The sequence below is a fragment of the Methylococcus sp. EFPC2 genome, assembly GCF_016925495.1.
Taxonomy (GTDB): domain Bacteria; phylum Pseudomonadota; class Gammaproteobacteria; order Methylococcales; family Methylococcaceae; genus EFPC2.
This window is the reverse complement of the sequence record NZ_CP070491.1, coordinates 2,593,669-2,648,387: the sequence shown is the minus strand read 5'-3', so window position 1 is coordinate 2,648,387 and position 54,719 is coordinate 2,593,669. Positions and strand designations below refer to the sequence as shown.

Below are 54,719 nucleotides of genomic sequence, written 5' to 3'. Positions count from 1 at the left end.
GCCGTGCAGGTATTCGGCAAACACGCGGGATAGTTCTACAAGCCAGGACTGACGATCGTAGTCGGTGAGAGGGACGCCCTTGCTCATCTTCTCGATATTGGCCGCAGGGTGTAAATCGTCGCCCTCGATATAAGGCCAGCTCAAGGCCTGCGCAAGCAAGCGCCCAACGGTGGTTTTCCCGGAGCCGGACACCCCCGACAGGACGGCGATCATGGGTCTTGAAGCCATCGGATGAAAGGGCCAGCCATCTGGCGCGGGCGATCGGCAAGTCCGTCGCTCGGAGGGAAACCCGACGCGGCCCGCCGGTTTCTTTTGAGTCGGGCATCCATCGGCCGACCGAGCGCGATGAGATAACGGCCGTCAGGGCGTTGCGGCATCGTTCATGGATCAGAACGCCGGCACCACCGCGCCCTGGTATTTGTCGGCGATGAATTGCTTCACTTCCGGCGAGGTCAGCGCCGCCGCCAGCTTCTTGATCGCCGGGCTGTCGACGTTATCGGTGCGCGCCACCAGCAGGTTGGCGTAAGGCGAGCGGGCGTCCTCGATGAACAGCGAGTCCTTGAGCGGATTCAGCTTGGCGGCTATCGCGTAATTGGTGTTGATCAGGGCAAGGTCGACCTGGTTCAGGATGCGCGGCAGCGTGGCGGCCTCCAGTTCGCGGAACTTCAGCTTCTTGGGGTTCGCCACGATGTCCTTGGTGGTCGCCGAGATGTTGTCGGCGCCCTTCAGCGTGATCAGGCCTTGTTTCGCCAGCAGCAGGAGCGCGCGGCCGGAGTTGGACGGGTCGTTCGGCAGCGCCACGGTGGCGCCGGCGGGAAGCTCGGCCAGACTCTTATGCTTGCTGGAATACGCGGCGAAAGGCTCGACATGGACCTTGGCCACCGCGACCTGGATGTCGTTTTTCTGTTTCTTCTTGAGTTCGTCCAGAAAGGGCTGGTGCAGGTAGTAGTTGCCGTCGACCCGCTTCTCGTTGGTCTGCACCGCCGGCTGCACATAGTCGGTGAACACCTTCACCTCCAGCGCCACGCCTTCTTTCGCCAGGATCGGCTTGACGAATTCGAGGATCTCGGCGTGCGGCACGGGCGTGGCGGCGATCACCAGCTTGTCGGCGGCCTGAGCGGCCGGAGCAAGCACGAGGGTGAACAGCGCGGCGATCAAAAACCTGCGTATCGGGGTGGACATGGAACGCTCCTGCGTTGGGTAATCAATGGCGGGTGAAATAAAGCACCAGGCGGTCGCCGGCGTACTGGATGAGTTGAACCAGCACCACCAGCAGGGCGACGGTGATCACCATCACCTCGGTCTGAAAGCGCTGATAGCCGAAACGGATGGCGAGATCGCCCAGGCCGCCGCCGCCGATCACGCCCGACATCGCTGCGTAAGACATCAGCGTGATCGCGGTCACGGTGGTGGCGGCGATCAGCCCCGGCAGCGCCTCGGGCAAGAGCGCGCCGAAAATGATGCGGTGGGTGCGTATGCCCATCGCCTGGCAGGCCTCGATGACGCCGCGGTCCACCTCGCGCAGCACGTTTTCCACCAAGCGGGCGAAAAACGGCGCCGTGCCGACGACCAGCGGCGGTATCGCGCCTTCGACGCCCAGCGAGGTGCCTATCAGGATCACCGTCACCGGTATCATCACGATCAGCAGGATCAGGAAAGGCACCGATCGCAGCACGTTGACGACGAATGACAGCGCCCGGTACACGCCGGGCCTGTCCAGCAACTGTTTGCTGGCGGTCAGGTAAAGCAGGATGCCCAGCGGCAGGCCGATCAGCACGGTGAATAGCAGGGAAACCCCGGTCATCACCAGCGTCTCCCAGGTCGCGGCACCGATGTCGGCCCAGTCGATGACGGACAGGTCGATCACAATAGAACCTCGCGGTGGATCTGCAAGCGGTCGAGTTCGGCGTATACCCGGCCGATTTCGTCCGTGCTGCCTTGCAGCTCCAGCAGTAGTTGGCCGAAAGGTACGTCCTTGATGGTCGACACCTCGCCCTGCAACAGGGTGATCCGTGCCGGCGTCGCCGCGGCGAGATGGCTCAGGATGGGCTGGTAAACGACGTCGCCGAGATAGGTCAGGCGCACCCGGGTACCGCGCGGTTTGTCACTCGGGTACGCTGGGAACGGGGCCGGCGTTGCCGCGATCAGTGGATCGCTCTGCGTCACCAGGCTGCGCGTCACGGGATGCCGCGGATGCAAAAACACCTCGGCGACCGTGCCGCACTCGACGATGCGCCCGGCCTCGATGACCGCGACCCGGTCGCACAGTGTGCGAATGACCTGCATCTCGTGGGTGATCAGCACGATGGTGAGGCCGAGCTGGCGGTTGATGTCGAGCAGCAGCTTGAGGATGGACTGTGTGGTTTCGGGATCGAGCGCGGAGGTCGCCTCGTCGCACAGCAGTAATTGCGGATGATTGGCCAGCGCACGCGCGATGCCCACGCGCTGCTTCTGTCCGCCCGACAATTGCGCCGGGTATTTCCCGCCCTGGTCGGCCAGCCCCACCAGGTCCAGCAGCTCGGCGACCCGCGCGGCGCGTTGCGCGGCGGTATGGCGCCCGGTGGCCTTCAGCGGCCAGGCTATGTTGTCGGCCACCGTCTTCGCGTTGAGCAGGTTGAAGTGCTGGAAGATCATGCCGGTACGCCGGCGCAGCGCATACAGCCGGTGGTGGTCGAACTGCGTGATGTCCTCGCCGGCTATCAACACGCGGCCGGCGCTCGGACGTTCGAGCAGGTTCAAGCTGCGGATCAGCGTGCTCTTGCCCGCACCGGAACGGCCGATGATGCCGAATATCTCGCCCTCGCCGATGTGCAGGTCGATTCCGTTCAGCGCGCAGATTTCACGCCCATCGACGCGATAGGTCTTGTGCAGGTTTTCGATGCGGATCACGACGGGAGCGCCCTACCCTGGGACTACAGACTATGGCTTCGAGTCTATCAATCCCGCGCACTCGACACCATCGTCGGCGTCTTGTTAGGCTCGCGGCGACGGGCGGCGGATCGCCCGACCTCTCACTCAACGCAGGAAACCGGATCATGCCGCACGACGAGCACTGTCACCCCGATACCCTGGCCGCCCGAGGCCTGGGCGACGCGGAGCCACCCTATTACGACATCGTGCCGCCGCTGCACCTCGCCTCCACGTTCGAGCGCGCCGCCGACGGCGGCTACCCCGGCGGGCGGGTTTATGCGCGCGACGCGAGCCCGGCCTACGACGCCGCCGAGGCCCTGCTGTGCCGGCTCGAGCAGGGCGCGGCGGCGGCGCTTTTCGCCTCGGGCATGGCCGCCGCAACGGCGGTGCTTCTGGCGCTCAGGCCCGGCGCGCGCGTAGTGGCTCCGCAGGCCATGTACTGGGCTTTGCGGCGCTGGCTGATCGAATTCAGTACGAACTGGCAGATCACGCTCGATTTCTACGCCGACGGCGACGAACTCGCCGAGCTACTGGGACGGCCGGCCGATCTGGTGTGGGTGGAGACGCCGGCCAATCCGACCTGGGAAATCACCGACATCGCCCGTGCCGCTGACCTCGCCCACGCGGCCGGGGCACGCCTGGTCGTCGACTCGACGGTGGCCACGCCGGTGTTCACCCGCCCGCTGAACCTGGGCGCCGACATCGTGATGCATTCCGCCACCAAGTATCTGAACGGCCACTCCGACGTCGTGGCCGGCGTGCTCGTGGCTCGGGTCGAAGATGAGTTATGGGCGAGGATCAAGTCCACGCGCGCCTCGGGCGGCGCGATCCTCGGCCCCTTCGAGGCCTGGCTGTTGAACCGCGGGCTGCGCACGCTGTTTCCGCGTGTGCGCGCCGCGGCCGATTCCGCCGCGTCCATCGCGGCCCATTTCGAGCATCATCCGGCGATCGCCGCCGTGCTCTACCCCGGCCTGCCTTCCCATCCCGGCCACGACATCGCCGCGCGCCAAATGGAGGGCGGCTACGGCGCCATGCTGTCGCTGCGCATACGCGGCGGCGAAGACGCCGCCAGAGCCGTGGCGGCGCGGGTCCGGCTCTTCAGGCGGGCGACCTCGCTCGGTTCGGTGGAAAGCCTGATCGAACACCGCGCCAGCGTCGAAGGTTCGGGAACCCGCTGCCCGGTCGACCTGCTGCGTGTCTCGGTCGGCATCGAGAATGTCCAGGATCTGATTAACGACCTGGAGCAGGCGCTGCGAGCTACAGCGGACTGAGTGGCTTTGCCCGTAATCCTGGTGTACGGCCGATAGCGGGTTCTAGAGTGTCGGCAGGCGCTGGAGGCAAGCGTCCGCTTCAGCGCGTGTCGCCCAGCTTCAGTGTAGTGTCCGGGGCGACGATTTTTCCTTTCATTTCCAGATCGACACGCAAGCGTTTGATGGCTTCGTTCGCGCTCTTGGCATCGTCGTAGGGGCCCGCCAGCACGTGTTGACGTGGGCCGTCGACCACGGCTTTCGCGGGTATGCGCGGACCCTGGTGGTTGAGCATGGCGGCCAAACGCTCGGCATCGCGCGCGTTTTCGGTTTCCTCGATTTTTACGTACCAGGCCGGGGTCTTGTCCGCCACGGGCTGCGGCTGTCCGACTAAACGAGCCGGGCGTTGCAGGGCTAGCGCTCCGGCCAGGGTCTGTTCCAGATTTTGCGAGCCGATGCGTATCGGTGTGGGCAAGCCGCGCGCCTGGGTGAGGGTGGCGTCGATCTTGGGCCAATCCAGTTTGATGCCCTGCTTTTTCTCGATCTGCTTGAGCTTGGCGTTCAGTTCTTTCACCAGGCGTTTGGCGTCGGCCTCCTCGAACGGTTCGTGGGCTTCCAGATAGGGTTCGCCGTCCAGCCAGCCGATCAGGTAAGGCTGGTTGACGATGCGGATCGGCGTTTTGACCGCGACGTCGCCATAGAGCTTTTCGATGTCTTCCGGATACAGCCGGAGGCAGCCGTTGCTGGCGCGAAAGCCGATGCTGTAGGGCTTGTTGGTGCCGTGGATGAGGTAGTTCGGCTTGTTGAGGTAGAAGGCATAGTCGCCCAGGGGATTGTCGGGGCCCGGAGACACGACGGCCGGCAGCGGATCGCCCTTGGCCTGATGATCCTTGCGGATCGACTCGGGCACATGCCAGGTCGGGTGTTCGGCCTTGCGGTCTATGGCCATCGCGCCGGTGGGTGTCGAGCGACCTTCCCGCCCTATGCCGACCGGGTAGGTCCGCAGTTCGCCGCTCTTGGTGTAGCGAAACAGCCGCATGGTGGCCAGGTTGATCACCACGCCTTTGCGCGGCGCGTCGGGCAGGATGAACTGCAGGGGCAAGACCGCGCGAGCATCGGGCTGCGGCAGCCAGACGTCGATGCCCGGATTGGCTTCGGCGATATGGCTGTGACCCAGGCCGTAATGTCGTGCGATGTCCAGCAAGGTATCGCCCTCCTGCACTGGCACCGTGGCCAAACGGCCCACGACGCTGTTTTCGGTATTCAGGCCGAAGTCATGGCTTTCGACCGTTTCCGGAGTTACCGGCACCGGCGCAGCTTGTTCGCGAACGACCGGTTGCCAGGAACAGGCGGCGAGCAAAGCTAGGGGAAGCAGGAGTGAGAGGCGAAAGGGAAATGAATACATCGTGGCCGAACCTGATATTTGGATAAGTTTGACTAAGCAAATGCCGGGCCACCCTCGGCCAGGTACCGAGTGGGCCTTATGGCATGCCCTATCAAGCTGCCTGCCGGCCGGCTTTCCGGTCCTCGTTAGACTCAGAGGCGCGGAGATTTGTCGGGAATAGCCAACAATCGCAGGGTACCGAAGCGAAAGCCGATGGCAACCGTCGTGGCACCGGAAACCATCCATCATGGCTGGAAAACAAAGGTCAGCCGCGCAGCGGGTAGACCGGGATACTTTCCATACCCCCCAGAAGGCGCAGGGCCGGGTGGGGCACCGAAGGGTGCAGGCTTTATTGCGTCCGCAGGTGACCTGCAAGGCCTCTGACAACCGAATAGTGTTTGTTCGTCGCAAAGCCATCGCAGATGCATATTTTTCGAGTGATGCTTACGACGACTATGGGCCAGAGGACTATGGTGGACAGCACCTTGATGTGCATCCCGACGAGAGATTCTGGAAGATCGTGGAGCATCTGGAGTGCCCAGAGTTTCTGGACGACGAGTTCAGCGAACAAGAAATCCAGACCGTACTCAAGAAGGTTTCCCTCGACGATGCAGTTCTAGACGAATTGATCGCGAATGGCCGCGTCAAGCCAGAAGATCGCACCAAATTACAGCAAGAAGCTAACGAAACAACGGAACTGTACGCTTCGAGAGCCCACGACATCACTTGGCAATTGCGGGGCAGCCGCAGTCGCCAAATTTCACTTATCGATAACAAGATTGTGTACGAGACTTTCTGCAACCTATCGATGGCTGACGAGCAAGAACTTCTTTACCTTGCCCCCGAGGGGTATCACCGCTCGATTTTTGTTTGCCTATCGGCATTGGACTTCATTGCTGTTCCAGCGCATAAGTACCGGGAAGGCGAACTTGAAAGCGCCGCTGACGAAGTGGGTGATACCGAGTAACGGGCAGGAGACGCGCCCGCCCTTTCTGCCTTGGTGGGCATAGTTGACTATGAACACAAGCTCATAAGTTGTTGATTGTAAAAGAGTGCCCACTGCGCCTACCCGCAGGCCAAACGGAGAAAAGAGACGGCTCTGGCCGAGAAAGTGGCCGATTCCGGGCATTTCGACAGGCGATCCCCGCAGCACTGAGGGCCAGAACCCCGCGCCACGCGGGGACTCCAGGCAAAAAGAAGGGCCCGGAGAATTTCCGAGCCCTTGTGTATGGTGGTCGGATCAGGGAACTGAACCCGAACCCATTCTCTCAACAGGATAGGAACGCTTCGGGCCGATGAGTAAGAATTCCGGCGTTTGGCCTTTTTGCGATTGTTGAAGTGTTCTGGCACGAATATTTTTTGCGCGCCAACTAAAGTGGCGCGATACTGCGGGTACGCGCCACAACAATACGCCTGATATGCCCAAGCTCGTTTCAGCACAGGATTTGGATCGACTCGTCGAACTGATCGGCCAGTACCCGGATGGCATTGGCATCGACAGGCTTTCACAGGCAATGGCTATGGTCATGTCCCGCCGCACTCTGCAGCGCCGCCTGGCCACACTGGTTGAGCAGATGCGGGTCAAGCTAGAAGGCGAGGGACGCGCGATAAAGTATCGGATTTCGCCAGTCAATGGCGTCTCGGTGATTGCCGAGGCAGCCGATATAGTCCAGGCCAACAGCGAGGTGTATGTTCCCACCTCACCAGAAGGCGCAGAGATCAGGGCGTACATCCGCCAGCCACGCCAGCAAAGACAGCCCGTCAGTTACAAAGTCGAGTTTCTGGAGCGGTATCACCCCAACCTGACCTACTATCTCCCGGAATCGTTGCGCGCCCAACTGCACCTGCTGGGGCGTTCCTCGGCAAGCCAACAGCGTGCCGGAACCTTCGCACGTGACATTTTGAACCGCCTGATGATTGATCTTTCATGGGCGTCCTCGCGTCTGGAAGGCAACACCTACAGTCGGCTCGATACCGAGCGACTGATCGAATTCGGCCAGGCCGCAGAAGGCAAGGATGCGCTCGAAACCCAGATGATCCTCAACCACAAAGCCGCGATCGAATATTTGGTCCGTGATACCGAACATGCCGGAGTCAATGCGGAAACCATCGTCGCGCTGCACGCATTCCTTTCCGATGGCTTGCTGCCTGACCCGCTGGCTTGTGGCCGCATTCGCAACCATCCGGTGGATATCGGCGGCAGCGTCTATCTGCCGATCGCTATGCCGCAGCGGCTGGAAGAGTTATTTGGCATCGTGGTCATTATGGCGTCGGAAATTCGCGATCCCTTCGAACAGGCTTTTTTCCTGATGGTGCATCTCCCTTACCTGCAACCGTTCGAGGATGTGAACAAACGAGTCTCGCGCCTGGCCGCCAATATTCCTTTCATTCGCCACAATCTCTGTCCGCTTTCCTTCATTGATGTGCCGCAGCAAGCCTACGTCGATGGCGTTCTGGGCGTGTATGAACTTACTCGCATCGAGTTGCTGCGCGATGTGTTCGTGTGGGCTTATGAACGGTCTTGCCAGCAGTACGTTGCCGTGCAACAGCATCTGGTGCCGCCGGACACCTTCCGTTTGCGTTATCGCAATTCATTGACGGAGGCCGTCGTTGCCGTTGTGCGCGGGGGAATGCCGGTCAGCGAAGGGTCGATCCGGACCACTATTCCCGCCACTGTTGCGGAGAACGACCGAGAGCGTTTCGTCGAACTGGTCTTGACGGAGTTCAAAGGTCTGCACGCGGGCAACGCTATTCGTTTCGGTTTGCGGCCTCTGGAATATGCGCAGTGGCAGGAAGGGACTAGGCAAGAAGGAAGTACTGAAAGCTTAGGTGGGTGACGTCATCGTGAGCAAGGGGGGCGTGTTTAAAGGCACCCCGAGCGATCATGGACAAATCGGAATTTGAATCACCTGGATTTTACCTGTGCCATATGGGTGTCATTACTCAGTATTGCCATGCTCACAGCGAAGCGCCTTGAGTCTCGGCCTATAGGTTTTTAAAAACGGCTTCGATACCTGCCGATTATTTTTCGACCACCCTCTCTCGAAGCCACGGCTCCAGGTGGGCAATGCTGGAAAACAAAGGTCAGCCGCGCAGCGGGTAGACCGGGATGTTTTCCATGCCCCCCAGAAGGCCCAGGGCCGGGCGGGGCACCGCAGGGCGCAGGCTTTATTGCGTCCGTAGGTGACCTGCAAGGCATCCCGAACAGGCCGTAGAGTCATCTCGGAGCGATGCGGAGGCGACGGCTCTAAGGTCGCTGGAGCGAGTCGACGGGGGACGGCTGGGGCGCCGAAGGCAATAACCGTCCCGCAAGTGCGGCCGTGCGGCGTAGGGAACGCCGTTAGGCACAGCACGTCGTGGGACACGCTGCATCGAAAGTCCCGGTTTCAAACATCCTCATCATATCGGCGTAAATAGCCATCGGTGCGTGGTTAATGCGATAACCGTTGATGCGTAGGAATATATCGGTAGCGGCGAAGGCTATCCGCTTGTTGCCGTCGACGAAGGGATGATTGATGGCCAGGCTTTCCAGCAGTGTGGCCGCCTCGGCGACAATATCGTCGTAGTAACCCGTTTGTGGGCGAAACAATGCGGCCTCAAGTGTGCCGGGGTCACGGATGCCTGATGCTCCACCGTATCGCTGCACCAGGTGGGAATGCATCGCCAGCACATCAGCGACGGTCAAATAATCCCGCTCCGTCACTTCGCGAGTTCCCGGTACAGGCTATCGAACTCCTCCAAGCTTTGCGCGAAGGCGTCCACGACCTGGCGACGAGGCCGGCCGTTTTCCTTGCGTTCGATGTACTCCCGCAAGGCTTCATCAAGCACGGCCTGAAACTCCCTCCCCTCCACCTCGGCAATCCGTCTAAGTGCAGCAAGTACCTCAGGCGAGGCTTGGAAAGAAAACTTTTCGCTGACAGCGGCAGCCATAGAGCTTCTCCATCATGATAGTTCTGGATGTTTCATGTTATCAGAGCCACGGCAAAAGCTCGGTCGCCTTTCTAACGCCGAACCTGGTATTCAACTGGACGATGTGCGCCTCGCGTACTAACATCGCCGAAGCAGTGCTTATGCAAGGAGGGCCGCCATGACTGCCGCCACCACATCCACCACACGTTCCGCCCCCTGGGGTTGCGCGCCACACCCGAGCAGTAAGCCGTGTTACGTCGCGCCGCCGAAGTAGCTCACAAATCGCTTACCGACTTCGTTCTGGATGCTGCCTGCCAAGCCGCCGAACAGACTTTGCTCGACCAGCGTCTTTTCATAGTTTCCGGCAGCCAATACCAGAGCCGGATGGAGATGCTGGAGCGCCCCGAGTCCGACAACGCCAGCTTGGCCGACCTGTTCGCCCGGCGCCCGCCCTGGGCTGATAAGTGAATCTGACGGAACCCGCACCGCTCGATTCGACACACGTTCTGGAAGGCTTTGACTGCAGCAAGCCCACATTAAACGGCTGGCTGTTGCGGCAGGCGCAGGCAGGCGGCTCGGCCAAGACTTTCGTGGTTTGCGAGGATAACCGAGTCGTCGGCTACTTCAGCCTGACGGTGGGTCAGGTCGACACCTTCGAAGTTCCCGAGCGCATCCGCAAGGGTATGGGGCAATACCCCATTCCTGTGGTCATCCTTGCACGCTTGGCGGTAGATCGCGCTTACCAGGGGCGGAGTATCGGCGTAGGTATGTTGCAGGATGCCATTCGCCGCACACTCATGATTGCCGAGCAGGCCGGCATCTGCGCGCTGCTCACTCACCCCATCGACGCCGAGACGGAAGCGTTCTACCAACGTTTCGGTTTTGTCGCGTCGCCCTTGCGCGAGCGGCAAATGCTCTTGCTACTCTAGGATGCGCGGCGGTTCTTGTAGGCGGTAGCACGTCGGCATGAGCCTGTTGATGGGTAAAAAAGCTCTGTAGAATGGCTAACAGCCTGTATCCAAAGCCCCCAGTTACCGGGGGATGCTTAGTTCCGTGCTAGATACAATCTGGATAGCACGGTGGATATAGATTCTATTTAGTATGTTAAGTGCGGGAACAAGTAAATGTTACGGGAGGAGCAAGCGGCCGAGTTGCTTAGACGCTGTGAGTCTATTGTTGGATATCGGCTGGATCAGGTTCGAGGAAACCTCAGAAATTCCGAAACAAGAACTGCTGCTGTTTGGGAGCTAATTGTTCTCGAAGAGGTTTCCAGAATCGGCAAGGTCGAATACGAACCCGAAGAGGGCGCGAGTCCAGACATTCGCCTTACTCTTTCGAGTGGTAAGACAATTTAGATCGAGGTTGCCTTTCTGTACCCACGGTTTTGGAGGGAGGAGCGTCAATCACGCGCAGTTGCTGAATGGATTACACAGGAGGCAATTCGTCGCGAAATTTCTCCGTTCAAGGTGTCGTGCCAATTCGATGGAGACAGAACGAACATGGCCGGGCCAGTGCGTTCTCTTCCCGGATTACATCAAAAAAAACAATTCCTGGCAGGTTACGACGTTTCCGTGTTCTTCGAATATATCGCGCGGGAACCTGATTCACCTTTACACATCAAGCATTCTACGTATTCTATCGATTTTTCGTATTTACCGAACCGATCTGGACCGTATTTATCGACTGGAGGCGGTTTGGTTCAAGAGGCTCCGAAAGATGTTAAGCAACACGCTTTATATCGAGTACTTCGGGCAAAATCAAAGCAGCACGATGTCACCGGTGTGAGATTGATCTGCGTAGGAAGCGATCAAAGTCCGGCACTGTCAACACTGGTCGGTCCGGGAAATCCGACCATTGAAAATGCGGTATTTGCGGCCTTTCAAACCACGCGTAGTATTTCGGGTGCAATTGTTTTGCGCATCGAGGACACAAATAACATATTCGGAAGATTTGAACGTGTGGCAAGAGGTGGCATATACGTAAATTCCAAGGCTAGGGTGCCTCTGGTTGACGACGATCTGGCTACTATTGGCAAGCTTAACTTCAATCGATGGAGGTATTTCTTCCGAATGGACAAGGTCGAGCCAAATAAGAATGAAGTATTCAGGCGCGTTACGGGTGAGCTCATAATGTCAACCAAAGCTTCTGGTATAGTCCTAGAGGTTCCAGCCAACCTGTTGATAGATTCTTTGGCTGGCAAGACAAGCCTTCAAAACGAGTACGGAGATGGAAAGGATGATTGGATGCTCAGATGCCTTTACGAAGGGTGGGTGGTTAGATCATGTTCGTTCAAAAATGGAGACATAGAAAAGGGGGAGGCGCCAAAGGTTGTCCTCGAACTAGAACCGCCACCCGAGGCTGTGTATTGGCCAAGGCCGTAAGGTGTAATGGGAAACGGGATCACGACTCGGATATCCACATAGGCTTGTTCGACAAGACAAGTATTTATAGCCGGTCGAATTTTGGCGGATCTACCTGCCTTTTTCCAAGATCGCCGGGTGCGGGAATCGGGGAACATGATCCCATTGAGCTACCGGTACAGGCTGCTGGGGTTCAGGCGCCAAGCAGTCTGCGCGCCAATACCGCGCATGTCACGCCGGCCGTCGGCGATCAGGTAGATGATGACCTGATCGCCCACTACGCGGTAGATCACACGGTAAGGTTTGAACAAGGCCGTAAGGCGGAACCGGCTCTATCGGGTTCCGCCGAATGAGAAACGGGATCACGACTCGGATATCCGCATAGGCTTGTTCGATAAGCCAAGCACTTATACCCGGTCGAATTTTGGTGGCTCGCGCTGCTCGGCAAGGCGCGTCAGCACTTCGGCGGCGTTGGTCTTGACGTAGCTGATCGGTTTGACTTGAGACGAGTAACGCATGGTCGTGCTCCAGAGGTTCAAGCAAGATTACGTTTGGTCTTTTTTTAGTCTCGTCGCAAGACACACCGAAGCCGATCTAACAGCCGACGAAAGCCCACTCGAGACAAACCGATATTTGGCCGGAACTCAGCCAAGAAAAAAGCCCAACCATGGCGGGTTGGGCTTTGTTTTGATGGTGGAGGCGGCGGGGATTGAACCCGCGTCCGCAAATCCTCTGCCGTTGGCTCTACATGCGTATCCGACTCTATTGATTTAACCGTACACTGCCCGAGCGGCAGGGAAGACATACGGCGGTTCCGGTGTTGTTTAGCGCTTTGGCCCCGGACGAGCCTCTGCGCGAGCTTACAATTGGGTTACCCCCGGTACCGGTCGCCTATAAGCGGGCTACCGGCCGAAGGCTAGCTGACTTAAGCAGCTAGAGCGTAGTTGTCGTCGTTGGCAACTATGTTGTTTGCAGATGGTTTTACGAGGTCCTCTGCACCTCGGCATGCACCTCGGGTTTCGCGATCCACGTCGAAGCCATGTCGCCCCCTCAGTTGACATAATTCTACCAGAATTTCATACGGGGGATGCTAAGAATTTTCGCAGCACCTCCGCTTCCGAGGTGGCGGAGTCCTTCTGGGTGGACCGTGAAACCAGCCGCGACGCCCTTGGTACGCGGGCGATATCGATGTTACAGTGTTTCATCATCTGTAAAGCGCTCGATCGGGCATGTCCAAATTCGAAGCCCAGCCAACGGCGGATGGCACTCCCTTTTCAGGGAGTGAGGCCGCCACCGCTAACCCGCACAACCATGCCGGCTGCATAGAGAGGGCGTTAGATATCGCCGAGCGCCTTTGCGGCCTAAGAGGCGTGCGCCTGACGCCGATACGGCGGAAGGTGCTCGAGCTGATCTGGGAAAGTCACCGCGCGGTCAAGGCCTACGACCTTCTGGACAAAATCCGCCCTTTCGAGTGCGCCGCCAAGCCGGTGACCGTGTATCGTGCCCTGGAATTCCTGATCGAACAGGGATTGGTCCACCGCGTCGAAAGTCTCAACGCATTCGTCGGTTGCGTTTCCTCGGAAAGCGAGCATGAGTTGTTGCTGCTGATTTGCGAGCGTTGTCATGAGGTCGAGGAGCGGCCCGCCAAGGTCGTAATGGCTGCCCTGGCGGTCGAAATTCGGGAGGCCGGTTTCCAGGCGCATCGCAAGGCCGTGGAAATTCACGGCTTGTGCGCACATTGCGCGGCGTCAGATTGATTTCCCCCGAATTCTCCACGCGCCACCTCGCGTGAGGGGGCATGGACCTAGGGAAGGGCTCGCGCCGGCGATCTCCGTGCACGAGCTCCGCCTGCCAAGCTTTCCGCTTAGGTGATTACGGTCGGTTTATCCAGGCCGGAACGCTCGTGCACCTGGCTCAAGTTTCTCGCCAAGGCGATGAGGTCGGCCAATGCCTCCTGGGTGTCCTGGCCGTGCCGTTCGGGATCGCGTTCGTAGCGTTCCACGTAAATGCGCAGGGTGGCGCCTTCCGTGCCCGTGCCGGACAGGCGGAAAACGATGCGCGAGCCGTTCTCGAATCCAATGCGTATGCCTTGTTTTTCGCTGACGCTGCCGTCGACCGGATCCACATAGCGAAAGTCGTCGGCGTAACTTACGGTGTAATCCCCGAAGGTTTTACCCGGCAGTTCGGCCAGTTGCGAGCGCAAATTTTCGATGAGGCCGTCCGCGCGGGCGGTTTCGATGCCTTCGTAATCGTGGCGCGAATAATAGTCGCGACCGAACCGGCGCCAATGGTCGCGTACGATCTCGCTGACCGACTGTTTCTTGATGGCGATCAGATTGAGCCAGAACAGTACGGCCCACAGGCCGTCTTTTTCGCGCACATGGTCGGAGCCGGTGCCGAAGCTTTCCTCGCCGCACAGGGTGATGCGCTTGTCGTCGAGCAGGTTGCCGAAAAATTTCCAGCCGGTGGGCGTCTCGTAGACGTCGATGCCCATGGCCCGGGCAACGCGATCTACCGCCTGACTGGTCGGCATCGAGCGCGCCACGCCGCGCAATCCTGCCTTATAGCCGGGCAGCAAATGGGCGTTGGCGGCCAGCACCGCCAGGCTGTCGCTGGGCGTCACGAAGAACCGGCTGCCCATGACCATGTTGCGGTCGCCGTCGCCGTCCGAAGCGGCGCCCAGAGTCGGGGCGCTCGATCCGTACATGCGTTCGGCCAACACATGGGCGTGAACGAGGTTGGGATCGGGATGCCCGCCACCGAAGTCCTCCTTGGGGATGGCATTGATGACCGAACCCGCCGAGGCCCCCAGCTTTTCCTCCAGGATCCGCCGGGCATAAGGGCCGGTGATGGCATGCATGGCGTCGAAGCAAAGGGTGATGGAACCGGCCTTGAGCGCCTGGGATATCAGGGGAAAGTCGAACAGATGCCCCATCAGTTCGGCGTAATCGGCGACGGGGTCGATGATCTCGATCGCTACGGCGTCGATCTGGGTGACGCCGATCTTGTCCAGGTCGATGTCGGGCAGTTCAGCGATGCGGTATTCGGCGATGTCCAGGCTGCGCGCGTAAACCGCGTTGGTGAAGTTTTCCGGTGCCGGACCGCCGTTGCTGACGTTGTATTTGATGCCGAAATCTTCTTCCGGGCCGCCGGGATTGTGACTGGCCGAGAGGATGAAGCCGCCATGCGCCTTGTATTTACGGATCACGCAGGAAGCGGCAGGTGTCGAGAGCAGTCCGCCTTGTCCGATCAGCAGTTTGCCGACGCCGTTGGCAACGGCGATCTTCACGATGGTCTGTAAGGCCTCGCGATTGAAATAGCGCCCGTCGCCTCCCAACACCAAGGTCTTGCCCGCTGCGTCGCCCAACACGTCGAACACCGATTGCACGAAGTTTTCCAGATAATTGGGTTGCCGGAACACTTTGACTTTCTTTCTCAAGCCCGAGGTGCCGGGCTTCTGATCCGGGTAGGGGCTGGTCGTGCGCGTTGCTGTCTTCATGGCCGGTGTTCTCAAGACTGACGAAATGGTTTATCTATATACGCTTTTGCGAAACCTAGTGCCCAGTTTAATTTTTTGGCCGGGAGTGTGAAAGTGAATCGGCACTTTTTCTTATCGATCTTGTTATTCATCTCCAGCGCAGCGGCCTGCGCCAGCGAGCGTGATGTCTGGTTGCTCGTGGACACCGGATCACGCGAATTGCGGGTCATGGAAGGCGATGACGCCAAGGAAGTGTTCGACCACATCGCCATCGGAAGCAAAGGTGCCGGTTTCGAGAAGATGCGTGACGACAACAAGACCCCACTGGGCGAATACCGCATCGGCTGGGTCAACGACAAGAGCAAATATCATCGCTTCTTCGGCATGACCTATCCGAATTCCGAGAACGCCAAGCGCGCCTATCAGGACGGTCTGATCGGCGAAGAGCAGTTCAATGCGATCGTGCGGGCCAGCCTCGCAGATAGCGTACCGCCGCAGAACACGCCGCTGGGCGGGCAGATCGGTATACATGGCCTGGGCGCCGCAAGCTTGGCGGTGCACGAAAATTTCGATTGGACGCACGGCTGCATCGCCATGACCAACCAACAGATCGATCGCCTCAGCCAGTGGGTCAAAAAAGGCACGCTGGTAGTCATTCGCTGATTGCGAAAAAAAGAGTGGAAAACTCGCGGGAATCCCGGCACACTAAGTCTCGGGAGCCGTTCATTCCCCGGAATGGATGATATAATTCAGTTTTCGTTCACCCTTCAGTTAAGGAGAATACTAATGATGAAAGCCGCTAAGTTCGCAGTTGTACTCGTGGCCGCTGGCCTGACCGTTGGTTGCGCCACCAAGGGCGACATCAGCAATCTGCAGACCCAGATCGACGGTCTGAAGGCTGAAACTTCTTCCATCAAGAGCACTGCTGACGAAGCACTGTCCGCCGCTCAGGCCGCCGAATCCAAGGCTGCCAGCGCCGACGCTTCCGCTCGTCGCGCTGCTGCCGCTGCTGAGGAAGTCAACAGCAAGCTGGATCGCCTGTTCAAGAAGTCCCAGCTGAAATAATTCTTCGGCCCGTTCGGGCCGCGAGAGTTATTCAACGAACCCCGGTTGGCCACGCCCGCCGGGGTTTTTTATTTGCCCGCGGGTCAGCGGTGCCCGGTCGCGGGACGTCGATCGCGACGGACATAGATGTTAATATTTCCATTAATTCGAATTGTTTCAGGACTTTACGAGGCTAATCGGCAATCATGGCAGGTCATAGTAAGTGGGCCAACATCCAGCACCGCAAGGGAGCCCAGGACGCCCGTCGCGGCAAGTTGTTCACCAAGTTGATACGTGAAATCACCGTGGCGTCCCGCATGGGCGGCGGCGACCCTTCCAACAATCCCCGTCTTCGGGCCGCGATCGACAAGGGTTTGTCCAACAACATGTCCAAGGATGTGATAGAGCGCGCCATCAAGAAAGGCATAGGCGCGGGCGACACCGACAACTACGAGGAAGTGCGCTACGAAGGTTACGGCCCCGGCGGCGTGGCCGTGATGGTCGATTGCCTCACCGACAATCGCAACCGCACCGTCTCCGAGGTGCGCCATGCCTTCAGCAAGGCGGGCGGCAACCTGGGCACCGATGGCTCCGTGGCCTATCTGTTCAGCAAGATCGGCATTCTCAGCTATCCGGCCGGTGCCAATGAAGACGCCTTGATGGAGGCGGCCCTGGAAGCCGGCGCGGAAGACGTGGTCGGCAACGACGACGGTTCGTTCGACGTGCTGACCTCGCCGGAATCGTTTCTCGCCGTCAAGGAGGCCCTGGCCGGTGCCGGCCTGAATCCCGAAAACGCCGAGATCACCCAGCGCGCCAGCACCAGTTCCTCGCTGGAGCAGGACGATGCGGAAAAGATGATACGTCTGCTGGAACGGCTGGAAGATCTGGACGACGTGCAGAACGTCTATTCCAATGCCGACATCAGCGAAGACATACTCGCCAAGATCGCCTGAGTGACACGCGTACTCGGCATCGATCCCGGCTCCCGCTGCACCGGTTATGGCTTGGTGGACACCGGCACGGGCAGTCCGCGCCTGGTGGCCCAGGGCTGCATACGCACCGAAACCGAGACTTTTCCAGAGCGGCTGCGGCAAATCTACGACGGCATCCACGCGATCGCCCGCCAATACCGCCCCGACGAGCTCGCCATCGAGCAGGTCTTCGTGCACAAGAACGCCGATTCCGCATTGAAACTGGGCCAGGCCCGCGGCGCGGCCATCTGCGGCGTGTTGGCGGCCGGCCTGCCGGTTTATGAATATGCCGCGCGCGAGGTCAAGCTGGCCTTGGTCGGCAAGGGCAGCGCGGACAAGATCCAGGTGCAGCACATGGTGAAGATACTGCTGGGCTTGTCCGAAAATCTGCAGGCCGATGCCGGCGATGCCTTGGGGATCGCGCTGTGCCACATCCATACCCGCGAGACTCAGCGCCGCATGGAATCCATGCAAGGGCGCAGGCTGGGTGTCCGATGATAGGTTTTCTGCGCGGCGTGTTGGTCAGCAAGAAAGCCCCGTCGCTACTGTTGGACGTGCGCGGTGTCGGCTACGAACTGGATGCGCCCATGTCGACGTTTTTCAGGCTGCCGGCCGTGGGCGAGGAAGTTTTGCTGCACACCCATCTCGTGGTACGCGAAGACGCTCACAGCCTGTTCGGTTTTCACTCCGAGTCCGAGCGTGCCCTGTTCCGCAGTCTCATCAAGGTCAGCGGGGTCGGCGCCAAGCTGGCCTTGGGGGTCCTGTCCGGCATCAGCGCGGAAGATTTCCAGCGCAGCGTGCAGAACGGCGACTCCGCGACCCTGACCCGCCTGCCCGGTATAGGCAAGAAGACCGCCGAGCGGCTGGTGATCGAACTGCGCGACCGCCTGCCTGCATTCGAGTCCGGCGCGCTGCCGGCATCCTCCGGGGCGAAGTTGTCGTCCGTCGAAACGCCCGCGCAGGAAGCGGTCAGCGCGCTGATCGCCCTGGGCTTCAAGCCCCAAGAGGCCGCCGGCATGGTTAAGGCCATACCGGCCGAAGGCAAGAGCAGCGAAGACTTGATCCGTCTGGCTCTGCAAGGCGCGGCCAAAAAATGAGCGCGACCGGCGAGCGCCTGATCGACGCACAGGAATTGGGGCGCGAGGACGAAGCCGTCGACCGCGCCATCCGCCCGCGCCGGCTGCAGGACTACATCGGCCAGCAAGCCATGCGCGAGCAGATGGACATCTTCATCCGGGCGGCTCGGGCGCGCAGCGAGGCCCTGGATCACGTGCTGATCTTCGGTCCGCCGGGCCTGGGCAAGACCACGCTGGCCAACATCGTCGCCAACGAGATGGGCGTGAACATCCGCCAGACCTCCGGGCCGGTGCTGGAAAAGGCCGGCGACCTTGCGGCCCTGCTGACCAACCTGGACCCGCGCGACGTCTTGTTCATCGACGAAATCCATAGGCTCAGTCCGGTGGTGGAGGAAGTTCTCTATCCCGCGATGGAGGATTACCAGATCGACATCATGATAGGCGAGGGCCCCGCCGCCCGGTCGATCAAGCTGGACCTGCCGCCCTTCACCCTGGTCGGCGCCACCACCCGAGCGGGATTGCTGACCTCGCCGCTGCGCGATCGTTTCGGCATCGTGCATCGGCTGGAGTTCTACACCGTCGAGGAACTCACCCTGATCGTCACGCGTTCGGCGCGCCTGCTGAACTTAGGGCTAAGTCCCGAAGGTGCTCTGGAGATTGCCCGCCGCTCGCGCGGCACGCCGCGCATCGCCAACCGTCTGTTGCGGCGGGTGCGCGACTTCGCCCAGGTGATGGGCGACGGCACGGTCACCGGCGAGTTGGCCGGCAAGGCGCTGGAGATGCTCAACATCGACCGGCTGGGTTTCGACCACCTGGACCGCAAGCTCCTGCTGGCCATGATCCACAAGTTCGACGGCGGCCCGGTGGGGCTGGACAACCTGGCCGCCGCCATCGGCGAAGACAAGGGTGCCATCGAAGACGTGCTGGAACCTTATCTGATCCAGCAAGGCTTCATCATGCGCACACCGCGCGGCCGCATGGCGACCCGCGGAGCCTACCTGCATTTCGGTTTGCCCGCTCCGGCCGTTCCGGGAGGCAATGAGGAGTTGTTTTAACGCCATGGCCGATACGGCACCATCGGAAACACGTTTTTTCTGGCCGGTACGGGTGTATTACGAAGACACCGATGCCGGCGGCGTGGTTTACTACGCCAACTATCTCCGCTTCTTCGAACGCGCCCGCACCGAACGCCTGCGCGAGATCGGCTTCGAGCAGGACGAGTTGCGCGAACGGTCCGGCGTGCTGTTCGCCGTGCGCTCGGTGCAGGCGGAATATCTCAAGCCGGCCCGCTTCAACGATGCCTTGCGCGTCAGCGCCGAAATCAGCGAACTGCGGCGGGCCAGTATCAGCTTCAGTCAGCAAATTCTGCGCGGTGACGAGCTGATCTGCGAGGCCGCGATTCGCATCGCCTGTCTGACCGACGGCGAACTGAAACCCACCGCCATTCCCGACGACTTAATGCAACGGATCAAAGATGTCCTCTGAACTTTCCATCATCACCCTCATCCAGGAAGCGAGCCTGGTTGTCCAGATCGTGATGTTCATCCTCATGATGGCTTCCGTGGTTTCCTGGACCTACATTTTTTCCAAGTACCGCGAAATCCGACGCGCCGAGCAGACTTCGGACGAATTCGAAGAGCGCTTCTGGTCCGGCATAGACCTGGCCGACCTTTACCGTCAACTCGCCGCCGAGGACTACGCGAGCGAAGGCATGGAAAACATCTTCCTGTCCGGTTTCAAGGAGTTTGCCCGCTTGCGCCAGCAGGCCGGCATCACCCCCGACGCGGTGATCGAGGGCGCGCAGCGGGGCATGCGGGTGGCCCTCTCGCGCGAGCTGGACAAGCTCGACGAGCGTCTGCCTTTCCTCGCCACGGTCGGCTCGACCAGCCCTTACATCGGCCTGTTCGGCACCGTATGGGGCATCATGAACTCTTTCCGTTCGCTGGGCAGCGTCAAGCAGGCGACCCTGGCCATGGTCGCGCCGGGCATCTCCGAAGCCCTGGTCGCCACCGCCATGGGCCTGTTCGCGGCCATCCCGGCGGTCATGGCCTATAACCGCTATTCGACCAACATCGGCCGTCTGGCCAATCGCTACGAAGCCTTCACCGAGGAGTTCCTGAGCCTCTTGCACCGGCAGGCGCACGCGCAATGAACGTATCCGGAGGAGGGCGCGGCGGCCGGCGCAAACCCATGGCCGAGATCAATGTCGTTCCGTACATCGACGTTTCCCTGGTGCTGTTGATCATCTTCATGATCACCACGCCCCTGCTGCAGACCGGCGTGGACGTCGATTTGCCCCAGGCCGAAGCCAAGGCGGTGGATCCCAAGGAGGAACCGCCCATCGTGGTCTCGATCAACGCCGAGGGTAAGCTGTTCGTCGATGTCGGCGATCACGAGGACGTCGAAGTGGATGCCGCCGCTCTCAGCGGCAAGGTCCTAGGGGCGGTGCAGGGCAAGCCGGGCAGGTCCGTGCTGATACGCGGCGACAAGTCGGTCGATTACGGCAAGGTCATCACGGTCATGGCCGCACTCAAGCAGGCCGGCGTGCCTGCCGTCGGATTGATGACCCAACCCGCGGAAGAATAAATGTTGCCGAGAGGTCAACGGGGTCCGCTGGGCTTATCGCTGCTGCTGCACCTCGTCCTGTTCCTGCTGTTCGCCTTTCACTTCGATTCGGCCACTCCCCCGGAAATGCCGGCCCAGCCGGAAACGATGGAAGCCGTGCTGATGGAAAGCGCCGAGGTCGACGCCCAAGCGCAAAAGCGGCAGGTCGCCGAGCAGAAGCAAGCCGAACAGCAAGCGCAAAAGGCGCAGGAGGAAAAGCGCGCGCAGGAAGCGGCGGAGGCCCGCAAGCAAGCCCAGTTGGTCGAGGAAAGGCGGGAAGAAGAACGGCAGCGCCTCGAGCAGCAACAGGAAGCCGCCGAGCGCAAGCGCCTGGAAGAAGAAAAACGCCAGGCCGAGGCCGCGAGGGAAAAAGCCGAGGAAGAAGCCAAACGGCAATCGGAGCAGGATGCCCGCAAGAAGGCCGAAGCGGAGTCCAAGAAGCAGGCCGAGCAGGAAGCCCGGCTGAAAGCCGAACGGGAAGCCAAGGCGCAGGCCGACGCCGAGGCCAAAAAGCGGGCCGAAGAAGAAGCGAGGCAGCAGGCGGAGCGCAAGCAGCAGGAGGAAGCCCGCAAGCTGGAAGCGCAGAAGAAAGCCGAGCAACAAAAGCTGCTCGCCGAAAAGCAGCGTCTGGAGGACGAAAAGCGCCAGGCCGAACTCGCCGCCAAACAGCAGGCGGAAACCGCGGCCAAGAAGAAGGCCGAGGAAGAAGCCAAGAAACGGGCCGAGTTGGAAGCACGCAAAAAAGCCGAAGAGGAAGAGAAGCGGCAGGCGGAACTGGAAGCTCGCAAAAAGGCCGAAGCCGAAGCCAGGAAGCAAGCCGAGCTGGAAGCGAAACGGCAGGCCGAGGCCGAAAAGAAAAAAGCCGAGGCGGAAGCCAAGCGCAAGGCCGAAGAAGAAGTGCGGCTAGCGGCCGAGCAGGAAAAGAAAAAGGCGGAAGCCGAGGCGCGCAGGCAAGCCGAACTGGAAGCCCGCAAAAAGGCCGAGGAAGAAGCCAAACGGCAGGCGGCGGTTGAGGCCAAGAAGCAGGCGGAACTCGAAGCGAAGAAGAAAGCCGACGCGGAGGCGAAGAAACAAGCCGAGCTGGAAGCGCGCAAGAAGGCCGAGGCCGAAGCCAAGAAGCAGGCCGAGCAGGAACTGAAGCGCCAGGCCGAAGCCGAAGCGCGCAAACAGGCGGAGCAGGATCTCAAGCGGCAAGCCAAGGCGGAAGCCGATGCCGCGGCGGCGGCCGCCCGGCGCAAGGCGGAGGCCGAATCCGAGCTCAAGGAACAACTCGAAGCGGAACGCCAGGCCGATCTGTCTCAAAAGGCCAAGAGGGACGCCCAGGCCTGGGCCAATACCTACATCCGACCGCGGGTGGAGAGCCGTTGGGTTGGCGCGAAAAGCGGGCTGTCCTGTAAAATCCGCGTAACCACGTTACCGGGCGGAGGGGTGCAAAGCGCGCAGGTGGTCCGCAGCAGCGGCGATCCAATTTTCGACCGATCCGCCGTGGATGCCGTGCATAAGGCGGCCCCTCTACCCATGCCACCCGATGCCCGGGTAGCGCAGGAGTTAAGGTCATTCGATTTCGAATTTAAGCCGGATTAGAACCGGTCTAGGTGCCGACTGTGAGAACAAACAAATTCATCGCCGCAATTTTCGGAACGTTATTGGCCCTCGCCGCCCTGGCCGTACGGGCGGAGTTGACGGTGCAGATCACCCAAGGGGCCGACGGCGGCATCCCCATCGCCATCGCGCCTTTCGGCGGCCAGGAAATACTGGGCGGGGAAAACCTCGGCTCCATCATTTCGGCCGACTTGGCCCGCAGCGGGCGCTTCCGCACCCTGCCGCTGGAATCCATGCCGCAGCGCCCGACCGCGCCGGAACAGGTGCAATTCCCCGCCTGGCAAGCCCTGTCCCAGGACGATCTGGTCATCGGTCAGATACGGCCCACGGGGGGCGGCCAGTTCGTCGCCCAGTTTCATTTGTTCGATGCGGTGCGGGGCAATCTCATCACGACGCTGAGCATCCCTTTCGCCGCCCCGGAAGCGCGCAAGGCGGCGCACCGTATCGCCGACATCATTTACCAGCAGCTCACCGGCGAAGCCGGCGCGTTCGCCACCCGGGTCGCCTATGTCACGGTAAACGGTCAGGGCCCGAACCGCCGTTACCAGCTACAGGTCGCCGACACCGACGGAGCGAATCCGCAAAGCATCATCACCTCGCGCGAGCCCATCATGTCGCCGTCCTGGTCGCCCGACGGCCGTCAGGTGGCCTATGTGTCTTTCGAGAACAAGACCGCGGCGGTCTTTACCCAGACGCTGTCCAGCGGCGAGCGGCAGAAGGTGTCCGAGGCACCCGGCATCAACGGCGCGCCGGCCTGGTCGCCGGACGGCAGCCGGCTGGCCATGACCCTGTCCAAGGACGGCAATCCCGACATCTACGTGATGGACCTGGGCAGCCGTTCGCTGCAACGGATCACCGACCATTTCGCCATCGACACCGAACCCAGTTGGTCGCGCGACGGCCGCAGCATCCTGTTCACCTCCGACCGGGGCGGCAAGCCGCAGCTCTATCTGGTTTCCAGCGCGGGCGGCCAGCCGCAGCGCGTCACCTACGAAGGCGAATACAACGCCCGCGGCGTTTATTCGCCGGACGGCAAGAGCATCGCTATGGTGCACGGCGTCGGCGGCAGCTACCGCATCGCGGTGTTGGACCTGGCCAACCGTCAGCTGCGCATCCTGACCAAGGGGCCGCAGGATGAATCGCCCGGTTTCGCGCCGAACGGCAGCATGATTCTTTATGCCGCCAACGGCGGACAATTGGCGGCGGTTTCCATCGACGGCAAGGTCAGACAAAGCCTGCGCGTCGATGCCGGCTCGGTGCGGCAACCGGCCTGGTCGCCCTAGGGCGGACCGCAGACCGCCTAAGCGCGCTGATCCGGGCGATTAAGCGCATGAAAAGTTTCTAGTCACTGATTTATGAGGAAAACGAATGAATAAGATGAAATTCGGCATGGTATTGCTGGTGGCCGCTCTGGCGGCCGCGGGTTGCAGCTCCAAGGGCGGCGTCAACGGGGAAGGCGAAAACGCAGATTCCGCCGTGATCGGTGCCGGCGGCCCCGAAATCAACAAATACGGTGCGGGCCAGAACGGCGGCGCTTACGGCGCTGGCTCGGGCGGTGCTTACGGCGCAGGCGGCGGCGATGCGGCCCTGGACGACCCCAACAGCCCCTTGTCCAAGCGCGTGATCTATTTCAATTACGACAGCAGCGAGGTCGCGCCGGAATACGTTTCCGTCGTCAACAACCACGCCGCTTTCCTGGCCTCCAATTCCGGCAAGACCGTCGTGCTGGAAGGTCATGCCGACGAGCGCGGCTCGTCCGAATACAACGTGGCCCTGGGCGAGCAACGCGCTAAGGCCGTGGCCAAGCTGCTGAAGCTGCAGGGCGTGTCCGACAGCCAACTGCAGATCGTCAGCTTCGGCGAGGAAAAGCCGGCCGTATCCGGCCACGACGAATCGGCCTACCAGCAGAATCGCCGGGTCGAACTCGCCTATCCGGGACACTAAGCCATGAGCCCGCGCATTTCCATCGCCGTCTTGGCGGCTGGTTTGCTGGCGGGACCGGCGGTCCAGGCCGCCGGTCCCGGAGGCTTCGATCCCGTGCTCGATCAGGCCTACGGCGCCGGCACCCTGGATGAGCGGGTGGCCAAGCTCGAAAAAAGGCTGTCCGGCGAATCCATGGCGGAAATGCTCAATCGCATCGAGCAGTTGCAGGGCGACGTGCTCAGAATGCGCGGCGAGATCGAGGAGCTGAGCCACGCGTTGGATCTGGCCAAGCAGCAGCAGGCGGCCATGTACACCGACCTGGACCAGCGCCTGAGGGGTAGCCTGCCGCCCGGTCAGCAGCCGCCTGCGACGGAGAATCCGAATCCGGCTCCGGCGGAGGAACCGGCTGGGGCTGCGCCGCCTCCGCCACCCGTCGTTCAGGCGCCACCACGCGCTCCAGCGCCGGCGGCTCCCGCGGCGCCCGCCGTGGATCCCAACGCGGCCAAGCAGGCGGCTTATCAAAAAGGCCTCAATCTGCTCAAGGACGGCAAATACCCGGAATCCATACGCGAGTTCAAGGGCTTCCTGGCGGCCAATCCCGGCGGCGAAAACGCGGACAACGCGCTTTACTGGATGGGCGAGGCTTACTACGTGCTACGCGATTTCACGGCATCTCGCGATGCCTACCGCAAGCTGATACGGGACTACCCGCAAAGCAGCCGAGTCGCGGACGCCCTGCTCAAAATCGGCTACATCGAGTACGACGGCGGACAATGGGTCAGGGCGCGCGATCTGCTGAACGACGTCGTCAAGCGTTTCCCCGGCACCAATGCCGCCACCCAGGCGCAGAAGAAACTGGCCAAGATCAAGCAGGAAGGGCATTAAGCCCTTCCCGCGCTTTCCTTCCTTGCAACTCCTCCGCATCACCGAAATTTTCCACTCCCTGCAGGGCGAAAGCCGCAGCGCCGGCTGGCCCACGGTGTTCGTGCGCCTGACGGGCTGTCCGCTGCGCTGCGTCTACTGCGACACCGAGTATGCCTTCAGCGGCGGGGCTAAGATGTCGATCGCCGAAATACTGGACCGCGTGCGTAGCCATGGTGCGCACTACGTCTGCGTGACCGGCGGCGAACCGCTGGCGCAGAAAGCTTGCCCGGAATTGCTGAGGGCCCTGGCCGACGAGGGCTACGAAGTTTCGCTGGAAACCAGCGGGGCCTTCGACGTCTCCGAAGTGGACCCGCGTGTCGTCAAGGTCGTCGATTTGAAAACGCCCTCGTCGGGCGAGGTCGAGCGCAATCGCTACGAAAACCTGGCGCTGCTGGGGCCGAAGGATCAGATCAAGTTCGTCATTCTGAACGACGAGGATTACCGCTGGGCGATCGACAAGCTGCAGCAGTACGATCTCCCCGCCCGGTGCGAGGTCTTGTTTTCACCGGCCGTGGGCTACCAGGATCCCACCGAATTGGCGGAAAAGGTCTTGCGCGACCGCTTGCCGGTAAGATTCCAAATTCAGCTGCACAAAATCCTGTGGGGGAATCAGGTCGGCAGATGACACTGGATTAGCCCGCGCTAGGTGATTTTAAGGCCACCCTCGGAAGAGCGTTCCCCGCTCCCGTATCCCTCAGCCAGCGACGCTCGAAATCCATCGCCGGGATGATGCCGCTCGGCGACGGAGCCCCCGCGGAACCGGCTGCGGCAACCGGAATCCACGAGAGTTGCGCCGAACCCGGAAACCGGGCTAGTGGGTAACGACAGGGGCTTCCGGCGGGGCGACGGGGCCTGCCTCGTCGCTGACCTGGGTGTGTTCGTCCAGCCGCGCCACCAGGCGGGGCAGGCTGCCCAGCGAGATCAAATGGGCTTCGATCCAGCTCAGATACCCCGAGCGGAACAGTTCTGTCACGCGCGCGTCGTCGATGCCGCGCAGCCGCTGTGCGTCCACGGTCCATAAGCCCTGTATGGTCTGTTTCTTGCCATTACGTTCGACATGGATGACCTTGGGTTCCAGCAGTCCCAGTTCCTTGAGCCGGTTGGCGAACACCGAAGTCCGTTGCGCCTCGGCATGGAAGAGTTGCAGGAATTGCAGCAACTGCTTCAGGTAATCCGATTCGGCGCCGTGCTCGTCGAACAAGGCTTGCCCTTCTTCGTGCGACAAGCCGGGATAGACCTCGTCGACGCACACGGTCAGTTGCTCGTCATGGTCGGTCGTCGCCAGCACGAAGGGATAGCGGCGTGCGAAGGCCGGGATGTAGGTGCCGGACTCCCAATGGCCGTTTTCGTCGACCAGCAGGTTTTCATTGTCGCGCAGACCGACGAGTGCGGCGACATTGAACGAGCCGTCCGCGCCTCCGACGAACACGATGGGATAGTCGCGCGAGGCCTCGGCGAACTCCGTGCTGGTGATGGGAAGGGCGTTGGTATTCCGGGCGAAGGCGTAATGGTTCTCCACGACCTTTAGGCGCAGATCCTTGTGCCGCTCGCGGTTCAGTGCGATGGGGCGCTCGTAAAACATCAATTGGGCCACGGTAGCTCCAGTAGGGGAAGGGTAAGGGACCGGATGAACTAGGTTCCGGAAGGACGGAAATGCGGCCCGGTGATGGGCAAGAAGACACCCGCTGAAACAAACGCGCGGGCTAGCGGACAGGCGCGCGCCGTGGAAACCGACTCTGTCCCGGGCTCCGCTGCGTGCTCATCCCACCTTGCCGATCCGGATGATGATTTCCTAAATCCTTGGCGGAGCCGTGATCGTAGCCCGCCACCGGCTTCAGCGTCAATTTCACCGCAGCTCTTCGCGTGGACAGCCGCCCGCTCGCTACCCGATGGCCACGCTCACCGTGCGCCGGAAGCGCAGCAGCGCGGCGAGGAAGAACACCGAGCCTATGCCGGCCACCCAAGCCATTTCCTGCCAGACCAGATCGACGCCCGCGCCCCGGTAAAGCACGGCCTGGGCGATTTTCACGAAATGCGTGGAGGGCGAGCAGGCCATGATGCGCTGGATCGCTTCGGGCATGCTGTCCAGCGGCGTGGTGTTGCCGGACAGCGTGGTGATGGGAAAAACCACGAGTATGCTCAGCAGGCCGAGTTGCGGCATGGAGCGGGCCACGGTCGCGAGGAATATGCCGATGGAGGTGGCGGCGAACAGATAGAGCGCGGTGGCCGCCATGAACAGTGGGGTCGAGCCCAGAAGCGGGGCGCCGAGGGCGCCGCGCACAATGACTTGCAGCGCGACGCCGACGGCCAGCAGGACGACCAGGCCGTTCGCCCAAATCTTGGCCAGCATGATTTCCAGCGGGGAAACCGGCATGACCAGCAAATGCTCCAGCGTGCCGTGCTCGCGCTCGCGTATCAGTGCCGCCCCGGTGATGACGATGGCCAGGAGGTTGATGACGTTGATCATCATCATGACGCCCAGAAACCAGCTGTCATAGCGGTTTTCGTTGAACTCCAGCCGTATCGCCGCGGTGGCGGCGGACGGCTCGTGTTCGCCCGGATGCAGATAGGCCGCGACCTCCTGTTTGAGGATGGAGGCGATGTAATACGAGCCTATCCCGGCATGGCTCATGGCTGTGGCGTCGACATTTAGCTGCAAGGCGGGCTGCCGTCCGGCCAGCACATCCGCTTCGAAACGGGGTGGTATGTCCAGCACGAAGGAAAACCGCCCCCGGTCCAGCGCTTCGGACATCCGCCTGTCGTCCAAGTGCACCGGGGGCCGGAAAAAAGGCGGACGCAGGGCGTCGGTCAGTCGCGCGGCGAGCTGTGAGCGGTCTTCGTCCACCACCGCGACGGTCGCGTTGCGCAGTTCCAGCATGCCGTTGCGCGCCGGGACGTAAATCATCACGGTGAAGCCGTAAACGATCAGCACCAGCATGGCCAAGTCGTGCCTCAAAGCCCGCAATTCCTTGAGTCCCAAGTGGAATATCGTGCGCAGACGCGGCCGGCTCATGCCTGCCGGCTCTGCAGCAAGGCCCAGCTCAAGCCCAGGAATACGAGGTAGAAACCGCCGAGGGCCAGGAAATCAGACCCCAAATCGGCCAAGCCCAAGCCTTTGGTGTAAACCCCGTTGGCGATCCTGAGGAAATAACTGGCCGGCATGAGGGTTCCGAACACCCTGGCTCCGCCCACGAGCGACGAGGCCGGGGACAGGAAGCCGGAGAAGTTGATGGCGGGCAAGAGCGTCAGCAGCAGGGCGGCGAACAAGGCGGCGATCTGGGTGCGCGTGAAGCAGGAAACGAGCAGACCGAAGCCGCTGGTGGCCGCCACATACAGGGACGTTCCCAGCGCCAGGGCCCAGGGATCGCCGCGGATCGATATGCCGAACAGGCTCACGGCCAGGGCCGTCATGCTCGACGCATTGATCAGGCCCAGCAGTAGATAAGGCCATTGCTTGCCGAGCAGGAATTCGATCTTGGTGGCCGGCGTCGCATAAAGATTGACGATGCTGCCCAACTCCTTTTCCCGCACGATGCCGACGGCCGTCAGGATGGCGGGGATGACCGCCAGCAGGATGCCGATGACGCCGGGCGTGAGCGCGATCCGGCTTTTGAAGTCCGGGTTGTACCAGAACCGCGTTTCCAGCCGGTAAGGTGCTTCCGCCGGTTCGGGCACGACGCCGTCCCGCGCCAGCTCGTCCAGGTAGCCGGCATGGATCTGCTCCGCGTAACCCTTCAGTGTCTCGGCCCGGAATGGTATCGCCCCGTCGATGAACAAACCCGCTTCCGGTTCGCGGCCGGCATGGATGTCTCGCCCGAAGCCGGCGGGTATTTCCACGGCCAGCGCGATTTGTCCCGCTTGGAGCCGGCTTTGCCGGTCCGGCTCGTCGCGCAGCTCCGGTTCCTGGCGGAAATAGCGCGAGGCGCCGAACTGATCGAGATAGCGGCGGCTTTCCGGGCTGCGGTCGTAATCCAGCGCCGCATAGGGGAGCTTCTCCACATCGAGGGAGATGCCGTAGCCCATGACCACCATCAGCAGCAAGGGGCCGAGCAGAGCGAAAGACAGGCGGATGGTGTCGCGCCGCACTTCCAGACCCTCCCGCCGGGCGAAAGCCCACCAGCGGCGGGGGCTGAACCGGGCGCTAGCCTCGACCCCGGCTTGTCCGGCCGGCCGAAAGGCCGTCGCGTCCTCGCCGGTCTGCCGGGGCCTGGTCGGCGTCTGCGCCCGCTCCAACGCGTCGATGAAAGCCGCTTCCAGGCCGTGCGCGCCGAATCCGCGGGTCAGCTCTTCGACGGTGCCCTGGGCCAGCACCCGCCCGGCGTGCATGAAGGATATGCGGTCGCAGCGCGCCGCCTCGTTCATGAAATGCGTGGATAGGAAGATGGTCACCCCTTGCCGTCTGGACAGCCCGATCAGCAATTCCCAGAAGCGATCCCGCGCGAGCGGGTCCACCCCGGAGGTGGGTTCGTCCAGGATCAGCAGCTCCGGGCGGTGTATCCAGGCCACGGCTAGCGACAATCTCTGGCGTATACCCAGCGGCAGGTCTTCCGCCCGCGTGTCCAGATGCCGGCTCAGATCCATTTCCCGGCACAGTTCCGCGACGCGTTCCCGGACCCCGGCCGGCGGCAAGCCGAACAAATGGGCATGCAGCGCCAGGTTGGCGGCGACGCTGAGCTCGCCGTAGAGCGAGAACGACTGCGACATGAATCCCACCCGCCGCCGCGTGGCCTGGTCCGCGGCGTCCAGGGTCTTGCCGAACAGCAGGGCGGTGCCGGCGCTCGGCGGCAGGAGGCCGGTGAGCATCTTCATGGTGGTGGTCTTGCCGCAGCCGTTGGACCCCAGGAAGCCGAAGATCTCGCCTTTCTGGATGGAAAAACTCACGTCCTGCACGGCCGTGAAGCCGTTGAAGCTTTTCGCCAGCCCGCGCGCTTCGATGGCGACTTCACCGTCGTAGTAGCAGCGTGGCGGGGGCGGCCGCCGGCTGCCGCCGCGCGGTTGTTCCGGCAGCAGGGCGATGAAAACTTCCTCCATCGTTGCCGCACCGGTTCGCGCCTTCAGCTCGGCCGGCGTGCCGCAAGCCAATACCCGGCCAGCGTTCATGGCGGCGATGCGGTCGAAGCGCTCGGCCTCTTCCATATAGGCCGTTGCCGCCAGCACGGTCATGTCCGGTCGCTGCCCGCGTATGCGATCGATCAGCTCCCAGAATTGCCGGCGCGACAACGGATCGACGCCGGTGGTGGGCTCGTCGAGGATCAGCAAGTCCGGATCGTGGATCAGGGCGCAGCACAGCCCCAGCTTCTGTTTCATGCCGCCGGACAACTGGCCGGCCGCGCGGTCGGCGAAGGCTTCCATGCCGGTGGCCGCCAGCAGGATGGCGATGCGCCGGGCGCGGATGGCGGACGGCAGCCCGAACAAACGGCCGAAGAACTCGACGTTTTCCCGCACCGACAAGGATGGATAGAGATTCTGCCCCAATCCCTGCGGCATGTAGGCGATGCGCTGGGCGAGGGTGCCGCCGGGCGTGCGCGCCAAGTCGGTGCCCAGTATTTCGATGCGTCCCCGCTGCAGTCGGCGCACCCCGGCGATCAGGCCCAGCAGGGTGGATTTGCCCACGCCGTCCGGGCCGACGAAGCAGGCCAGTTCGCCCCGTGTGAACTCGAGCGTAATGCCGTCTAATACCGGCCTGCGCCGATAGCGATGGCCGACGTCGGATACCGCGACGGCACAGGTATCCGTCATGGGGTCTTAGGCCACGGGCGCTCCGGATCCAGGCGTATCAGCGCGACGCCCGGCAGGCCGGGCTTGATCCAGGCCTGAAGTTGATTCATCGGATCGGTGTCCAGTTGAACTTTCACGCGGAAGCTCAGCTTTTCCCGCTCGGCCCGGGTTTCCACCTGTTTGGGGGTGAACTGCGCTTGCGGTGAGACGAAGCTCACATGCGCCCGCAGTGGTTGGTCGGGCCAGGCGTCGATCCGTATCTGGGCCTCCGCGCCGACGGCGATGCGGCCGGCTTCCTTTTCGGGGAGGTAGACGATCATGTAGACGTCCGCCAAGTCGATCAGGGTGAATACCTTGCCGCCTTCCTTCAGCACTTCGCCGGGCTCGGCCAATCGGTAGAGCACGCGGGCGTCGCGCGGGGCGGTGAGCTGGGTGTCTTGGAGGAGGGAGCGGACTTCGGCGATCCTGGCATCGGCCTCGGCGATCGCCGCCATGCTTTTCTGCAATGCCTCGCTGGCTTCCAGTTGTTCCTGCACCGCGCGTTGCCAGGCCGTCCGGTTCTGGTCCAGCAGTTGCCGGGGTGCCAGGTTCTTGTCCGCCAGTTCCTGCACCCGTTCCATGTCGCGCTGTGCGAAGCCCACTTCGACCTGACGCAGCCGCACCTGCTCCTGCGCGCCGTGCATGGCTTCGGTCGCCGCGTCTTTCGCGGCCTCGGCAGCGCGCAACTGGGCCTGCAGTTCGAAGCTTTCCACCCGCGCCAGTTCGTCTCCGGCCTTGACGTCGTCGCCCTCTTTGGGCACGACGGACATCAGTTTGCCGGCAAATTTGAGAGCCACGTCCACTTGGCGGGCTTCCAGCCGGCCGTTTCCGACGGCGAAGCCTTGCAACCCGGCATCCTGTTGATGCTGATTCCATAAAGACCACGATATCGCGCCGACGATAAGGATGACGGCCAGCGCGGCGAACAAGCGAACAAGCGTGGCGTTGCGCATGCGAGTGTCCCTGGATACGGATGAGTAGTTTGATGACCGCCAGCCGGTCCTTCCCAGGCTAATAGTCACTCAGCCCGGCGTCGTTCGTCCAGTGAGTCGATGGAGCCGTTAAGCCCGCAGTGATGTGGAGTTCAGCGGCCGTCCGGCAGCTCGGTCTACGAGCCGCCGAGTTGCGGAGCAGGTGAGGGCGGCGCAGATGGGCTGCCGCTTCAATCCCTGTTCGGAAGCATGCGCCGGAGCGTGTTATCCCGCAGTACGTAGTGGTGAAACAAGGCGGCCACCGTATGCAGGCCGACGAGGACGTATCCGATCGTGCCGCCGGCCTCGTGGATTTCCTCGGCCAATTCCGCGAGTTGTTTGTTCGCATCGGTGAGCGCCGGCAATTGCAGGCCGAAGAATGGAATCGGCTTGCCTTCCGCGCCGAGTATCAGCCACCCGCCCAGCGGCATGGCGATCATGAGCGCGTAGAGCGCGAAGTGCATCAGCTTGCCGGATGCTTTCTGCCAGGCCGGCGGCTCGGGCACGATGCGGGGGATGGGCCCCGTCATGCGCATCCCCAAACGCAGCAGGACCAAGGCCAGAACCGACAAGCCCAGCATGAAGTGCCAGGTTTTCAGCGCCTCGCGCGGATCGCTGCCTTTGGGGAACAGCTCGCGCAGTTCTATGCAGGCATAAACCGCTGCGAGCAACAGCACCATCAGCCAGTGGAGTCCTATGGACAGCGCGCCGTAGCGGTCTGCGTTATTTCGCCAGTTCATGGTATTGCTCCGAGAGGCTACGCCTTAGCGATCTTGCAATTGAAGCTGCATGACGGTGACCGGTTCTTCACGGTACGGTTCCTTGGAAATAGTGAACCATCCCCTCGCTTGATAAAAGCTTTCCTTGTTCGGCGTGAGCAAATACAGGTTCGGGTATCCCGCTGCTCTTGCCACATTGACCACATGTTGGACCAGGGCCGTGCCGATACCACGGTTTCGGTGTTCTTCGGCCACGTAGACGCTGGCCAGCCACGGCGTAAGCTCCATCTTGGTATCCATGTCGTTCCTCAACAGGCCGGCCGATCCCAGCAGGGTATCGCCCTCCTTGCACACGTACATGCTGGGCATGAGTTCGTCGCTCAGATAGGCCTGCATTTTCTCCACGCGCTTCTCAACGCTGCCGCCGGGATTCAAATGCGCCCATTCCCGGTGATGCCATTCGGCCAGCGTGGGTATGTAGTCTTGCTCGTATCTAAGATCGACGATGTTCATTCCTGCTATCTCATGGAGAGCGTAGTCACATAGGGCGGATGCCCGCCAGGGCGATCCGCCAAAAATCCAGGCGGGAATAAATGCTTGCCTTATCGAACCAGCCCATGCCGATATCCGGCGTGATAATCCCGTTTCCCATACGGCGGAGCCCGATAGAGCCGGTTATACCTTATGGCGTTTATAAGGTTTCCAGCCTAAAGCTTGTGCGAATATCCTGTGTAACCCGGTATGCCCCGATAGTTAGGTTTTTGGGGGTATTACTGTCCGCACCATTGTTTTTCGCACGGAACGCCGTCGTTGTTTCCATCCATATTGACGTCGGGACAGTTTTTCAAAAAGAAAACGGCCTCTTCGCAGGACGTCATCTGCGAGCAGTAAGTCCTGCCGTCGCACGTGTAGCGGCTCAGCGCAATGTTTTCCTTTCCCGAGCCGACCGCAGATGGAGCGGGTACGGCGGAATTTTTGCTTTGGGTTCCCCCAGGAAGCACGGTCAATAGGTTTTTGACCGGTTCCGTTCTTTTGCAGACCACACCGTCCGGAACCTTTCCGTAAATGGCGCGGCCGTCTTTGGTAATGCACTTTTCCCTTATCAAGTCCGCTGACGGACCCGCCTCCATGAAGGGCAACTCATGCCGTTGCATGCGTCGGGATGTTTTGGGCGACCCGCCACAGAACCCCACTGGGATCGAATAGCGGGAAGTCTCTCATACCCCAGGGTTGATTTTGAGGGGCATCGATCCTGACGCCGAACCGCTCACTCACCTTGCTGGCCGTGATGCTGGCGTACCAATCATCGACGTTCTCTACCAGGAGATGCATCTGGAAGTTCTTGATGAACTCGGGGTAGTTGAATGCTTGAAGGAGAAAGCTTGTGTTCCCGTGACGAACGTAGGCCAGATTTTCGGAGGACCACGGAATCTCGAACCCAAGCGCGACGTAGAACTGCTTCGACAACTCGAAGTTTGTTGCGGGCACGAAGGCTTTGATTTCGACGGCGGCGAGATTCATTGAGGTTCCTGAGAGACCTAACGTGTAGTCGGCCTCACTATCGAGGCCGAATCTGGATTTGAACGATATTTCACACCTTTCCCAGCGTCAATTGTGAAATCTAATCGTGAAGGCGTTCGGTTCAAGAATTCAACGTCGTTGTCTTGTCAGCAAACCTCAGATTCCGATTTCCCGTTCCAGCGCTTTATAGACGAACACCGCGCCGACGAAAACCGGGGTGATTCCTTTCGCCCCGAAACAGGCGTAAAAAAGTTCCCGCCAGCCCACATCGATCACGCAACCGCCTTATGGCCGCCACTCTCGAACAAAAGCGCCTGGACCAACTCCTACGCCTCATCGCCGAAGGCACGGCGGGGGTGACGGGCGACGATTTCCTGCATTCCCTGGTCCGGCATCTGGCCGAGGCGCTGGGGGTGCGCTACGCCTTCGTGGCGGAGTTCGCCGATGTGAAGACGCGGGTCTGCACCCTGGCGTTCTGGGCGGGCGACCATTACCTGGAGAACTTCGAATACGACCTGGAAGGAACGCCCTGCGAGGCGGTGCTGGCCGGGGATATCTGCCTGTACAAGGAGCATGTGCAGGATTTGTTTCCTACGCACCGCGAGGAGTTGGCGGCGATTTCCGCCGAAAGCTATCTGGCCATCCCCTTGGTGGACAAGCGCGGCGAAGTCATGGGGCATCTGGGCTTGATCGACGTCAAGCCGATGACGGGTTCGGTGACCGATCTTTCCGTCATGCGCATATTCGCCGCCCGGGCGCGCGCCGAACTGGAGCGCTTCCGCGCCGAGGAGCAGGTGCGGCGCAGCGAGGAGCGCCTGGCTTCGGTCCTGGCGTCGGCTATGGACGCCATCATCACCATCGACGAGAACCGGCGCATCACCCTGTTCAACGACGCGGCCGAACGGATATTCGGTTGCGCCCGAAGCTGGGCCACCGGACAAGTATTCGACCGCTTCCTTTCCAAGCCATTCCGCAATCTGCTCGACGGATACCTGCATGACGCCGGCGACCGGCAGAGCCAGTTTTGGGCGCCCGAGGGGCTGACCGCGCTGCGGGCCAACCGCGAGGAATTCCCCATCGAGGCGACGTTTTCGCCCATGCTTCTGGGCGGCAAGCGCTACCACACCTTCATCCTGCGCGACGTCAACGAGCGGCGCAAGACCGAAGCCGAACTGGCCCGCCTGCAGGTGGAAAACCGCTTTCTGCGGGCGGAAATCAGAGCGGCGCAAAGTTTCGAGGACATGATCGGCGAGTCGCAGCCCATGCGGGAGGTGTTCTCGCTCCTTGAACAGGTGGCGGGCACCGATTCCACCGTGTTGGTGATGGGCGAGACCGGCACCGGCAAGGAGCGTATCGCCCAGGCAATCCACAATCTGAGTCCGCGCAGCGAGCGGCTGCTGGTGAAGATGAATTGCGCCGCCTTGCCCAGCGAGCTGATCGAAAGCGAGTTGTTCGGCCACGAGAAAGGCGCGTTCACCGGCGCCACCGCGCAGCGCAAGGGGCGTTTCGAGCTGGCGGACGGCGGCACCTTGTTCCTGGACGAAGTCGGCGAGCTGAGTTTGTCGGCCCAGGCCAAGCTGCTGCGCGTGCTGCAGGAGCAGGAGTTCGAGCGCGTCGGCGGCGGCCGGCCGATCCGCGTCGACGTGCGGGTGATCGCCGCCACCAACCGTAACCTGGCGGAATCGGTCAAGAACGGCGAATTCCGCTCCGACCTTTACTACCGCCTTAATGTATTCCCCGTCCGGGTGCCGCCGCTGCGGGAGCGCCAAGAGGACATCCCCGTGCTGGCCCGGCATTTCCTCGCCAAGTTCGCGCGCAAGCTCGGCAAGACCCTGAGCGATATCAGTCCGCAATCGATAAGGCGGCTGCAACGCTATCCCTGGCCGGGCAACGTGCGCGAACTGCAGAATCTGGTCGAACGCGCCGCGATCCTGGCGCGCGGCAGCGTGGTGGACGTCGAGCCGGACAGCGCCGAACCGGGGACGGATGCGCCCGTTGGCGATGCCGGCCCGGCCTTGCGCCTGGACGACGTGGAACGGGATCATCTGGTAAAGATACTGGAGCAGGCGGGCTGGATCATCGAAGGAAAGGCCGGCGCGGCGGCCCTGCTGGGCCTGACGCCCAGCACCCTGCGCTATCGCATGCAGAAGCTGCGCATCGTTCGGCCCTCGCTCGCCAGTAGGGACTGAGTCCCGCGCCGCTTGAGTTTCAACCCGGAGCCGGTGAGGCCGGCGTCCGCGCGGCCTGGGCGGGCCAGGGTTCCTCGCCGTCAATAGCGGGCCGTCTCACGGCTCATGGCCGAAGCCGCTGTCGCAGCGTTCGCTTCGGCGAGCAATCCCGAATAATGCAGCCAGAGGATGTAACCGGCGTATTTCACCAGCGCCGCGAACATGCCTTCTTCGAGCTGGCGTTCGACCGTGTGCTTGGCAAGATTATGTTCGTGGGTGTTCATGGCCGTGCTCCCGAATCTGTGGCGTTTCCCGACCGTCCCGGGTCCGAGTCCGTGCATTCCGTGCTCGCTGATAATCCAGCATGGACCGTGCCCGCCAAGGTCCGGTCGGCCCGATCTCGCTCGATCCCGGCCGTCCGGCCGATCGACGGGCATGGGCCGCGTTTTCGCAAGGGTTTCGTTTACGATGGGCCGCTATTTCCACCGAAATTAGTGACGAGGGGTCGTGGCCGCCACCAATATGCTCGGTTCGTGCTCGCGCCTAGCGATCCGGGTTTCTGGACTCGGGATGCTCGGGCAGGCCGTCGCCCAGCTCGACCCAGGACAGCTTGCTGCGGGTGCGGGTATGGTCCCGCGGCGGCAAGCGCTCGGGGTCGTCGAGGCTGCAGGTCGTGATGTCGATTTCGTCCGGCATGTCCTCATGCTCGAAAGTCAGTTGCGTGCCGCAGGTCGGGCAGAAGCTACGCCTTCCTTTTTCCGATGACCGGTATCGTTGCGGCGTGCCTTGCACGATGCGGAAGTCGGACCGCGCCACGCTGAACCACGCCACAAAGGGCGCGCCGGTGGTGCGGCGGCAGATCGAGCAATGGCAATTCGTTTCGTGAAAGGGCACGCCGTCCGCCTCGTAGCGGATCGCGCCGCAGTGGCAACCGCCCGTCAACATTTTAGCCATCCGTTCGGTGTGCGGGGGCGGCGTTCATGGCGCCGGCCGGAAGGTTCCGTCTCATCCGGCCGCGCAGCCAATAGCCGGCGCGTATGATCAGCAGACCGGCGAGCAGCGCGGCGAACAGGGCGGGCTCGCGGATGTCTTTTTTCACCAGCCACCAGAAATGCACGACGCCGCCGACGGCGATCGGATAGATCAGTCGATGCAGAAGCCGCCAGCGCTTCCCGCCCAGTCGGCGGATCATGGCGTCGGTGGAGGTGATGGCCAGGGGGATCATCAGCATGAAAGCGGGGAAACCGACGGTGATATAGGGCCGCTTGGCGATGTCCTTGACGATGGCCGGCCAGTCGAAGAACTGGTCCAGCACCAAATAGGTGAGGAAGTGCAGGCCGGCGTAGAAGAAGGCGTACAGCCCCAGCATGCGGCGTAGTCTCATCCACCACGACCAGCCGGTGATGCGCCGCAGCGGAGTGATGGACAGGGAGAGCAGCAGGAAACTCAGCGCCCACCAGCCGGTGACGTGGGTGATCTTTTCGATGGGATTGGCGCCCAGACCGTCGTTCAAGCCTTCGTAGACCAGCTTGCCCAACGGTATCAGGGCGGCGGCGAACATAATTACCTTGAGGATCACCAGCAAACGGCCGCCCGCGAGCGGGCTTCCACCGACGGTGCTCATCGGCCGTAGACCGTAGGGCGGAACCGGCTCCACCGGGTTCCGCCGCAAGGATACGGGATAAACGACAGCGGATTTCCGCACCGGCTGATGCGAACGAGCCGGCGTCTTCGCCGTTTGTTGGATGCTTGGCGGATCGCCCTTTCGGGCATCCACCCTACAATTTTGTCGCGCATCAGAAGTTTTTCTGTAAATCCATGCCGGCGTAGAGCGAGGCCACCTGTTCGGCGTAGCCGTTGAAGGGCAGGGTCGGACGCTTGAGGAATTCGCCAATGCGGCGCTCCTTGGCCTGACTCCAGCGCGGATGGTCGACTTCCGGGTTGACGTTGGAGTAGAAGCCGTATTCGCGCGGACCCGCCGCCATCCAGGAAGTCACCGGCGGCTTCTCGGTCAGGCGTATCTTGACGATGGATTTGGCGCTCTTGAAGCCGTATTTCCACGGCACCACCAGGCGCACCGGCGCGCCGTTCTGGTTGGGCAGCACTTCGCCGTACAGTCCCAGGGTCAGCAGGGTGAGCGGATGCATGGCCTCGTCCAGGCGCAGGCCTTCGCGGTAAGGCCAGTCCAGCACCGGCGAGTTTTGGCCCGGCATCTGCTGCGGGTCGAACAGGGTGACGAATTCGACGTATTTGGCGTTGCCGGTGGGCTCGACCCGCTTGATCAGTTCCGCCAGCGAATAACCTATCCAGGGGATGACCATGGACCAAGCCTCGACGCAGCGCAGCCGGTAGACGCGCTCCTCCAGCGGGGCCAGCTTGAGCAGCTCATCGATGTCGAACACCTTGGGCTTGTGTACCTCGCCTTCCACCGCCACCGTCCAGGGCCGGGTCTTCAGCGATCCCGCGTTTTGCCCCGGATCTTCCTTGCCGGTGCCGAATTCATAGAAGTTGTTGTAGTGGGTCACGTCCACCAAGGGCGTCAGCTTGTCCGGCACCTGGTAATCCCTGGATTTTTCGGCCGCCAGCCGCTCGCCCGCCTCGGACCAACCGGGCAGCAGGGCGGCGACGGAGGCGCCGGCGGCCAATTGCATGAAACGCCGGCGCTGGTGGAAAACCTCGCGCGGGGTGATTTCTGAAGACGGGATGGCGGGTATGAGTAAAGGTCTTTTCATGGTGTCTGTTTTCCTTCAGATGATGGGGCCGGCTTTAGTGTTTCCAGGCGCCGTTCCAGTTCCATGAGCTTGCGGTAGGAACGGATGGTGATCTCATAATCCAGTTCCGCCCGCTTCTCCGAATAGGCCGTCTGGTGGTTCTGGCTGATCAGCACGAAGCCCGTGATGAAGATGGCCTCGACGGCGAGGACCAGTCCCAGCAGGCTGTACGGATACTCGTCGAATACCGGCAAGGCTCCAAACACCCGGCCATTGGCCAGCACCCAAAGACCGAACCAGATTGCGTGCACGGCGATGAAAGGCGGCTTGCCGGCGAACTGCGCCACGCCGTCGGCCAGGCGCTCGATACGGCTCCGCGCGGCCAGCAACTCCTCCAGCACATACTTAAATTCGCCCAGCGCCTTGTGGCAGCCGGGGTGGCCGCAGAATACGGCGTCGTCGGGATTCGCGCCACCGCAGGCGGGGCAGATCACACCGTTCGCAGCCGAAATCGGACCGGCCGTAAGACCGATACGTTCGCTATCGTGCGCTGTCATCGTCATTGCTCCTCCTCATGCCGCCAGGGCCGGTCTTGCGCTTTCTTCCCCGGCGCCCAGGCCGGCGATGTCCCGTCCGTTGGCGCGCAATACCAGGTTGGCGAGCAGTCCGGTCCAACCGGTCTGATGGGCCGCGCCCAACCCCAGGCCGGAATCGCCGTGGAAATATTCGAAGAACAGCAGATGATCGCGCCAGTGTTCGTCGTGCTGCCAGGGACTGTCCGGGGCGAAAGCCGGGATGCGGCCGTCCGCATCCGGACGGTACAAACCGCTCATCCGCCGGGCCAGGCAGGCGACCACTTCGCCGAGTGTCAGTTCGTGATCCGCCAGGCCGGGTGCCGTCACCGTGTAGCCGTCGCCGAGGAAGCGGTGGAATTTTTCCAGGGTCAGGATCAGGGCGTAATTGGTCGGCAGCCACACCGGCCCGCGCCAGTTGGAGTTGCCGCCGAACAGACCGGAATTGGATTCACCCGGCACGTATTCGATCAAGGCCCGCCCCAGCCCCGGCAGGCTGCCCAGATCGCGGCGCTCGGCGTGGACGCGGCTGAGGCTGCGGATGCCATGCGGTGAGAGGAACTCGTTCGCGTCGAACAAACGCCGCACGATGGCCGGTAGCCGGGTGTGATCCACCAGGGACAGCAGATGTTCGCCGCGCGCGTTGCGATGATAGGGGCAGGCGCAGATGGTGTTGCCCTGGAACACGCCGCCGATGTGGCTGTCGATCAGCCTGCGGAAGCGCGGCACGTTGCGCAGCAGGCGTTCGTCGACCACTTCGCAAGCGAACAGCGGGATCAGGCCCACCCAGGAATAGACGTTGACCCGATGATGGCGCCCGTCGGGTTCCACCCACAAATCCTTGTAGAAGCCGTCCTCGTCGTCCCAGAGGGAAATGCCGGTGCCGGTGTGGCCGGCCATGCTGTCGGCGATGTTGAGGAATTGCTCGTAGGTCTGCAGCGCAACGTCCTCGTAGTCGCGGTCCTCGACCGCCAGCTCCAGCGCGATGACCGTCATGTTCAGGGCGAACATGGCCATCCAGCCGCTGGCGTCGGACTGCTTGAGCCGGTAGCCGGCCGGCAGCGGCATGGAGCGGTCGAACACCGAGATGTTGTCCAGCCCCAGGAAGCCGCCTTCGAACACGTCGAGACCGTCGGCGTCCTTGGTGCTGATCCACCAGGCGTAATTCATCAGCAGCTTGTGGAAGACCCGCTGCAGGAAGCTGCGGTCGCCCACGCCGCGTTGCCGCCGTTCCTCGCGGAACACCTGCAAGGCGCCCAGCGCCTGCACCGGCGGATTGACGTCGCCGAAGGCCCATTCGTAAGCCGGTATCTGCCCGCAGGGATGGAGGTAGGTTTCCTTCAGCAGCAGTTCAATCTGGTCCTTGGCGAAATCCACGTCGATCAGGCTGAAGGCCATGCAGTGAAAGGCCAGGTCCCAGGCGGCGAACCAGGGATATTCCCAGGTGTCGGGCATGGAGATGACATCGGCCGCGCGCAGATGTTTCCAGCGCCCGTTGCGCCCGGATTTGCGGCTTTCCGGCGGCGGATGGCCGTCGCCTCCCAGCCAGCGCAACACGTCGTAATGGAAGAATTGCTTGGACCAGATCATGCCGGCCATAGCCTGGCGCACGATGCGGCGGTCGTGCGCGTCGGCCTGCGGCAATAGCGCGTCGTAGAAATCGTCGGCTTCCGCCCGGCGTCGCCGAAACCACTCGTCGCCGCCGGCGAAGGGCTGGCTCGCTTCACTCGAAGTCAGTACCAGATCCACCCGCTCGCTGCCGCCGGCGGGGACGATCAGGATGTGCCACGCGGCGAACTTGCTGCCGGTGTAGGCCGGATTGACCGCGGCTTCCTCGCGTCCTATCACCCGGCGATGGAAGGCGTCTTTCACATAAGGCGAGGGAGAGTCGCTACCCCAAAGCCGTTTGCTATTGCTCTCGTTTTCGGTGAACAGCAGTTCCGCCGGCTGGCGCCCGTACAGACGGTAGTCGCCGAGTTCGGGATGGGCCGCTTGCACGGCCCAGGCCGCGCCGTCCGGGGCTGCTGCTTCGCGCAGCACGGGCCGCTCCCGCGCTTCGTCTCCCCAACTCCAGGTGTTGCGGAACCACAGGCTGGGCAGCAGATGCAGCACGGCCGGCTCCGGACCGCGGTTGGTCGCGGTGATGCGGATGTGGATTTCTTCCGGGCCGGCCTTGGCGTATTCCACCCGCACGTCCCAGTAACGGTTCTCGGCGAACACGCCGGTGTCCAGCAGGCTGAAGGGCGGCTGTTCCCTCCCGCGGCGGGCGTTTTCCTCCACCAGCCGGGTGTAGGGGTATTCGGCCTGGGGGTATTTGTAGAGATAACTCAGCCAGGCGTGGCTGGGCGTGGCGTCGTCGTAGAAGTAATACTCCTTGACGTCCTCGCCGTGGTTGCCCTGCTTACCCGTGAGGCCGAATGCGCGCTCCTTGAGGATGGGGTCGCGCCCGTTCCACAAGGCCAGCGCGAAGCACAGGCGCTGCCGCTCGTCGCAGATGCCGCCCAGGCCGTCCTCGCTCCAGCGATAGGCGCGGGAGCGGGCCTGATCGTGGGAGAAATGCTCCCAGGCCGTGCCGTCCGCGCTGTAGTCCTCGCGTACCGTGCCCCAGGCCCGCTCGGCCAGGTAAGGCCCCCACAATCGCCAGTTTTCCCTTCCTTGCCTCAGGTTCTCCAGTCGCTGCGGTTCGGCGCCGAGTGCTGTCGTTTTCGTGTTCATCGGGTGTCTCCCCTATCGCTTCATGGGGCCGGCGATCAGGTGATCGGCCAGCCGTAACGCCCAGGCGTAGATGGTCAGGGCCGGATTGACCCGGCCGATGCGCGGCAGGATGCTGCCGTCCGCCACGTAGAGGTTCTCCAGCCCGTGCACCTTGCCGTGGCGGTCGACCGCGGAGCGCGCCGGATCGTCGCCGCTGACCAGGGTGCCGCAGGCATGGGCGGTGCCGGCCAGCGGGATGGGCCGCGTGACACTCGGATAGCCCGCCTTGAACAGCGCGCGACGAAAGCTTTTGACCATGGCCCCATGCTCCCGTTCGGCTTCTGGCAACCGGGCCGTGTCGTAGTCGAGCTGGGGCGGCCTGCCGCCGGCTTCGGCCAGCACGCGGTTGTCGGCGTGGGAGCCGTCCTCGGTCTGCAGGAAGAATCCGTAGGCGCGGGTTCCGAAGGCTAGGGCCAGAGGTCGCGGCACCCGATGCGGAAGCAGCGAGGCGAGCACGTCGGCGCCGAAGCCCAGCGGCTGGATGCTGCCGTGCGGAAAATCTTCGTGCAGCCAGAGCGCGGTCTTGCGCAGCACGTCGGTCTTGCGCGTCGGCGAAACCGCGACCAGGGCGGTCAGGATGTGGCGCTTGAAATGGCGCCCCACGCTACGGGTGCCGGGCAATGTGCCGATCAGGTCGTGGGCCGCGAGATAGCGTTGCAGCAGCCTGGGGCTATGCAGGGCGCCGGCGGCGAGCAAGATCTGGTCGGCGCGGTGGACCTGGCCGTCGGCCAGCCTGACGCCGACGATGTGCCGGGGATCCGCGTCGTCGCCGAGCAGCTCGCGCACCGGCCGGCCCAGTGTGACGGTCAGCGTGTCCCTTTGCGCGACCCGGGCCAGCAAGGCATTCTGCCCGTCCGCCTTCAAACCGCGCAGCGAGGCGAAGCCGTCGAAATGGCGCGCCTCGGCCTCGTATTCCCGTATTTCGGGCTTCAGCGCCAAGGGCAGAGGCCGGCTACGCCAGCCGCCGGGCCGCTCGATCTTACGCTGGATATCCAGCAAATCGGGTTCGACGGGAAATTCCCGCAAGCCCAGCAATTCTTCGGCTTGCGCGTACCAGGGCTCCAGTTCCGGGTAGGCGATGGGCCATGCCGGGCATCGAAAAGCGGGATCGGCCTCAAATTCCCGGGGATCGAAGCGCAGCAGCGCGGCGCCGTACCATTTGGTCTTGCCGCCCAGGTTGAAATATTCCTCCGGGGCGAAGGGCCGGTTCTTCCGGTCCAGCCAGTTTTCCCGGCTCTTGAAGCGGCCGTCGCCCATCACCTGGCGGAAATCCAGCGTCGAACCGTCGGTCGGCAGCGCTTCGCCCTTTTCGACCAGCAGCACCGAGCGGCCGGTCTCGGCGAGGCGGTAGGCCGCCGCCGAACCGCCGGCACCCGAGCCTATGACGAGGTAGTCGTAAATCATGATGGCAGCCTCCGGGATCGCGACGGGCTCATCTCAGCCCCCGCTCTCGAAGCCGGGGTACAGGGTCATGCCGCCGTCCACGTAAAGGGTGGCGCCGGTGACATAGTCGGACTCGTCGGACGCGAGCCAGACCGCGGCCTTGGCGACGTCCTCGGAATAGCCGACGCGGCCGTAGGGAATCAGCTCCAGCAACTGGGCTTCCTTCTCCGGCGTGGCCCAGGCGTTGACATTGATCGGCGTCTTGATGGCGCCCGGCGCGATGCCGTTGACCCGGATCTTGTGCATGGCCAGTTCCTGCGCCAGAGTCTTCATCAACATGTGCACCCCGCCCTTGGAGGCAGCATAATTGGCGTGCCCGGCCCAGGGTATGGTGTCGTGCACCGAGGACATGCAGATGATCTTGCCGGCCGAATGGGACAGCCCCGGCTGCACGCCGCGGCGGACAAACTCCTTGGCCGCCTCACGGGCGCAGAGGAACTGGCCGGTCAGGTTGACGCGGATGACCTGCTCCCAGTCGCCGAGGCTCATATCGACCAGCGGCGCGTCTTTCTGCAGCCCGGCATTGTTGACCAGGATGTCCAAGCTGCCCCAGGTGTCGAGCGCCGCCTCGAACATGGCCCGGACCTGATCCTCCCGGCTGACGTCGGCCTCGAACACGATGGCCTCGCCGTCTTTTGCCCGTATGAGGCCGGCCAGGCCTTCCGCCTTGTCGCGGCCGCTCACGTAGTTGATCAAGACCTTGGCGCCGGCGGCCGCCAGCCCCTCGGCCACCGCCGCGCCTATGCCGGTGTTGGCGCCGGTCACCAGCGCGCGCTGGCCTTCCAGGGGACGTTTCCGGTTCTGCGTGTTCATCTCGCTGACTCCTGTTTTGGGGCCTACGAACGCCGGGCCAGGAAACGCCGCGCGATCCAATAGTTCAGCGACAGCTTGCCGGGACCGTGGAGCAGGCACACCAGCAGCATGATGCCCCAGACCTTGTGCTGTTCCAGCCCGGCGGCGCCGAGATCGGGATAGGAAATCACCGCGACGATGTTGAACAGGAACAGCACGCCCGCCGCGAAACGGCCCAGCAGTCCGAATGCGAGCAGGACAGGGAAGCCCAGTTCTACCGCCGTGCCCAGCCAGGCGGCCAGTTCCGGCGGCAGCAGGGGAACGGCGTATTCCTCCTGGAACAGGTAGAGCGTACTGTCCCAGGACTGGATCTTGGTGAGACCGGAGACCCAGAAGGCATAGGCCACCCAGGCGCGCAGCAGCAGATCGCCGACCGGCGCGAAGAAATCCAGGGATTGGGCAAGCTTGCCCAGCCAGTGCCGGGGCTTGCGGGCATCGGTTCGGTAGGGGGCGTCGGCATAGGTATTCATGATGTTCACCTCGGGTCAGATAAGGTAGAAGTCGCTGATGAGATCGCGCGCCAGCCAGTGCTGGAGCGCGTTCGCCGCATCGAAGCCGTCGTCGGCCTCCAGGGCAGCTCGCATGGCCGCGGGCAGGGTCGAACCGGCCGCCAGGCTTTGCAGGAAGCGGAAATCCCCGGTTTCCAGCGGCCGTATCAGCACCTCGTCCTGCGGCCGATAAATCAGCAGCCGGCAACCGCCCTCGGCCAGATCGACGCTCTCCTCGCCGTCGTCGGTCTGGTTAATCCGCCAGATGCGCAGCACCGGATAGTCGGAGACGAGTAGTCGGGCGCTGGGTTGCAGCTTCAGTTTCAGGTCGGGATAGAAGGCGCGCGGGACGTCGGCCAGTGCCCAGGCTTGCAGGGGGGTAGCGTCGGCCTCGTGATAAGCCTCGTGGCAAAACCAGTCCAGCCGCGCCGTGTCCGGCAGGTAGGGCAGGCCGCGCGCCGGCTCGAAATCCGCCAGGAAGCCGGGGAAATGCTCGCCGTAGACGAGCAAACAGGATGCCCGCGGTGGATGCCGCTCGATGTAGGCCTGGGCCGTGCGGGCGAAAAAATCCTCGCCGACCAGCCGGTTCACCACCGGATAGACCGCCTGCAAGGCCGCCGTCAGGCCCCGAATCGTGTTGTTGCGATAGATGGCCAGGCGTTGCGCCGGGTCCAGTCCATTGCCCCGGATGGCGCGTGACGGGGTTGTCGCCCGCTTCAGGAGGGCGGCGGTGAAGTCGTTTTGCAGTTCACGCAGCGCGTACATGGCGCACCTCCAGAAAGGCACCGGCCCGGTCGGCTTCGGTCAGCAAGGTTTGCAGATCGGGTAGATCGGTGTCCCATTCGATCAGCGTCGGCCGCGGACCGATGAGGTCCAGCGTCTTGCCGAACAACTGCCAGACCGCCGCGCAGACCGGCCGGTCATGGGTGTCGATCAGGATTTGCCGGTCCCCCAAGCGGTTGACGGTGTGGCCGGCGAGGTGGAGCTCCTCCACCAAGTCCTGCGGGATGGCCCGCAGATAGTCGAGGGCGCTCCAGCCGTGGTTGCGGCAGGACACGTAGACGTTGTTGACGTCCAGGAGGATGCCGCAGCCCGAGCGCCGGGCGGCCTCGACCAGAAATTCGGCTTCCGGCAGGGTCGAGTGTCGGTACTCCAGGTAGCTGGAAGGGTTCTCGATGAGTATCCGCAGCCCCAGCGTTTCCTGTACCCGCTGGATGCGCGCGACCAGGTGCTCGAGCGCTTCCTCGGTGTAAGGCAGGGGCAGCAGGTCGTTGAGGAAGGTCCCACCGTAGGACGACCAGGACAGGTGTTCGGACACCAAGCCCGGTTCGATGCGGGCGATCAAGTCCTTGAGCCGGTCGAGGTGATCCGCATGGGTCTCGTCCACCGAACCCAGCGACATCCCGACCCCGTGCAGGCTGAGGGGATAATCGGCGCGTATCCGCTCCAGCGTCCGCAGCGGAGCGCCGCCCCGGCCGAAGTAGTTCTCGCTGTGGACCTCGAACCAGCCTATCGCGGGCCGGGTCTCCGCGATTTCCCGGCCGTGCGGGGAGCGCAGTCCGATTCCGGCCGTGGCCGGAATCGTTGCGCAGGCGCGGCTGAGTGAGTCTGCGTGCGCCATGGCCTTGGGCCTACTTGGCGTCCGCCTGCGGGGCCACCAGGCTGCCGCCGGCGATGCGTTCGCAGGTGCCCTTGGGCAGGGCGATGAAGGCGTCCTTCTGGCCGTTTTCCACGGAATGGCCGGCGCAGGCATTGGACAAGGTCTTGCAGTCGTTGCCGCCGGCCTTGGCGACGCCGTAGCATTTCTCGACCTCTTTCTTCTCGGCGGCTACAGCTTGGGACGGCAATCCCAAAGCGCCCAGGGTGACGATGGAAGCCAGCGCGGCGGTGATGACGGTGTCGATATTTTTCATGATTTAGCTCCTGTGAGTGGATGGTTGTGGCGCGATGGACTTTCGCGACACAGTCCCTAGCGCAACCGCCGTGCCATCATCCGCATGGCGCATAAATCACTTTTGTTTCAATGGCATGGATTAAATAGGCCGGGCTGAAGAAAGTTCCGGGGCCGCCGGGCGAACCGCGAATAATGGCGGGGGCCACAACTATTAGTGGGTGGATCGGGTTGTGGGAAGCCGGGCGGGCCGCACCCGTCAGCGGCGGCAAGGCTCCGGTCGCTCGCGGCCGCGCGGCGTGGAATAATCGGCCGCCTCCGTATCCCTCGGGCAAAACCATCGCAAACGGCCGTGACCGAACGAGAAGGCATCATCAAATACCGCCTGGACTATACCGCCGCGACGCTGGAGCGGCCGGAGGATTTCGCCGAGCTGAACGCCTGGCGCGGCGTGCTCTGGCGTCTCGGATTGATCGGTCAGGACGATGCCCGCTACGGCGGACTCGGTTTCGGCAACGTCAGTCTGCGCCTGGATGAGGGCGGCTTTCTGGTCACGGGCACCCAGACCGGCCATATCCCGCACTTGTCGTTCGGGCACTATGTGCGTGTCGTCGAAGCCAGGCCGGCCGACAATTACCTGCGCGCCCTGGGGCCGCTGCCACCGTCTTCGGAGGCTTTGACCCACGCGGCCGTGTACGGGGTGTCCCCGCGAGTCCGTTGCGTCGCCCACGGCCACTCCCCGGAAATCTGGCGACAGGCCACGAAGCTGGGCCTGCCCACGGTGGGCGCGGACATCGCCTACGGCACGCCGGCCATGGCGGCGGCGGTGAGCGAGCGGGTGAGGCTGAGCCCGGACGGGGGCATCGTCGCCATGCTGGGCCACGAAGACGGCCTGCTTGCCTGGGGCGCTACGCCCGAGCGCACCTGCTGGGTGCTGGCGGGCTATCTGGCCAAAACCTGGCAAGCCATGGAGTGATGCGCCGAAGTTGATGCGGTCGTTCGCGCCTCGCTCGTCCTGGGACCCTCCGCGCGGTGGTAAACTGCCGCCTATGAACGAGCCTTCCGACAACAAGCCACGCCTGATCGAGATCGATGCGGAAAGCGCCGGTCAGCGCGTGGACAACTTTCTGTTCACCCGCCTGAAGGGGGTGCCCAAGAGCCATGTCTACCGTATCCTGCGGACCGGCGAGGTGCGCATCAACGGCGGGCGCTGCCAGGCGCCCCGCAAGTTGGAGGAGGGCGACGTGGTCCGTGTGCCACCGGTGCGTACCGCCCAGCGCGAGGAAACGTCGGCGCCGGTCGGCCTGCTGCGCGGGCGGCTGGAGTCGGCCATCGCGTACGAGGACGATGATTTCCTGGTGATCGACAAGCCGGCCGGCATGGCCGTGCACGGTGGCAGCGGCGTGAGCTACGGGGTCATCGAAGGTCTGCGCGCGCTGCGCCCGCGGGCGAAATTCCTGGAGCTGGTGCACCGGCTGGATCGCGACACCTCGGGCTTATTGCTGGTCGCCAAGAAGCGCAGCGCCCTGAATGCGCTTCATGCCTTGTTCCGGGACGATCATGCCGTGCGCAAGGTTTATGTCGCTTTGCTGGCCGGCGTTTGGGCGCGCAAGCAATTGTCGGTCGACGCTCCCCTGAAGAAGAACGTCCTGCAAAGCGGCGAACGCATCGTCAAGGTGGCGCGCGACGGCAAGCCGGCCTTGACCGAATTCCGCCGCCTGCGCAAATACGCGACCGCCACGCTGGTGGAAGCGCGTCTGTACACTGGCCGCACCCATCAGATACGCGTCCATGCCCAGTCCATGGGACATCCCATCGCCTGCGACGAACGCTACGGTGAAGACGCCGCGAACCAGGCGTTTCGCCGCAGCGGGCTTAGGCGTTTGTTCCTGCACGCGGCCGAACTTTCCTTCATCCATCCGCGGACCGGCCAGCCTTTCACCATCAAGGCGCCGCTGGCGGCGGAGCTGCAAAACTATCTCGATACCCTGACCGCATGAAACAACGCTTCGATTTATTGGTCTTCGATTGGGACGGCACCCTGTTCGACTCCATCGATTGGATCGTCCTTAGCCTGCAACAGGCGGCTCGCGAAAACGGGCTGCCCATCCCCGATCCGTCCGCGGCCAAGTCGGTGATCGGCCTGAGCATCGCCGAGGCCATGTACGGCCTGTTTCCCGGCGTGGAGGCCAGCAGGGTGGAACGCTTGATCGAGGTCTATCGCCGTCATTACGAGAGCCGGGCCATGGGGGCGGACAGCTTGTTCGCCGGCGTTTCCGGTTTGCTGGAGCGTTTGCGCGAGGCCGGTTACAAGCTCGCGGTGGCGACGGGCAAAGGCCGCGATGCGCTGCAACACGCCTTGCACATCACCGACACCTCGCACTTGTTCGATGCCTGGCGCACGGCGGAGGAAACCGCCTCCAAGCCGCGTCCGGACATGTTGTTGCAACTGATGGACGAGCTGGCCGTATCGGCCGAGCGTACGCTGATGATAGGCGACTCCGTGCACGATTTGCGCATGGCGCGCAATGCCGGGGCGGAGTCGATCGGCGTCGCCTGCGGGGCGAACAGCCGGGATGAGTTATTGGCCCTGGAGCCCCTGTTATGCCTGGAGCATACGGTGGAGCTGGGCGCGATGTTGGTTTGAAATTGGAAGACTATACGCAGAGTTGAGGATCACATGGATCAATTTCCGGAAGTAGAGTGGGAGCGCAAGGTGTTGGAAAAGGCGGTACTGGCGGCCGTGATCGAACAGCGGCGGGCGCGGCGCTGGGGCATCGCGTTCAAGCTGTTTTTGCTGATCTATCTGGGGGTGGCGCTGTGGCTGGTCGCCAAGCCGTTCAAGATCGGCCCGCATGCGGACGCCAAGGGCCACACTTCGGTGGTGGACGTGGTGGGCCAGATCGCCGACGGCAGCCAGACCAATGCCGACAACATCATCGACAGTTTGCGCGCGGCGGCGGAAGACGACGGCACCAAGGGCATCGTGTTGCGCCTGAACAGCCCCGGCGGCAGCCCGGTGCAATCCGCCTACGTATACGACGAGATTCGCCGGCTCAAGAAGGAAAAGCCCAATCTCAAGATTTACGCCGTGGTGTCCGACCTGTGCGCGTCAGGTTGCTATTACATCGCCTCCGCGGCCGAGCGCATCTATGTCAACCCGGCCAGCCTGGTCGGCTCCATCGGCGTCATCATGAACGGCTTCGGCTTCGTCGAAGCCATGGGCAAGCTGGGCGTCGAGCGTCGCCTGTTGACGGCCGGCGAGCACAAGGCCTTGCTCGATCCTTTCTCGCCGCAGAACGAAGAAGAAAAGCAGCACATCCAGGGCGTCATCGCCGGCGTGCACAAACAGTTCATCGACGCGGTCAAGCAGGGTCGGGGCGAACGGCTCAAGGACCATCCCGACTTGTTCTCCGGTCTGGTCTGGTCCGGCGAGGAAGCCATCAAACTGGGTCTGGTCGACGAAGTCGGCGAGTTGCGCTCCATCGCGAAAGATGTCATCGGGGCCGAGGAGATCGTCAATTTCACCTCGCGTGAAGGCTTGCTGGAGCGCCTGTCCCACCGGCTGGGCACCAGTTTCGGCGAGGCGGTTTTGGGCGCGGCCGGCATGAACGCGCCCTTGCGCTGAGGGGAACATGGACACGGCGAAGTCCTATGAACTGGTGGAGGACGTCTCCCTCTACCAGGGCTTCTTCAGCCTGCGGCGCATGAAGTTCCGCCACACGCTGTATGCCGGAGGCTGGAGCGAGACCGTCACGCGCGAATTGTTCCACCGCAGTTCCTGCGTGGCGGTGGTACCCTACGATCCGGTGCGTGACGCCGTGGTGCTGATCGAGCAGATCCGGGTGGGTGCCATGAAAGCCAACGCCGACGATCCGTGGCTGCTGGAAATCGTCGCCGGCGCCATCGAGGAAGGCGAGCACGCGGATCAGGTGGCGCACCGCGAAACCCTGGAAGAGGCCGGCTGTGAACTCAAGGAGTTAATCCGTATCTCGGAGTTCTTCACTACCCCGGGCGGCTGCTCGGAAAAGATCACCCTCTACTGCGGCATCGTCGACAGTGAGGGCCTGGGGGGGGTGCACGGCCTGGACGAAGAGCACGAAGACATCCTCGTGCGGGTGGTCGGTTTCGACGAGGCCATGCGCCTGCTCGACGCCGGCCGCATCGAATCCGCCATCCCCATCATCGGCCTGCAATGGCTGGCGCTCAACCGGGAGCGTTTGCGGGCGCGCGAGGAGTGAGGCGGCCGATGGCCGCGCCGGCACCGCGCTGCTAGCGGGGTGCGGGAACTGCCGCACCCGGACGTCGCGGCGAATGCGGATGGCCGATCCGCGATGCGGGCACGATCCTCAGTATTCCACGCGCAGGGAACCCAGGAATGTCCTCGGTGCTCCCACGCCGATCATATAACCGGTATTGGTGCCCAGATAATAGGTTTTATCGAGCAGGTTGTTGACATTGAGTTGCGCGGTCACTCTGGTTCCCGCCACATTCATGCCATAACTCGCCAATAAATTGATTTCGGCATGCCCGGGAATCTGGAAATCGTTGGTATTGGAGCCCTGGCTCTGACTGGTGGCCACCAGGCCGCCACCGAGTTTCAAGCCTTGCAGGTCGCCATTCTGGAACTCATAAGTATTCCATAAGCTGCCGAAGTTTCGCGGTGTCATAAACATCCGATGTCCGGTATTGTCCGATCGTCCGTCAAAGCCGTCCTTGTTGATATTGGCATACGCCAAATGGGTATAGGCGCCGATAATTCTCCAGCCCGGCAATACCTCGCCGGCCACCTCCAGTTCATGCCCCCGGCTCTGCTGCTCGCCGATGGAGCGCTGGCAAGGGAAAGGCGCGCAACTCCAGTCGGAGACGCCCATGTTTTGCTTGGTCAAATCGAAATACGCGTAGGTCGCCGACAGGCGCCCATCCAGGAATTCGCTCTTGGCGCCCAGCTCCCACTGCTGCGCGGTCTGCGGCGGGAGCGGCTTTTGCCTCGGAGAGTTCCATAAGCTGTTGGATACGCCGAAGTTTTCGCTGTAACTCCCGTAGAGGGACAACCATTGCACGGGCTTCCACAACAAACCGCCGCGCGGGCTCACATAATCATCCGAGGTCGTGGTCGTGCGGGTCCGGTTGTCCCGGCCGGTGGCGTTGTCGTACCGGATGCCGAAGTTGGCGTATACGTCGTAAGGCAATGTCACTTGATCCTGGAAATACAGGCCGTACCAGTCCTGGGTAATGTCCAGGGAGGGAGATAGAGGAAGATAAGGTTTAGCCGTCAGATAGGTCGGATTAAATAGATTGAATCCATCCGGCGATGGGCTGTAGCAGCAATTACTCTGCCCCTGGTTGTTCGTCGTAAAGTAATCGAATCCGAACAGGACGTTATGCTTGATGAATGCGGTGTTGAACTTTCCCGCCAAATTCAAGGTGGTGTAATACTCCTGCTGCTGGGTGTCGCCATTATTGAAGCCGCGACTGGTCAATATGCCGTCGGTGTCGGCGGGGGTGTAGAAGAAGGTATATAGGGTTTTGAAGTCCCAATACTCGGCGCCGAAGCGGTGGCTAATCTTCCAGTCGTCATTGAATCGATGGGACCAATCGAAGCCCACGAAAACCCGGTCGCCGATATTGCTGTTATTGAGTTTCTCGCCGACCTCCCGGCTGCGCGGTACCGGGGCGGGCCGGTTGCCTATCGGCGGAATGCCTGAATCGCCGGTTTCGTCGAAATGCTGAAACTCGATATCCAGATTGGCCTGCGTCTGCGGCGTGACGTTCCAGGTCAGACTGGGAGCCACGAAGACACGATCCGCCTTTTGGAAATCGCGGAACGAATCCGAGTTTTCATAGGCGAGGTTGATACGGTACAGCAGGCTGTCGTCATGGGTGATCGGACCTGTCGCATCGGCCGTGGTGCGGTAGAAGTCATAGGAGCCGAATTGCTGCTGCAAGGAATAATACGGCGTCGCCAAGGGCCTCTTGGTCACCAGATTGATGATGCCGCCGGGCTCAGTGCGCCCGTACATGATGGAGGCCGGGCCTTTCAGCACTTCGATGCGCTCCAGGTTGGCGGTCTCGCGCTTGGATGTGCCGCCGCCCAAGGCGGACGGCAGCAGGAAGCCGTTGCGGTAGAGGGTGTCGTTCTGGAAGCCGCGGATGATGAACGAATCGCTGGTTTGGCCATTGGTGGGCTGGGCCTGCACGCCGGCCACGTTCTGCAAGGCGTTATCCAGGCGGACGATCTGCTGGTCCTTGAGCACTTGCTGCGGGACGACTTTCACGGAAAACGGCGTCTCCATGATCGGCGTATCGGTCTTGGTGGCGGTGGAAGCGTTGGGCTGGTGGTACTCCGGGTTGTAGGGATCGGTGGCATCGTAGGCGGCCTTGCCGGTCACCTTTACCTTGGGCAGTGCGGTGGGATCCGATTGGTTGATGCGTTGCGGCGCGGGCTTCACCGCCACTGATCCGTCGTCGGCGACCGAGAACTCCAGGCCGCTGCCGCCCAGCAGTTTGATCAGGGCGTCCCGTGTGGTGTAGCTGCCCTTCACTGCGGGGCCGCGCTTGTCGGCGACCTGGTTTTCGGCAAAAAACACCGCGACCGAGGCCTGTTCGGCCAGTTTCTGCAAGGCCGAGTGCAGAGGCTGGGGCGGGATATCGAAACGGTGTTCCGCATCCGCGCCGATGGCCGCGCCAACCTTAACCGCCAATACCGCCGCCACCCAGGGCTTCGTCGCAAACTTCATGAGTCGTCTCCATTTTGTTGTCACTCATGCATAGAAACGAACGAGCCTGCAAAAGCCGCCACGAGCTTATGAGCGCCGTCGGGCGATCTGCCGACCCTAAGGTGTCCCCAGCACGACCTCTCCGGCCTGCGTGCGGGTGAGGGGGACACCCAGGCTGTCGGCGATGATACCCAGCGAGGTATCGAGGCGGTCGATGAAGAAGGTGCCGCTGACCTTGGACTTGCCCAAGGCGGGGTCGGCCAGTCGCAGGCGGATGTCGTGATAGCGGCCGATTTCGGCCAGGACCTCATCGAGTCGGCGGTTGTCGAAAATGAGTTTGCCCTGCCGCCAGGCGGTGAGGCTCGCCACCGACTCGCCCGGTCCGACCGCCACGAACTCGCCGGCCGGGTCGTAGGCCAGCGCTTGGGCGGCACCCAGTTCGCGGCTCTGCTGGGCGTCGACCCTTACGCGTCCCTCCTGCACGGCCACCACCACGCGGTCGGGCCGCAGGTGGACGTCGAATGCGGTGCCTATGTCCACGGTGTGGCCCTTGCCTGCGGTTACCGTGAATGGCCGGGAGGCGTCGTGTGCGACATGAAAGTAAGCCTCGCCGCGTTGAAGCGTGACGGAGCGCTCCCGGCGGTTGAGGCGTACCTCTACTTCGCTGTCGGTGTTGAGTTCGAGGCGGGAACCATCGGCCAGACGGATGGCTTGATGTCCG

Annotated in this window: 58 protein-coding genes and 1 other RNA gene (2 of these 59 only partly in view); 27 read left to right on the top strand and 32 right to left on the bottom strand. The window is 62.4% G+C overall.

From position 1 onward, the window contains the following. The 4 genes from JWZ97_RS11250 to JWZ97_RS11235 form a co-directional block, all read right to left on the bottom strand. Positions 1-213: the start of a gluconokinase gene (locus tag JWZ97_RS11250; RefSeq protein WP_240342322.1), read on the bottom strand. The gene continues 279 nt to the left of window position 1, outside the view; 213 of the gene's 492 nt are visible here — the first part of the coding sequence; the start codon lies at positions 211-213; its stop codon lies off the left edge, out of view. A gap of 174 nt (positions 214-387) precedes the next feature. Then, entirely contained in the window at positions 388-1,182 is a 795-nt protein-coding gene (locus JWZ97_RS11245; protein ID WP_240342321.1) for a MetQ/NlpA family ABC transporter substrate-binding protein, read from the bottom strand. Positions 1,183-1,204: 22 nt separating this feature from the next. Then, the gene (locus tag JWZ97_RS11240; RefSeq protein WP_240342320.1) at positions 1,205-1,867 is read right to left on the bottom strand and encodes a methionine ABC transporter permease; all 663 of its coding nucleotides are present in this window, start codon (positions 1,865-1,867) and stop codon (positions 1,205-1,207) included. After that, complete coding sequence (locus tag JWZ97_RS11235; RefSeq protein ID WP_205429046.1) at positions 1,864-2,889, bottom strand: methionine ABC transporter ATP-binding protein; 1,026 nt, start codon at positions 2,887-2,889, stop codon at positions 1,864-1,866. Before JWZ97_RS11235 ends, JWZ97_RS11240 begins: the two co-directional genes overlap by 4 nt. A gap of 146 nt (positions 2,890-3,035) precedes the next feature. Here JWZ97_RS11235 and JWZ97_RS11230 point away from each other — a divergent pair, with 146 nt between their 5' ends. Then, on the top strand, positions 3,036-4,181 hold the full coding sequence (locus JWZ97_RS11230; protein ID WP_205429037.1) for a PLP-dependent aspartate aminotransferase family protein: 1,146 nt from the start codon (positions 3,036-3,038) through the stop codon (positions 4,179-4,181). Positions 4,182-4,260: 79 nt separating this feature from the next. On the opposite strand, the gene JWZ97_RS11225 is transcribed toward JWZ97_RS11230, so the two are convergent. Next, positions 4,261-5,562 carry a L,D-transpeptidase family protein gene (locus JWZ97_RS11225; protein WP_205429035.1) on the bottom strand — a complete coding sequence of 434 codons (1,302 nt, stop codon included), beginning with the start codon at positions 5,560-5,562 and terminating at the stop codon, positions 4,261-4,263. A gap of 226 nt (positions 5,563-5,788) precedes the next feature. On the opposite strand from JWZ97_RS11225, the gene JWZ97_RS11220 reads away from it, so the two are divergent. Further along, on the top strand, positions 5,789-6,508 hold the full coding sequence (locus JWZ97_RS11220) for a hypothetical protein (RefSeq protein ID WP_205429028.1): 720 nt from the start codon (positions 5,789-5,791) through the stop codon (positions 6,506-6,508). 451 nt (positions 6,509-6,959) lie between these two features. Beyond that, positions 6,960-8,378, top strand: a complete 1,419-nt coding sequence (locus JWZ97_RS11215) for a Fic family protein (RefSeq protein ID WP_205429026.1) — start codon at positions 6,960-6,962, stop codon at positions 8,376-8,378. A 503-nt stretch (positions 8,379-8,881) separates the two neighbouring features. Here JWZ97_RS11215 and JWZ97_RS11210 read toward each other — a convergent pair. Both JWZ97_RS11210 and JWZ97_RS11205 read right to left on the bottom strand, forming a co-directional pair. Then, positions 8,882-9,226, bottom strand: a complete 345-nt coding sequence (locus tag JWZ97_RS11210; protein ID WP_240342319.1) for a type II toxin-antitoxin system death-on-curing family toxin — start codon at positions 9,224-9,226, stop codon at positions 8,882-8,884. A gap of 14 nt (positions 9,227-9,240) precedes the next feature. Further along, on the bottom strand, positions 9,241-9,471 hold the full coding sequence (locus JWZ97_RS11205) for a hypothetical protein (protein ID WP_205429017.1): 231 nt from the start codon (positions 9,469-9,471) through the stop codon (positions 9,241-9,243). A 228-nt stretch (positions 9,472-9,699) separates the two neighbouring features. On the opposite strand from JWZ97_RS11205, the gene JWZ97_RS11200 reads away from it, so the two are divergent. The 3 genes from JWZ97_RS11200 (at position 9,700) to JWZ97_RS11190 (ending at position 11,831) form a co-directional block, all read left to right on the top strand. Beyond that, the gene (locus JWZ97_RS11200) at positions 9,700-9,918 is read left to right on the top strand and encodes a DUF1778 domain-containing protein (protein WP_240342318.1); all 219 of its coding nucleotides are present in this window, start codon (positions 9,700-9,702) and stop codon (positions 9,916-9,918) included. Then, positions 9,915-10,379: a GNAT family N-acetyltransferase gene (locus JWZ97_RS11195; protein WP_205429016.1), complete on the top strand. Its 465-nt coding sequence runs from the start codon at positions 9,915-9,917 to the stop codon at positions 10,377-10,379. Before JWZ97_RS11200 ends, JWZ97_RS11195 begins: the two co-directional genes overlap by 4 nt. Positions 10,380-10,949: 570 nt before the next feature. Further along, a complete protein-coding gene (locus tag JWZ97_RS11190) occupies positions 10,950-11,831 on the top strand; it encodes a hypothetical protein (protein ID WP_205429014.1) in 882 nt (293 codons plus the stop codon). 149 nt (positions 11,832-11,980) lie between these two features. On the opposite strand, the gene JWZ97_RS11185 is transcribed toward JWZ97_RS11190, so the two are convergent. Both JWZ97_RS11185 and ssrA read right to left on the bottom strand, forming a co-directional pair. Continuing rightward, positions 11,981-12,121 (bottom strand): hypothetical protein, encoded by a 141-nt coding sequence (locus JWZ97_RS11185; RefSeq protein ID WP_205429013.1) that lies wholly within the window; start codon positions 12,119-12,121, stop codon positions 11,981-11,983. Positions 12,122-12,501: 380 nt separating this feature from the next. Beyond that, positions 12,502-12,860, bottom strand: a transfer-messenger RNA (tmRNA) gene (ssrA, locus tag JWZ97_RS11180). 179 nt (positions 12,861-13,039) lie between these two features. Here ssrA and JWZ97_RS11175 point away from each other — a divergent pair. Further along, complete coding sequence (locus tag JWZ97_RS11175) at positions 13,040-13,567, top strand: transcriptional repressor (RefSeq protein WP_205429011.1); 528 nt, start codon at positions 13,040-13,042, stop codon at positions 13,565-13,567. 107 nt (positions 13,568-13,674) lie between these two features. On the opposite strand, the gene JWZ97_RS11170 is transcribed toward JWZ97_RS11175, so the two are convergent. Next, entirely contained in the window at positions 13,675-15,309 is a 1,635-nt protein-coding gene (locus JWZ97_RS11170; protein WP_205429009.1) for an alpha-D-glucose phosphate-specific phosphoglucomutase, read from the bottom strand. A 93-nt stretch (positions 15,310-15,402) separates the two neighbouring features. On the opposite strand from JWZ97_RS11170, the gene JWZ97_RS11165 reads away from it, so the two are divergent. The 14 genes from JWZ97_RS11165 (at position 15,403) to queE (ending at position 26,057) form a co-directional block, all read left to right on the top strand. Beyond that, complete coding sequence (locus tag JWZ97_RS11165; RefSeq protein WP_205429007.1) at positions 15,403-15,951, top strand: murein L,D-transpeptidase family protein; 549 nt, start codon at positions 15,403-15,405, stop codon at positions 15,949-15,951. A gap of 123 nt (positions 15,952-16,074) precedes the next feature. Further along, positions 16,075-16,353: an Lpp/OprI family alanine-zipper lipoprotein gene (locus tag JWZ97_RS11160; protein WP_205429006.1), complete on the top strand. Its 279-nt coding sequence runs from the start codon at positions 16,075-16,077 to the stop codon at positions 16,351-16,353. A 185-nt stretch (positions 16,354-16,538) separates the two neighbouring features. Further along, complete coding sequence (locus JWZ97_RS11155; protein ID WP_205429004.1) at positions 16,539-17,285, top strand: YebC/PmpR family DNA-binding transcriptional regulator; 747 nt, start codon at positions 16,539-16,541, stop codon at positions 17,283-17,285. Then, complete coding sequence (gene ruvC, locus JWZ97_RS11150; protein WP_205429002.1) at positions 17,286-17,801, top strand: crossover junction endodeoxyribonuclease RuvC; 516 nt, start codon at positions 17,286-17,288, stop codon at positions 17,799-17,801. Next, the gene (gene ruvA, locus JWZ97_RS11145) at positions 17,798-18,400 is read left to right on the top strand and encodes a Holliday junction branch migration protein RuvA (RefSeq protein WP_205429000.1); all 603 of its coding nucleotides are present in this window, start codon (positions 17,798-17,800) and stop codon (positions 18,398-18,400) included. Before ruvC ends, ruvA begins: the two co-directional genes overlap by 4 nt. Beyond that, positions 18,397-19,434 carry a Holliday junction branch migration DNA helicase RuvB gene (gene ruvB, locus JWZ97_RS11140; RefSeq protein ID WP_205428998.1) on the top strand — a complete coding sequence of 346 codons (1,038 nt, stop codon included), beginning with the start codon at positions 18,397-18,399 and terminating at the stop codon, positions 19,432-19,434. Before ruvA ends, ruvB begins: the two co-directional genes overlap by 4 nt. Positions 19,435-19,438: 4 nt before the next feature. Further along, positions 19,439-19,864: a tol-pal system-associated acyl-CoA thioesterase gene (ybgC, locus tag JWZ97_RS11135; protein WP_205428996.1), complete on the top strand. Its 426-nt coding sequence runs from the start codon at positions 19,439-19,441 to the stop codon at positions 19,862-19,864. Next, positions 19,854-20,531 carry a protein TolQ gene (gene tolQ / locus JWZ97_RS11130; RefSeq protein WP_205428994.1) on the top strand — a complete coding sequence of 226 codons (678 nt, stop codon included), beginning with the start codon at positions 19,854-19,856 and terminating at the stop codon, positions 20,529-20,531. Before ybgC ends, tolQ begins: the two co-directional genes overlap by 11 nt. Further along, on the top strand, positions 20,528-20,965 hold the full coding sequence (gene tolR / locus JWZ97_RS11125) for a protein TolR (protein WP_205428992.1): 438 nt from the start codon (positions 20,528-20,530) through the stop codon (positions 20,963-20,965). Before tolQ ends, tolR begins: the two co-directional genes overlap by 4 nt. Continuing rightward, a complete protein-coding gene (gene tolA / locus JWZ97_RS11120) occupies positions 20,966-22,567 on the top strand; it encodes a cell envelope integrity protein TolA (RefSeq protein WP_205428991.1) in 1,602 nt (533 codons plus the stop codon). A gap of 20 nt (positions 22,568-22,587) precedes the next feature. Then, on the top strand, positions 22,588-23,868 hold the full coding sequence (gene tolB / locus JWZ97_RS11115) for a Tol-Pal system beta propeller repeat protein TolB (protein WP_205428989.1): 1,281 nt from the start codon (positions 22,588-22,590) through the stop codon (positions 23,866-23,868). An 85-nt stretch (positions 23,869-23,953) separates the two neighbouring features. Next, positions 23,954-24,529, top strand: a complete 576-nt coding sequence (gene pal / locus JWZ97_RS11110; protein WP_205428987.1) for a peptidoglycan-associated lipoprotein Pal — start codon at positions 23,954-23,956, stop codon at positions 24,527-24,529. A 3-nt stretch (positions 24,530-24,532) separates the two neighbouring features. Then, positions 24,533-25,393, top strand: coding sequence for a tol-pal system protein YbgF (gene ybgF, locus JWZ97_RS11105; RefSeq protein WP_205428985.1), 861 nt, complete (start codon positions 24,533-24,535; stop codon positions 25,391-25,393). Positions 25,394-25,415: 22 nt separating this feature from the next. Further along, positions 25,416-26,057, top strand: coding sequence for a 7-carboxy-7-deazaguanine synthase QueE (gene queE / locus JWZ97_RS11100; RefSeq protein ID WP_240342317.1), 642 nt, complete (start codon positions 25,416-25,418; stop codon positions 26,055-26,057). 186 nt (positions 26,058-26,243) lie between these two features. On the opposite strand, the gene JWZ97_RS11095 is transcribed toward queE, so the two are convergent. From JWZ97_RS11095 to JWZ97_RS11060, 8 genes are all read right to left on the bottom strand, one after another. Then, the gene (locus JWZ97_RS11095) at positions 26,244-27,026 is read right to left on the bottom strand and encodes a SapC family protein (RefSeq protein WP_205428982.1); all 783 of its coding nucleotides are present in this window, start codon (positions 27,024-27,026) and stop codon (positions 26,244-26,246) included. Between the two features lie 288 nt (positions 27,027-27,314). Then, complete coding sequence (locus JWZ97_RS11090) at positions 27,315-28,445, bottom strand: ABC transporter permease (RefSeq protein ID WP_205428980.1); 1,131 nt, start codon at positions 28,443-28,445, stop codon at positions 27,315-27,317. Then, a complete protein-coding gene (gene rbbA / locus JWZ97_RS11085; protein WP_205428978.1) occupies positions 28,442-31,171 on the bottom strand; it encodes a ribosome-associated ATPase/putative transporter RbbA in 2,730 nt (909 codons plus the stop codon). Before rbbA ends, JWZ97_RS11090 begins: the two co-directional genes overlap by 4 nt. Further along, entirely contained in the window at positions 31,168-32,142 is a 975-nt protein-coding gene (locus JWZ97_RS11080) for an HlyD family secretion protein (RefSeq protein WP_205428977.1), read from the bottom strand. Before JWZ97_RS11080 ends, rbbA begins: the two co-directional genes overlap by 4 nt. 209 nt (positions 32,143-32,351) lie before the next feature. After that, positions 32,352-32,900 carry a cytochrome b gene (locus JWZ97_RS11075; protein ID WP_205428975.1) on the bottom strand — a complete coding sequence of 183 codons (549 nt, stop codon included), beginning with the start codon at positions 32,898-32,900 and terminating at the stop codon, positions 32,352-32,354. Positions 32,901-32,924: 24 nt separating this feature from the next. Beyond that, positions 32,925-33,392, bottom strand: coding sequence for a GNAT family N-acetyltransferase (locus JWZ97_RS11070; protein WP_205428974.1), 468 nt, complete (start codon positions 33,390-33,392; stop codon positions 32,925-32,927). A 257-nt stretch (positions 33,393-33,649) separates the two neighbouring features. Further along, on the bottom strand, positions 33,650-34,009 hold the full coding sequence (locus tag JWZ97_RS11065; RefSeq protein ID WP_205428972.1) for an excalibur calcium-binding domain-containing protein: 360 nt from the start codon (positions 34,007-34,009) through the stop codon (positions 33,650-33,652). 10 nt (positions 34,010-34,019) lie between these two features. Next, complete coding sequence (locus JWZ97_RS11060; RefSeq protein ID WP_205428970.1) at positions 34,020-34,400, bottom strand: VOC family protein; 381 nt, start codon at positions 34,398-34,400, stop codon at positions 34,020-34,022. 287 nt (positions 34,401-34,687) lie between these two features. Between JWZ97_RS11060 and JWZ97_RS11055 the strand changes: the two genes are divergently transcribed. Further along, entirely contained in the window at positions 34,688-36,589 is a 1,902-nt protein-coding gene (locus JWZ97_RS11055; protein ID WP_205428968.1) for a sigma 54-interacting transcriptional regulator, read from the top strand. A gap of 80 nt (positions 36,590-36,669) precedes the next feature. Here the strand turns inward: JWZ97_RS11055 and JWZ97_RS11050 are convergent, their stop codons facing one another. The 12 genes from JWZ97_RS11050 to JWZ97_RS10995 form a co-directional block, all read right to left on the bottom strand. Then, entirely contained in the window at positions 36,670-36,852 is a 183-nt protein-coding gene (locus tag JWZ97_RS11050; protein WP_205428957.1) for a hypothetical protein, read from the bottom strand. Positions 36,853-37,111: 259 nt separating this feature from the next. After that, positions 37,112-37,513 carry a GFA family protein gene (locus JWZ97_RS11045; RefSeq protein ID WP_205428955.1) on the bottom strand — a complete coding sequence of 134 codons (402 nt, stop codon included), beginning with the start codon at positions 37,511-37,513 and terminating at the stop codon, positions 37,112-37,114. A gap of 1 nt (position 37,514) precedes the next feature. Further along, the gene (locus JWZ97_RS11040) at positions 37,515-38,192 is read right to left on the bottom strand and encodes a sulfite oxidase heme-binding subunit YedZ (protein WP_205428953.1); all 678 of its coding nucleotides are present in this window, start codon (positions 38,190-38,192) and stop codon (positions 37,515-37,517) included. A 172-nt stretch (positions 38,193-38,364) separates the two neighbouring features. Then, complete coding sequence (gene msrP, locus JWZ97_RS11035) at positions 38,365-39,300, bottom strand: protein-methionine-sulfoxide reductase catalytic subunit MsrP (RefSeq protein ID WP_205428952.1); 936 nt, start codon at positions 39,298-39,300, stop codon at positions 38,365-38,367. After that, positions 39,297-39,836, bottom strand: coding sequence for a DUF1003 domain-containing protein (locus JWZ97_RS11030; RefSeq protein ID WP_205428943.1), 540 nt, complete (start codon positions 39,834-39,836; stop codon positions 39,297-39,299). The genes msrP and JWZ97_RS11030 overlap by 4 nt, the downstream gene beginning before the upstream one ends. A 15-nt stretch (positions 39,837-39,851) precedes the next feature. Beyond that, positions 39,852-42,566, bottom strand: coding sequence for a glucosidase (locus JWZ97_RS11025; protein WP_205428941.1), 2,715 nt, complete (start codon positions 42,564-42,566; stop codon positions 39,852-39,854). 12 nt (positions 42,567-42,578) lie between these two features. Further along, the gene (locus JWZ97_RS11020; RefSeq protein ID WP_205428939.1) at positions 42,579-44,009 is read right to left on the bottom strand and encodes an FAD-dependent oxidoreductase; all 1,431 of its coding nucleotides are present in this window, start codon (positions 44,007-44,009) and stop codon (positions 42,579-42,581) included. Between the two features lie 33 nt (positions 44,010-44,042). Next, the gene (locus JWZ97_RS11015; RefSeq protein WP_205428937.1) at positions 44,043-44,861 is read right to left on the bottom strand and encodes a glucose 1-dehydrogenase; all 819 of its coding nucleotides are present in this window, start codon (positions 44,859-44,861) and stop codon (positions 44,043-44,045) included. Between the two features lie 23 nt (positions 44,862-44,884). Beyond that, positions 44,885-45,370 (bottom strand): DoxX family protein, encoded by a 486-nt coding sequence (locus tag JWZ97_RS11010; RefSeq protein ID WP_205428935.1) that lies wholly within the window; start codon positions 45,368-45,370, stop codon positions 44,885-44,887. Positions 45,371-45,385: 15 nt separating this feature from the next. Then, positions 45,386-46,153 (bottom strand): DUF2063 domain-containing protein, encoded by a 768-nt coding sequence (locus JWZ97_RS11005; RefSeq protein WP_205428933.1) that lies wholly within the window; start codon positions 46,151-46,153, stop codon positions 45,386-45,388. Then, on the bottom strand, positions 46,137-47,009 hold the full coding sequence (locus JWZ97_RS11000) for a DUF692 domain-containing protein (protein ID WP_205428932.1): 873 nt from the start codon (positions 47,007-47,009) through the stop codon (positions 46,137-46,139). Before JWZ97_RS11000 ends, JWZ97_RS11005 begins: the two co-directional genes overlap by 17 nt. Positions 47,010-47,019: 10 nt before the next feature. Continuing rightward, positions 47,020-47,301 carry a DUF2282 domain-containing protein gene (locus JWZ97_RS10995; RefSeq protein ID WP_205428930.1) on the bottom strand — a complete coding sequence of 94 codons (282 nt, stop codon included), beginning with the start codon at positions 47,299-47,301 and terminating at the stop codon, positions 47,020-47,022. A gap of 330 nt (positions 47,302-47,631) precedes the next feature. Here JWZ97_RS10995 and JWZ97_RS10990 point away from each other — a divergent pair, with 330 nt between their 5' ends. From JWZ97_RS10990 to JWZ97_RS10970, 5 genes are all read left to right on the top strand, one after another. Further along, the gene (locus JWZ97_RS10990) at positions 47,632-48,255 is read left to right on the top strand and encodes a class II aldolase/adducin family protein (protein ID WP_240342316.1); all 624 of its coding nucleotides are present in this window, start codon (positions 47,632-47,634) and stop codon (positions 48,253-48,255) included. A 73-nt stretch (positions 48,256-48,328) separates the two neighbouring features. Further along, positions 48,329-49,279 (top strand): 23S rRNA pseudouridine(955/2504/2580) synthase RluC, encoded by a 951-nt coding sequence (gene rluC, locus JWZ97_RS10985; protein WP_205428928.1) that lies wholly within the window; start codon positions 48,329-48,331, stop codon positions 49,277-49,279. Further along, on the top strand, positions 49,276-49,926 hold the full coding sequence (locus JWZ97_RS10980; RefSeq protein WP_205428926.1) for an HAD family hydrolase: 651 nt from the start codon (positions 49,276-49,278) through the stop codon (positions 49,924-49,926). The genes rluC and JWZ97_RS10980 overlap by 4 nt, the downstream gene beginning before the upstream one ends. A 33-nt stretch (positions 49,927-49,959) precedes the next feature. After that, positions 49,960-50,907, top strand: a complete 948-nt coding sequence (gene sppA / locus JWZ97_RS10975) for a signal peptide peptidase SppA (protein WP_205428924.1) — start codon at positions 49,960-49,962, stop codon at positions 50,905-50,907. A 7-nt stretch (positions 50,908-50,914) separates the two neighbouring features. After that, the gene (locus JWZ97_RS10970) at positions 50,915-51,520 is read left to right on the top strand and encodes an NUDIX domain-containing protein (protein WP_205428922.1); all 606 of its coding nucleotides are present in this window, start codon (positions 50,915-50,917) and stop codon (positions 51,518-51,520) included. A gap of 108 nt (positions 51,521-51,628) precedes the next feature. Here JWZ97_RS10970 and JWZ97_RS10965 read toward each other — a convergent pair whose 3' ends face one another. Together JWZ97_RS10965 and JWZ97_RS10960 are read right to left on the bottom strand one after the other, a co-directional pair. Further along, on the bottom strand, positions 51,629-54,019 hold the full coding sequence (locus JWZ97_RS10965) for a TonB-dependent receptor (RefSeq protein ID WP_205428920.1): 2,391 nt from the start codon (positions 54,017-54,019) through the stop codon (positions 51,629-51,631). 96 nt (positions 54,020-54,115) lie between these two features. Next, positions 54,116-54,719, bottom strand: the 3' portion of a protein-coding gene (locus tag JWZ97_RS10960) for a FecR family protein (RefSeq protein ID WP_205428918.1). Its footprint extends 371 nt past the window's final position; the window shows 604 of its 975 coding nt (coding positions 372-975); its start codon lies beyond the right edge, outside the window — the gene reads right to left on this strand; it ends in the stop codon at positions 54,116-54,118.

Excerpts from the sequence above, each read along its gene's own strand:
- JWZ97_RS11245 (WP_240342321.1), bottom strand. The coding sequence starts at position 1,182 with ATGTCCACCCCGATACGCAGGTTTTTGATCGCCGCGCTGTTCACCCTC.
- JWZ97_RS11230 (WP_205429037.1), top strand. The coding sequence starts at position 3,036 with ATGCCGCACGACGAGCACTGTCACCCCGATACCCTGGCCGCCCGAGGC.
- JWZ97_RS11225 (WP_205429035.1), bottom strand. The coding sequence starts at position 5,562 with ATGTATTCATTTCCCTTTCGCCTCTCACTCCTGCTTCCCCTAGCTTTG.
- JWZ97_RS11220 (WP_205429028.1), top strand. The coding sequence starts at position 5,789 with ATGGCTGGAAAACAAAGGTCAGCCGCGCAGCGGGTAGACCGGGATACT.
- JWZ97_RS11215 (WP_205429026.1), top strand. The coding sequence starts at position 6,960 with ATGCCCAAGCTCGTTTCAGCACAGGATTTGGATCGACTCGTCGAACTG.
- JWZ97_RS11205 (WP_205429017.1), bottom strand. The coding sequence starts at position 9,471 with ATGGCTGCCGCTGTCAGCGAAAAGTTTTCTTTCCAAGCCTCGCCTGAG.
- JWZ97_RS11190 (WP_205429014.1), top strand. The coding sequence starts at position 10,950 with ATGGCCGGGCCAGTGCGTTCTCTTCCCGGATTACATCAAAAAAAACAA.
- JWZ97_RS11175 (WP_205429011.1), top strand. The coding sequence starts at position 13,040 with ATGTCCAAATTCGAAGCCCAGCCAACGGCGGATGGCACTCCCTTTTCA.
- JWZ97_RS11170 (WP_205429009.1), bottom strand. The coding sequence starts at position 15,309 with ATGAAGACAGCAACGCGCACGACCAGCCCCTACCCGGATCAGAAGCCC.
- JWZ97_RS11160 (WP_205429006.1), top strand. The coding sequence starts at position 16,075 with ATGATGAAAGCCGCTAAGTTCGCAGTTGTACTCGTGGCCGCTGGCCTG.
- JWZ97_RS11155 (WP_205429004.1), top strand. The coding sequence starts at position 16,539 with ATGGCAGGTCATAGTAAGTGGGCCAACATCCAGCACCGCAAGGGAGCC.
- ruvA (WP_205429000.1), top strand. The coding sequence starts at position 17,798 with ATGATAGGTTTTCTGCGCGGCGTGTTGGTCAGCAAGAAAGCCCCGTCG.
- ruvB (WP_205428998.1), top strand. The coding sequence starts at position 18,397 with ATGAGCGCGACCGGCGAGCGCCTGATCGACGCACAGGAATTGGGGCGC.
- ybgC (WP_205428996.1), top strand. The coding sequence starts at position 19,439 with ATGGCCGATACGGCACCATCGGAAACACGTTTTTTCTGGCCGGTACGG.
- tolQ (WP_205428994.1), top strand. The coding sequence starts at position 19,854 with ATGTCCTCTGAACTTTCCATCATCACCCTCATCCAGGAAGCGAGCCTG.
- tolR (WP_205428992.1), top strand. The coding sequence starts at position 20,528 with ATGAACGTATCCGGAGGAGGGCGCGGCGGCCGGCGCAAACCCATGGCC.
- tolA (WP_205428991.1), top strand. The coding sequence starts at position 20,966 with ATGTTGCCGAGAGGTCAACGGGGTCCGCTGGGCTTATCGCTGCTGCTG.
- pal (WP_205428987.1), top strand. The coding sequence starts at position 23,954 with ATGAATAAGATGAAATTCGGCATGGTATTGCTGGTGGCCGCTCTGGCG.
- ybgF (WP_205428985.1), top strand. The coding sequence starts at position 24,533 with ATGAGCCCGCGCATTTCCATCGCCGTCTTGGCGGCTGGTTTGCTGGCG.
- JWZ97_RS11090 (WP_205428980.1), bottom strand. The coding sequence starts at position 28,445 with ATGAGCCGGCCGCGTCTGCGCACGATATTCCACTTGGGACTCAAGGAA.
- rbbA (WP_205428978.1), bottom strand. The coding sequence starts at position 31,171 with ATGACGGATACCTGTGCCGTCGCGGTATCCGACGTCGGCCATCGCTAT.
- JWZ97_RS11080 (WP_205428977.1), bottom strand. The coding sequence starts at position 32,142 with ATGCGCAACGCCACGCTTGTTCGCTTGTTCGCCGCGCTGGCCGTCATC.
- JWZ97_RS11075 (WP_205428975.1), bottom strand. The coding sequence starts at position 32,900 with ATGAACTGGCGAAATAACGCAGACCGCTACGGCGCGCTGTCCATAGGA.
- JWZ97_RS11070 (WP_205428974.1), bottom strand. The coding sequence starts at position 33,392 with ATGAACATCGTCGATCTTAGATACGAGCAAGACTACATACCCACGCTG.
- JWZ97_RS11065 (WP_205428972.1), bottom strand. The coding sequence starts at position 34,009 with ATGGAGGCGGGTCCGTCAGCGGACTTGATAAGGGAAAAGTGCATTACC.
- JWZ97_RS11060 (WP_205428970.1), bottom strand. The coding sequence starts at position 34,400 with ATGAATCTCGCCGCCGTCGAAATCAAAGCCTTCGTGCCCGCAACAAAC.
- JWZ97_RS11055 (WP_205428968.1), top strand. The coding sequence starts at position 34,688 with ATGGCCGCCACTCTCGAACAAAAGCGCCTGGACCAACTCCTACGCCTC.
- JWZ97_RS11050 (WP_205428957.1), bottom strand. The coding sequence starts at position 36,852 with ATGAACACCCACGAACATAATCTTGCCAAGCACACGGTCGAACGCCAG.
- JWZ97_RS11045 (WP_205428955.1), bottom strand. The coding sequence starts at position 37,513 with ATGTTGACGGGCGGTTGCCACTGCGGCGCGATCCGCTACGAGGCGGAC.
- JWZ97_RS11040 (WP_205428953.1), bottom strand. The coding sequence starts at position 38,192 with ATGAGCACCGTCGGTGGAAGCCCGCTCGCGGGCGGCCGTTTGCTGGTG.
- msrP (WP_205428952.1), bottom strand. The coding sequence starts at position 39,300 with ATGAAAAGACCTTTACTCATACCCGCCATCCCGTCTTCAGAAATCACC.
- JWZ97_RS11030 (WP_205428943.1), bottom strand. The coding sequence starts at position 39,836 with ATGACAGCGCACGATAGCGAACGTATCGGTCTTACGGCCGGTCCGATT.
- JWZ97_RS11025 (WP_205428941.1), bottom strand. The coding sequence starts at position 42,566 with ATGAACACGAAAACGACAGCACTCGGCGCCGAACCGCAGCGACTGGAG.
- JWZ97_RS11020 (WP_205428939.1), bottom strand. The coding sequence starts at position 44,009 with ATGATTTACGACTACCTCGTCATAGGCTCGGGTGCCGGCGGTTCGGCG.
- JWZ97_RS11015 (WP_205428937.1), bottom strand. The coding sequence starts at position 44,861 with ATGAACACGCAGAACCGGAAACGTCCCCTGGAAGGCCAGCGCGCGCTG.
- JWZ97_RS11010 (WP_205428935.1), bottom strand. The coding sequence starts at position 45,370 with ATGAATACCTATGCCGACGCCCCCTACCGAACCGATGCCCGCAAGCCC.
- JWZ97_RS11005 (WP_205428933.1), bottom strand. The coding sequence starts at position 46,153 with ATGTACGCGCTGCGTGAACTGCAAAACGACTTCACCGCCGCCCTCCTG.
- JWZ97_RS11000 (WP_205428932.1), bottom strand. The coding sequence starts at position 47,009 with ATGGCGCACGCAGACTCACTCAGCCGCGCCTGCGCAACGATTCCGGCC.
- JWZ97_RS10995 (WP_205428930.1), bottom strand. The coding sequence starts at position 47,301 with ATGAAAAATATCGACACCGTCATCACCGCCGCGCTGGCTTCCATCGTC.
- rluC (WP_205428928.1), top strand. The coding sequence starts at position 48,329 with ATGAACGAGCCTTCCGACAACAAGCCACGCCTGATCGAGATCGATGCG.
- JWZ97_RS10980 (WP_205428926.1), top strand. The coding sequence starts at position 49,276 with ATGAAACAACGCTTCGATTTATTGGTCTTCGATTGGGACGGCACCCTG.
- sppA (WP_205428924.1), top strand. The coding sequence starts at position 49,960 with ATGGATCAATTTCCGGAAGTAGAGTGGGAGCGCAAGGTGTTGGAAAAG.
- JWZ97_RS10970 (WP_205428922.1), top strand. The coding sequence starts at position 50,915 with ATGGACACGGCGAAGTCCTATGAACTGGTGGAGGACGTCTCCCTCTAC.
- JWZ97_RS10965 (WP_205428920.1), bottom strand. The coding sequence starts at position 54,019 with ATGAAGTTTGCGACGAAGCCCTGGGTGGCGGCGGTATTGGCGGTTAAG.